Below are 56,641 nucleotides of genomic sequence, written 5' to 3' on the forward strand. Positions count from 1 at the left end.
ACCAGGGTCCTCGCGATCCAAGATCTCACCCCTGCAGCGTAAACACCCGCTGTCCATGATCAGGGTGGAACTTCAACGAGTGCGTCGACCCGCCGGTTGTACTCAGTGACGATCGCGTTCAGCTTGGCGGTGTCCATGTTCAGGACGATGCCCTGGCCCAACTGGGAAGCGCCCTTCGCGATGCTCTTGCCCAGACCTTTGACCAGGCCCTTGACGTCGTCCATGCCGACGCCGTCCTTGAGGTTGACCTCGACCTTGGGGATCGCGTCGCGTACAGCCTCGGCGAATTCGTAGAGAAGATCCCCGACTTTCCGGGCCGTGTCGAACAGCACGGTCATCACGGGGTGGGTGGCGGTCTGTGAGGAAGAACTGTCGTGTCCCCACTCGTAGTTCTCGCGGTTCTTGCCCCACGCCGTCGTGCCCCACAGCGAACTGCAGAAGTGGCGCATCGCGTCGTACCACTCGCTGTGGCTCTGCTGCGTGATGCTGCTGACGTTTCCGGTCAGGCCCTGCTCCGCCGTCGAGAGCGGGACGGTCACCGCCATCCACGCCTGGGACAGCGAGTTCAGGTGGTGCTGCTGGGGAAACGGGTAGACCTCGGCGACCTTGCCCATCCGGAAGGCGTGTTTCACCACCGGTCTCAGCACGTCCCGGACCGGCTCGGGCACCCACTCGAGGACCCTGCGGATGAAGTCGTCGCCGCCGTCGTCGTCGCCCCACTTCAGGTTCGGCACGGAGCCGTAGGCGGGAGCCTTCTCGATGACCTTGGGTAACGGCTGGACGACCGGTTTCGCCTTCCCCTTGGGGTCGTTGGCGGCCTCGACCTTCGCGTAGGTGTTGGCCGTCGTGGTGAAGCCGACCGCCGCGCCTCCGATGCTGACGACGCTCTTGGCCCACACCTCGAGGAAGCGGTTGCCCACCTTGACGTACGACGTCGCGAAGGCCTGGGGCGAGGTGCCGTAACCGCCGGCGTCCGGGTACTTGCGCAGATCGTCGAGCAGGCTCTTGGCGCCTCTGTCCATCACCGTCTGCTGGCTCGCCACACCGCCGGAGACGCGGTGGAGGTCGGTCGGCTTGACGTCGATGGTGCCGTTCTGGCCCGGCGGTGGTGTCCCCATCAGCCGCTCCCCCAGCCCCGCAACACGGCCTGGTGTGCTGCCGCGTAGTTGACGTGGCTCGTGGTCGCGCACTCGTGCAGCCACTTCTGGGCCGCCTGGAGGTCCTGGGCAGAGCGGTCCCACTCGTCGAGTTTGTCGACGAAGACCTCGCGGGCCTCCCCCTCCCAGGACAGCACGACCGGAACGACCCGGTCGTGGAGGTCGTCCAGACTGTCGTTGAGCTTCTTGAGGATGTCCTCCAGTTCGGCGGCGAGCTCGCGGAGGGTGGTGAAGGAGACGGTTATGTGACCGTCGTCCGCGCTTCCGGTTGACATGGTTCCCCGTTTCGTAGATGTCGTCACGGTTGCGGAGTGGCCGTCAGAAGGAGTCGAGGCTGCTGCGTGGGTGGGCGGGAGTGGTCGTCTCCGGGTTCGGTGTCGAGAGCTTGTCGACCTCGCTGTCGATGTCCACCTGGATGCTCCGCAGTCGGGCCACCACTTCCAGTTCCTGCTCCGTGAACCCGTCGCGGCTGAGGCGTACGGCCTGCTCGAGGTGCCGGATCACTTCACGGATGCGCACGGCGTCCTCGGCCGCCGCCCGGTGGAACTCGCGGTACGCCGTCGCCGCCGGTCCTCGCCATCCCGCTTCGATGCGGTCGACGATCGCGTCCATCCGCCGGACCTGCTTGTCCAGGTGGTCCTGCATGTCGTCGAGGTCGTCGGCCAGTTTGGTGAGGTCCTGGCTCGACACTCTCAGATCGACGCCGTCCTCTTGGCCCGCGCCTGCTCCCCGTACGCCCATGCCCCGTACCTCCGCCCCCGTGACCTCGGCATGACAAGCCGCATGTGCACAGTGATCCTCACCACCCGCTGCCTCGAGGCCGGCGCCCGCCTCCCACCGTGCCGGGCGACCGGATCGGTCCGGGATTCGACCAGGTGGGTGTCGTTGTCCGAGGTGGCCGTTATGTTGGGGGCTGATCGTCACGGTGCCGATGCCCGCTGTCGCGGTGGTGCGTAGTGGCGTTCGTGGTGACCGTCCTGCCCGAAAGGTCCTCGTGAAGCCCACCCTGGCCGCCGCGCAGCTCCGCGGCAGTCTGACGCAGTACCTCACGACGACGTACGCCCTGGCCGACGAGGACACGCGGGTCGCGCTGGAGCGGTTCCTCGGGGATCCGGAGACGGGGATCTTCCGGGGGCCGTACCTGCGGATCAGGACGCCGTTCCACCCCGCGGACGACGGGTGGCGGTCGGCGCTGGAGTGGCAGCCGTCGTTCACGCCGTGGCGGCACCAGGCGTAGGCGTGGGAGCGGCTGAGCACGTACCGGGGGGGGCGGCCGAGCCGACGCTCGTGACGACCGGCACCGGGTCCGGCAAGACCGAGTCGTTCCTGATCCCGGTGCTGGACCACTGCCGGCGGCAGAAGGCGCTGGGCCGGCGCGGGGTGAAGGCCGTGCTGCTGTACCCGATGAACGCGCTCGCCACCGACCAGGCCGGCCGCATCGGCGACTACCTGGCGCAGCCGGAGCTGGCGCAGGTGACGGCCGGTCTCTACATCGGCGACAAGCCGGACACGGACTTCCGGCGGGTGATGACGCGGCGCGAGGAGATGCGCCAGTCGCCGCCGGACGTGCTGATCACCAACTACAAGATGCTGGACCTGCTGTTGCAGCGGGCCGAGGACCGGCCGCTGTGGGAGGGGGCCGACCCGGCGTAAGTGGTGCTGGACGAGTTCCACACGTACGACGGCGCACAGGGCACGGACGTGGCGATGCTGCTGCGGCGGCTGGCGTCCGCCGTGGGCGCCTCGAAGCCGGAGCGGCCGCTCGGGTCGATCTGCCCGGTGGCGACGTCGACGACCCTCGGTGAGGGCGGGGGCGACACCGGCGGCATCCTCACCGTCGCCGAGCAGGTGTTCGGCGTGCCGTTCGGTGCGGACGCGGTGATCGACTACGAGCTGCCCGAGCCTCCCGGCCCCAAGGACGTCATCGAGGTCTCGGGCGGGCCGGGCGTGGAGTCCGACCCGGACCGGCTCGACCTGGACGGGCTGGCCGAGCGGCTGCTGGGGCGGCGCGGCCTGGACGCCTTCCAGATCGGGCGGCTGCTGAAGAAGCACGACTTCACCCACGGGGTGCTCGCGCTGCTGAACGGCGAGCCGCTCGACGAGTGGGGGCTGCGGGACCGCATGGCCCGCTTCGGGTACGCGTGGGCGCGCACCGCGCGGGAGAACCCGCGGCTCGCGCTGGAGGCGCTGTCGCGGTTCGTGGCGCTGTTGTCGTCCGCGCGGGACCCGGAGTCCGACGCGCGCCGGCCGCGTCCGCTGCTGCACATCGAGGCGCACCTGTGGGTCCGTCCGGTGGGGCGGGTGCTGAGCGGGGTGAGCGGCAGGCCGGAGTTCCGCTGGTACGAGGACGAGCGGACCGTCGCGCGGCGCTCCGCGCTCACCGCGGCGTCCGCCTCCGAGGACCCGTCCGAGAGCGACGACTGGCCGACGGCGGACTCGCGGCGGCCCCGGGCGCTGCCGGGTTCGGACACCGTGCAGCGGCCGGCCCAGGCCCATCTGCCCGCGATCTACTGCCGTGTGTGCGGCCGTTCGGGCTGGGCGGCGCTGTCCCCGGAGGCCGATCCGCAGAAGCTGGAGACCGGTCCGCTGAAGATCTGGCAGGCCGCCGTCGGACGGGACAAGCGGCGGCTGCGGTACTTCATCGCGGCGACCCCGGCCGAGGCGCGGGACGCCCTCGCGGCGCTCACCGGCACCGCGCCCAAGCAGGCGGGCGGCGTCGATCCGCAGTCCGTCGTGGTGCTGGACGGGGCGCAGAGCACCTACCGCATGCCGGTCGCCGGGGACGGGGAGGGGCTGCAGGACGCCTGGTTCGCGCGGGCCCTCCTGGACAAGAAGACCGCCGACCAGGCCGCCCGGGACGACACCTGCCCGGCCTGCAACACGGACAACGGCATCAGGTTCCTCGGCACCGCGCTCGCCGCGCTGGCCTCCGCGACGGTCACCCAGCTGTTCACCGGCGGCCAGGAGATCGCGCTGGCGCCGGAGGAGCGCAAGACGCTGCTGTTCAACGACTCCACGCAGGACGCGGCGCACCGGGCCGGGTACGTCGCGGCGCCGGAACCCGTGGACCCCGAGGACTTCCGGGCCGCCGCCGAACGTCCCGCCACCATCGTCACCACCACCGACGACGCGCTGCGCGAGGCGCTGGAGGGCGAGGACTTCGGGCGCTGGAAGGTGTTCCTGCACCCCACGCAGGCCAAGCTCGTCTCGCGGGACTACAGCGGGCCCGCCCGGGTGGGAGGCGGGCCCGGCACCGGCAAGACGATCGTGGCGCTGCACCGGGTCAGGCACCTGGTCGAGCGGCTCCCGGCCGGCCGGAACAAGCCGGTCCTGCTGACCACGTACAACAAGAACCTCGCGGCGGACCTGCGTTCACGGCTGCTCGCCCTGGGCGGCGAAGCGCTGCTGGCGCGCGTCGAGATCAGCCACGTCGACCAGCTCGCGCTGCGGACCGTCCGGGAGGCGGAGCCCGGCAACCGCAAGCGGATCATCGACGAGGCGCAGGCGGTCCGCGAGTGGCGCTCGCTCCTGGACGAGCTCGGCGAGGACGGCTGGGACGCGGAGTTCCTGAACGACGAGTGGACGCAGGTGATCCTCGGCCAGGCCGTCACCTCCCGCGCGGAGTACTTCCGGGTGCGCCGCGCCGGCCGTGGCGGCACCGTCACCCGTGCCCAGCGCGCCGAGATCTGGCAGCTCGCCGAGCGGTTCACCCAGCGCCTGGACCGGCTCGGAGCCCAGACGTGGGACCAGGTAGCGGAGCGGGCCGCGCAGTTGGAGGCGGCGCGCGCCCGGCGTATCCAGGCCATCGACCGCCGGCGGGAGGAAGCGGGCGGCCTGGACAACATCCACGTGGCCGACGGTTCGGGAGGCTGGCTGCGCTACCGGTACCGGCACATCGTGGTCGACGAGGCCCAGGACCTGCGGCCCGCGCACTGGAAGATGCTGCGTGCGATGACCGCTCCGGACCGCAACGACCTCTTCCTGGTCGGTGACACCCACCAGCGCATCTACAAGAACCAGGTGACCCTCGGCAGCCTCGGCATCAACATCCGCGGCCGGTCGTCGAAGCTGTCACTGAGCTACCGCACCACCCGGCAGATCCTGCGCTCCGCGCTGAACGTGCTCGGCGACGAGACGTACGACGACCTCGACGGCAGCACCGAGACGCTGGCCGGCTACCGGTCCGTGCTCAGCGGTGCCGTCCCGGACCTGCACCGGCTGGACGACTGGGAGGACGAACGCGAGGCGATCGCCGCGCTGATCGAGTCCTGGGGTGAGGTGCCGCACGAGCAGATCGCCATCGCCGTGCCGACCAACCTGATGGCGAGCGAAGCCGCGAACACGTTGCTCCAGCACGGTATCCAAGCTCTGGAGATAGGCCCGGACAGGCCCCGCGGCGACAGCGGCGTCCACATCGGCACGATGTTCCGGTTCAAGGGGCTCGAGTACCAGCGCATGATCATCGCCGGGGTGACCGACGGGCTGGTGCCGCATGCGAGCGTCCAGCAGCGGCGGACCACGGACCCGGCGCGCTACCGGACGGAGATGCAGCGCGCCCGGTCCCTGCTCTTCGTGGCGACCACGCGCGCCCGGGACAGCCTGGACGTCTTCTGGCACGGGGAGCCGAGCCCGTTCCTCAAGGAACTGATCGAGATCCGGCCGCCGGTCGGGACATGACCGGCCCCTGGGGCACGAGGAACGGCCGCCGGGGGTCCTCCGGCGGCATCCTGCGGGTCGCGCGTGCCGGATCCGGGGCCGGCAGGTACGGGGCGAGGGCGGCGTACGCTTCCGCCGCCCCGCCGGGACGGTCCTCGGGACGCTTGGCGAGCAGGGCGTGCAGCAGGTCCTGGAGCGCGGCCGGGGCGTCGACCCCGCATCCGGCCAGCCGGGGCGGGGGCGCGGTGAGGTGCTGAGTCGCCAGCTCGGCGGGGCCCTCGCCGTGGAAGGGAGGGCGGCCGGTGAGCATGTGGTGCAGCAGGCACCCCACCGCGTACAGGTCGCTGCGACCGTCCAGCGGCTGTTCGCCGGCCAGGAGTTCGGGCGAGGCGTAGGCGATGTTGCCGAGTGTTTCGCCCGTCATGGTGAGCTGTGGGTCGGCGTCCGAGAGCACCTTCACGAGGCCGAAGTCGAGGATCTTCACCAGACCACTGGTGCGGACCATGACGTTCTGCGGCTTGAGGTCGCGGTGCACCAGGCCGGCCGCGTGCGCGGCGGACAGCCCTGAGCACAGTTGCGCGGCCACGGAGACCGCGGCGGGCACGGGCAGGCGGCCGTCGTCGGCGCCGTCGACGACGTTGTCGAGGGTCGTCCCGTCGACGAGCTGCATCACCAGGCAGCAGACGTCCTCGGTGACGGCCGCGTCGTACACGGTGGTGATGTTGGCGTGGTCCAGGCGAGCGGCGGCCTTGGCCTCCCTCTCGAAGCGCGCCAGTGCGGTGCGGCGCCAGTCGGGCAGGGCCAGAAGGTCCGCGGCGACGGTCTTGACCGCGACGGGACGGTCCAGATACACGTCCGTCCCCTGCCAGACGTGCCCCATCGCCCCTCTGCCCAGAACCCGCTCCAGCCGGTACCTGCCGCGCAGAACCTTGCCCGCAGCGAACTGCTCCACGTCCACTTCCTTCGGTAAGTCCCAGCGTCACGTCGGTGCGCGAACCACCTGACCGGAAGTCTGCCGTCGACCGCCCGAACGGAAGAGGTCGACCAGCCTCGCGCACACACCGGCGAGAATCTCATGGCCCAAGGCCACGAACGCGAGCAGCAGGCAACCAGGACGCCCGGCGCCGGCAAGGCGCCCGGCGGCCCCGCACCCGCGCCCGCTTGCGGCTGCGCCCGACCGGAACGCCGTAGCGCCTCCGCCGCCCCGGGCAACGCCTCGGAGGTCGCGCGGACGGGCGGCCGGTCAGGCCCGCGCGAACCCCGGTGGGTCGAGGGCCTCGACGATGCGGGCGGCCGCCTCGCCGAGGGCTCGCCGCTGCTCGGGCGTGAGACTGTCGAACACGTAACGACGCACGGCGTCGACATGCTCGGGCGCCGCGGCGGCGACCTTGTGCCACCCCTCGTCGGTCAGCCTGGCGAGGGTGTACCGGCCGTCGGTGGGGTCCGGGCTGCGCCGCACCCAGCCGGCCTTCTCCAGGCGTGACACGACACGCGACAGGTGGGACAGCGTCATGTTCGCGACGGTCGCGAGCTCGCTGAGCCGGAGCGTCCGGTCCGGCGCCATCGAGATCTGCGAGAGCGCGTGGTACTCGGGGAGGCTCAGGGCGGAGTCCTGACGGAGCTGTGCGTCCAGCCGCACGGGCAGCCACACCGTCATCGTCCAGAGCGCGAGCCATGCCTCGGATTCCTCCGGCGCGAGCCAGCGCGCCTCCTCCTCGGACTCCATGGCCGCCACCCTAGCAGTCACTTGACACGGAAAGTCATTGGTCCATACAGTCACTTTCCGAGGCAAGTGATAATTCCGTGACCTGAGGGCGGGGGATCCCTCGGGTACGGCACGACACGCACCACAGCAAGGGACCCCAAGTGGCAGTCAGTGGCCAGACCGATCTCGTCTCCGTTCCGCGCACCGATCTCACCGCCGTTCCGCTCGTTCTCGGCGGCAACACCTTCGGCTGGACCTCCGGCCGTGAGGAGTCGTTCGCCGTGCTCGACGCCTACGCCCGGGCCGGCGGCACACTCGTCGACACGGCCGACGTCTACTCGGCCTGGGTGGAGGGCCACACCGGCGGCGAGTCCGAGACGATCCTGGGCGACTGGATGGCCGCGCGCGGCAACCGCGACGACGTCGTCGTCGCCACCAAGGCCGGCATGCTCCCGCCGTTCGACAAGCAGGACCGCGACACCGTCACCCAGGCGCTCGACGCCTCCCTGAAGCGCCTGCGCACCGACCACGTCGACCTCTTCTACTCCCACCAGGACGACGAGAACGTCGCGATCGAGGACCAGGCCGCGACCTACGACGCGCTCGTCCGCTCCGGCAAGGTCCGTCACATCGCGCTCTCCAACCACTCGCCCGAGCGCATGCTCCGCTGGTTCGAGCACGCGACCGCGGAGAACCTCGCCGTGCCGGTCGCGATCCAGCCGCAGTACAACCTCGTCTTCCGCAAGGACTACGAGCAGGGCTACCGTCCGCTCGCCGAGCGGTTCGACGCCGCCGTCTTCCCCTACTTCTCCCTGGCCGCGGGCTTCCTGACCGGCAAGTACCGTTCCCTCGCCGACCTCGAGGGCCGGGCCCGTCAGGACCAGGCCCACGGTTACGTCTCCGAACCCGGCCTGAAGGTCGTCGCCGAGGTCGTCCGCGTCGCCGAGGCGCACGCCGTCGAGCCGGCCACGGTCGCGCTCGCGTGGCTGCTCGCGAAGGGCGTCACCGCGCCCATCGCCTCGGCCCGCACCGTCGAGCAGCTCCCGGCTCTCCTGGCCGCGCCGTCGCTGCGGCTCACCGAGGCCGACCTCGCCGCCCTCGACGCCGTGTCGCAGCCCTTCGCCTGAGCGCCGCCGCCGGTCGGGTCGCTCCGCGACCGGTCCGGCCGCACCGCCGCGTCCCACGAACGGAGATCCCGCCCATGAGCACGCCCCCCGCCCCCACCACGCCAGGACTCGGACTGACCGACCTGCCCGCGCACGGCGGCACCGTCCTGGTCGCCGGAGACGGCGGCCTCATCGGCAGCCACGCCGCCCGCGAGTACACCCGACTGGGGTGGACCGTCCACGGCGTGAGCCGCCGTGCCCTCGACGACGCGCCCTGGCAGCACCACAGCGTCGACCTGCTCGACGCCCAGAGCGCGACGACCGGCCTCGCCGGCCTCCGCGACGTCACGCACCTCGTCTTCGCCGCCTACATCGAGAAGCCGACCGACGCCGAACTCATCGAGGTCAACGACGCGCTCCTGCGCAACACCCTCGACGCGCTGCGAGCCGCCGGCGCGCCGCTCCGCCACGTCACGCTCTACCAGGGCGGCAAGGCGTACGGCCACCACCTCGGGTACTTCACGACGCCGGCGAAGGAGAGCGATCCGCGGCTCGTCGCCCCGCACTTCTACTCCACCCAGGAGGACCTCCTGCGGCAGGCCGCCGCCGAACGGGGCTTCGCGTTCACCGCGCTGCGTCCCGAGGGGGTGACCGGCTACGCGACCGGAAACCCGATGAACCTCCTGCTCGTCATCGGGGTCTATGCCGCGATCTGCAAGGAACTCGGCCTGCCGATGCGGTTCCCCGGCACCCGTGCCGCCTACGACGTGCTGTACCAGACCACCGACGCCGAGCTGCTCGCCCGGGCGACCGTGTGGGCGGGCTCAGCCGAAAGCGCCGCCGATCAGGTCTTCAACGTGACCAATGGCGACCAGTTCCGCTGGTCCGGCCTCTGGCCGCGGTTCGCCGAGCACTTCGGCATGGACTACGCCCCGCCCCAGCAGATGTCGCTCACCGAGGCGATGCCGACCCGCGCGGACGTGTGGCAACGACTCGTCGACCGCCACGGCCTGGTCCCCACGCCGTACGAGAAGCTCGTCGCCTGGCCGGTCGGGGACTTCCTGTTCCACCACGAGGCGGACAACATCACCTCCACCGTGAAGGTCCGTCAGGCGGGGTTCGCGGACGCGCTCGACACCGAGACGCGGCTGCTGCAGCTGTTCGACCGCCTGGTGGAGCAGAAGGTGCTGCCGCCGTTCCGCGACCGCTGAACCGCGTACACCGGCGTGGTCCACATCTACCGGCCCCCGCGTACGAGGGGTTCCCGTCGACGCATCACCACCGGTCACGCCAGGCCACGACGCGCAGACAGACAGCCGGCAGGGACCAGCGGGTAGCGGGTAGACAGGGCAGGCACAGGTTCCGTGATCGTGGAGTTGCGACGCTCTGTGATCATAGGGAAGACCTGTGTCTGCGCGCCATCACGGTCGGAATGCCGTCGACGGCGCCGCACCTTCACCGACAACCCGGCTGCCTCCCAGGCTCTGCCGCCTTGCCACCTACCGCGATCGCAGCGGCGCGGGGCGCTGTGGAGCGGGACGCGCTATCGCTGCTGGGCGAGCCACTCGTCGAAGGTGGTCGGCGCGATGCGGGCGCCCGCTCGGGGCAGCAGCACGTCACCGGCCATCGCCGGGCCGAACAGCGCTGACCACGTCGGCACGAGCTTGACCGCGCGGCCGCGCGCGTCGTTGGTGCGCCGGGCCATGTCCACCAGGTCCTGCGGCTCGGGACCGGCGACCTCGCGGTAACGCCCCTGCGGTGCGCCCGTGGCGATCTCGGCGAGGATGTCGGCCACGTCCGCGGGCGCGATCGGCTGGACGAGCAGGGGCGCGACGGTGGCGGTGCCTTCCCGCTCGGTCCAGCTCGTCACCATCGCGGCGAAGTCGTGGAACTGGGTGGCCGGGACGATCGTCCACGGCACCGGGCCCTCGGACACGAGACGCTCCTGCTCGCGCTTGCCGGCGTAGTGCGCGTTGCCTTCGACGCGGTCGAGGGCGGCGATCGAGAGCAGCACGTGGTGGCGGACACCGGCCCGTTCCTCGACGGCGAGCAGCGTCCGGGTGGCCGTGCCGAAGTACGCCACCGCTTCGTCCCGGTCGGTCGCCGTGCAGTTGGTGGCGTCCACGACGGCCTCGACGCCGGTCAGGGCGGCGTCGAGGCCGTCGCCGGTGGTCAGGTCCACGCCGAGTGAACGGCTGATGCGCACGACGTGGTGTCCGGCCTGTTCCAGGGCGGCGGCGGTGAGGGCCCCGATGTTCCCGGTCGCTCCGGCGACGGCGATTCGCATGGTCCGCATGGTGGTCTCTCCTCTGTCTTCCGCGCTGCCGCCGGACGCTATCTCGGACTAAAGAGGTCTGCAATCTCCGGGATAAGATCCGGCCATGAAGCTGCCCGTGAGTACGGAATGGCTGTTGCACTGCGCCACGTCGCTGGCGCAACTCGAGGCGGGGAGCACCGCCTCGGCGGCACAGCTCGCCCGGTACTTCGACCTGCCGGCGGCCTATCTCGCCAAGCAGCTGCAGTCGCTGGTCAAGGCCGGTGTGCTGGCCGCGACGACGGGCCCGCGCGGTGGGTTCCGGCTGGCCCGGCCCGCTTCCGAGATCACGCTCCTGCAGATCGTCGAGGCGGTCGACGGTGCGTCCGCGCCGTACGAGTGCCGCGAGATCCGCCGACAGGGGCGGGGGGCACTGCCCGCCGAGGAATGCCGGAACCCCTGCGTCCTCGCCGAGAAGATGGCCGAAGCCCACGAAGCCTGGCGGCACAGCCTCGCCGCGACCTCGCTCGCCGAGATCATCGCCGCACTGCCCCCGTCGGCCCCCTCCCGCACCCGCCTGCGCCTGACCGGGACGCCGTAGCGCATCCGCCGCCCCGGGCAACGCCTCGGAGGCCGCGGCATGCAGGCGGCCGGTCAGGCCCGGCGTCGGGGGCGTACGTCCCGGCGACAGATGGTCCACGCTTGGCGGATCAGGCTACGCACAGTGGTGATCGTGTCGGCGAGGTCGAAGAACGCCGCAATGACGGCTCTTCGGCGCTCGTAGCAGCGAGGAATTCACGATGGCCCACCGCTGGTGGTGCTGGGCTTCTCGAGCACGAGGAAGTCGGTGACGAAGGAAGCGACGTCACCGTTGTCAGTACGGCCGACCCACGTGGGATAGAACCCGCGGCCGCGGCCCGTGGTGAACGCCGCGATCTCCTCTCCGGCCGGTCCGACCGCCTTCACGGGAGGCAGACCGAAATCCGCCGCCGCATGGGCGGCCAGCGCCTCGATGAGCCAGTCCTCGTGTTCAGCCAGTGCGGAGACGGCAGAGGCGTCCACGAAACACACGTCACCGTGATCCGTCTCATAACCGAAGAATTCGCGCTCCCCGAGGTCCGCGACCTCCTGGTCATCGACGAGTGCGAGTTCCCATCCGGTTACGGGGGCGTCCGTGACGGACAGCCGGGCAGCAGCCGCCACTTGAGTCGGCACGCCGTCGTTGTCGAAAGACGCCACCGCCAAGGTGACCGAGTACCTGCCCGGGCGGACTGCGGCAGTGAAGGGGACGGGCGCGAAGGGACCGAGGCCCGTGAAGGGGTCACAGACGACGACCTGCCCCGTGGGCAGTGCCAGGTCCACGGGCCGACTCAAGGAGACGGTGGCCGGTCGGCCCCCCAGGAGGTTGCAGCGGTACTGATCGGCGAACAGGGCAGTGAAGTCCGAAGGAGCCAGAGGCATGAAATCGTCCAGGTAGGCGGGGGTGACCGCACTCTAGACCAGGACCGATGTGACGCATTTGCGCAGCCGTCACACGGCATCCCTGGCGCTGACGACGGGCCGTTCGACGACAGCGCCTAGCGCAGGAACGACTTCGGATCCCGCAGGGCGTGCCACAGTCCCGCCGCGAGCGGTACGACCGTCATGGCGAAGAGGGCCCAGAACACGAACTCGGCCCCGGGCGCGAGGTCGTGGACGGTGCCGTCCTCCCACTGGCAGTAGGCCCGCGGCGGAAACGGGGTGGAGACTCCCGAGACCTTTTCGCCCTCGATGACGCCCTCCCCCATCGGCTCCTGGAGGCAGGGGTCGGTCTCCGGGAACAGGAAAGGGTCGTCCGCCACCATGATCACGACCCAGGTCAGGGCACCGAGCGGCACCGTCCAGAACACCGAGGTCCGCACCCACAGCGGCAGCAACGGATGCGCCAGCAGCCCGCGCAGCGCGACCCAGCCGACCACGAGTCCGACGAAGACCGGGAGCAGCGTCATGACACCGCCGCGGTCTTCCGGGCGCGGAGCTCGGTGGCGTGGCCCGCGCCGATGACGAGCAGGGCGGCGGCCAGGGCGAGGGACGCGGTCACCCCGTTCATCCACACGTAGCCGGGTTCACTGGAGTAGACGGTGCCGTCGTCGCGGACGCAGTCGAAGCGGAGCGGCAGGTACGAGGAGCGGTGGTGGGAGAGGCCCTGTCTCGTCTCCGCGTCGAAGCCGTCGCGGCAGGCCGGGGCCGGGATCGAGTCCGCGCCGTTGTTGAACGCGTGCTCCGACAGCAGAACGCCGGAGAGCCCCAGGGAGTAGACGGCCACGGCCGCCCACGCGGCCGCTGCCGCCGCGCGGCGCAGCAGATGCACCGCCCAGGGCTCGGGCCGACCGGGGAACGCCATCGCGACGACCCCCGTCGCGGCGACGAGCGCGCCGACGGCGCAGACCGCGGAGAGACCTAAACCCGCCAGCAGCACGCCCGTCACCCCCGTCCGAGCGAGGGCGGGGCTTGAGGGATGAGGGGGGCGGCACGCATGCGGTCACCCCATCAGCACCGCACCGGACCGTCTGTGACGGAAGCCACCCCTCCGGTCACAGTCGCGTCACAGCGGACGGAGACCCCTGGGGGGCCGTGCGGGGTGGGTCGCTTGTGCGTCTTCGGGTTCCGCCCCGGTCGAGGACAGAAGCCCTCTCACCACGGCAGGACCCGTCGAGCTGCGCTTTCATGAACGAACTGCGGAGCGGGAGGCCGTCGTTCTCCGTCTCGCGGCTCTTCCCGTACCGCGCCGTACACCGCCGGATGTCGTCGCGCACGAAGGGCCCGCGTCGGCGCGTCACCACTGGTCGCGCTGGGCCACGGAACGTCACCGTGAGCGCATGACCGCAACACGACCACCCCTCCCGGTGCACCGGTTCACGATGCGCTTCGACTCGACTCCGCGCGGCGCCCGTCTCGCCGGACGGCTGTGCGGGCACCGCCTCGACGCCTGGGGCGTCCCGTACGGCAGCGACGCGCACCACGTCGTCACGTTCGTCGCGGCGGAGTTGTGCGCCAACGCCGTATGGCACGGGCACGCGGCCGCCCGTGAGGCGCCGGAGCACCGGCCGTCCCCCTCCCCGCGCGGCAGCGACCGACCGGTGCGACCAAAACCGGCTCTACGGTGAAATAGGGCACATCCCACCCGCCGGATACGACGCCGCCAACCACTACCCGAGCACCGCGAAAGCCCAGGTCACAACCGGTATTCGAGATCCCACCGACCCCGGAGCGGGTCACGGAGATCATTTCGTTAGGAGCACTAACCTGGCCAGGTGGGCCCCACGACAGGGTGCCCACTGTGCACGGCCTCCCCCATCCATTCGGATCGAGGCCGCGGACGCCCGCCCACGCCGGCGCCCGCTCGAACCCGTCGCCGACAGGAGGAGGACTGCATGCCCGAAGCCGTAGACACACCCCGCCCCGGAAGCGAGCCGCCGAAGGCCCCGATCGAACGCCGCCACCTCGGCGGCACCGAACGGCGGCGCCACGGCCAGGAGGCCGAGAACCGTCCTCCCGTCTCCCGCCAGGAACTCAGCAAGGCCCCCGCGGAACTCATCGAGGAGCCCGGCCCCAAGGTCAACTGGCGCGTCTTCGTCATCTCCTCGGCCATCATCGTCGCCTTCTCCCTCTGGGCCATGTTCGCGCCCGGGCACGCCGCCGGCACCATGCGGGGCATGGTGGCCTGGATCGCGGAGAACCTCGGCTGGTTCTACGTCCTGACCATCACCGTGGTGATCGTGTTCGTCCTCTGGGTCGCGCTGTCCAAGGGGGGTTCCGTCCGGCTCGGCCCCGACCACTCCCGGCCGCAGTACAAGCTCTTCACCTGGGTGGCCATGCTGTTCGCCGCCGGCGTGGGCATCGACATGCTCTTCTACTCCGTCACCGGGCCCATCACCCAGTACATGGCTCCGCCGACGGGCGAGGGGCAGACGGGCGCGGCAGCCCAGGACGCCGTGGTCTGGACCATGTTCCACTACGGCGTGGCCGGCTGGGCCATGTACTCGCTGCTCGGCATGGCCATGGGCTACTTCGCCTACCGCTGGGGCATGCCGCTGTCCATCCGGGCCGCCCTGTACCCCCTGCTCGGCAAGCGCGTCCGCGGCGGGATCGGCGACACCATCGACATCGTGACCCTGGTCGGCACCGTCTTCGGCGTCGCCACCTCCATGGGCATCGGCGTCGTGCTGCTGAACGTCGGCTTCGCCCTGCTGTTCGGCCTCCCGCAGGGCCTGGCCCTGCAGATCGCGCTGGTGGTCGTGGCCGTGATCATGACCATCGCCGCCTGTACCTCGGGCATGGACAAGGGGATCCGGCTGATCTCCGAGCTGAACATCTGGAGTGCGGCGGCCATGCTGCTCTACATCCTGGTGACCGGGGAGTCCGCGTTCCTGCTCAACGCGCTGGTGGAGAACATCGGCCGGTTCGTCTTCTCGCTGCCGGACCGGACCCTGCAGACCTTCGCCTACCAGGAGGGGGGCTCCGAGTGGATGGGCGGCTGGACCCTGTTCTTCTGGGCGTTCTGGCTGGCCTGGGGCCCGTTCGTGGGCCTGTTCCTGGCCCGCATCTCCCGCGGCCGGACGCTGCGCGAGTTCGTCATCGCCGCCGTCACCGCCCCGGTGCTCTGCGACTTCCTGCTCGTGAGCATCTTCGGCAACAGCGCCATGCACCAGGTCCTGAACGGGAACGAGGAATTCGCCCAGCTGGCCATGGACAGTCCGGAGAAGGGCTGGTTCGCGCTGCTGGAGATGTTCCCCGGCGCCAGCTTCCTGATCGGCCTCGGCACGCTGTCCGGATTGCTGTTCTACCTCACCAGCGCCAACTCCGGCGCCATGGTGATGTCCAACTTCTCCTCCTCGATACCCAAACCGTCGCAGGACGGGGCGAAGTGGCTGCGCATCTTCTGGGCGGTGCTCACCGCGTTGCTGACCATCGCGATGCTGGTGGCCGGCGGGGTCACCACCATGGAGCACGCGACGCTCATCTTCGCCCTGCCGGTGACGATCATCGCCTGGCTGGTGATGGCCTCCTTCTCCAAGGCCCTGCGCATGGAGCGGGCCGAGCGCGAGGGCAGGGTCCTGCGCCGGCAGTCGACGGCGGCGCACGGCGGCCAGGTGCCCGAGCGCACCTGGCGGCAGCGGCTGGAGCGGATGCGCTCCTACCCCTCGAAGAAGCAGGTGGTCCAGTTCATGGAACGCACCGTGCAGCCGGCGCTGGCCGACGTGGTCCGTGAATTCGGGAAGCAGGGCTACCAGGCCACGCTGGACCTGGCCCCGAACGAGGACACCGGCATCCCCGGCCACGCGCTGGTGGTCGAGATCCCCGACCACCGCAACTTCCACTACCAGGTGCAGGCCGTCGAGGCCCCGGTGCCGATGTTCGGCGGACGCATGTCCCGCCAGACGGACGTCTACTACCGGGTCGAGGTGTTCAACCAGACCGGCTCCGAGGGCTACGACCTCATGGGCCTGTCCCACCAGCAGGTGATCGACGACGTCCTGGACCGCTACGAGGCGCACCTGGGCTTCCTCGCCTACACCACCGAGCACGACTACGCCTCGGTGCTCACGCCGCCGGCCTTGACCACCACGGGCGCCACCCCGGTGGTGGAGCCCGCGGAGCCACAGGACGACGCCGGTGCGGCCACAGTGGGCGTCGGACCGAAGGCGTAGGCGCCGCTCCACCGGACGGCCGGCGCCCGCGCCACCCGCTTCGCAGCCCCACGGCGGTTGCCAGGTCCCGTGGCGACCCCGTCCTCCCGGAGCCGACGGCGAAGCCGGCCGGGCACGGCAAGGCCCCCGCACCGATTCCCGGTGCGGGGGCCCGCCTTTCGTCCGCCCGGCGCTGAGCCGTTCGACTTTCAGAGGTGAGGGACGTCGTCTAGCGTTCCGCCTTTTCCCAGGGTCTGACCCCGAGCTTTCCGGTGGTTCCGAGGTCGAGGTGCGGGGTCACCGTCACCGGGTCGGCGCCCTCCTTCGCCCGGACCCGCACGTGGGGCACGTTCACCGGCGTACCGAACTCGGTGGTGTTGCGCCAGACCAGGCCGGCGGTCGCCGACTCGCCGGGCTCGAGCGTGACGGGCCGGGGCGGTTCGTCGGGCCCGGCGCCGGTGGTGATGTCGCCGCTGCCGTCGAGGATCTCGACGCCGTCGACGGGCTCGAGGCCCTCGTCCAGGAGTTCCAGCAGCGGGTAACCCTCGACGGTGTAGGCGTGCGTGCCGCAGTTGTCGAGGTGCAGGCCCACGACGCGCAGTCCCATGGCCGCGTTGCCCTCGTCGACGCTGATCCGGATCCCTGAGGCGGGGCACGTACCCGGTTCGGCCGGCGCCTCGCCCGCGGGGACCTTGGTCACTTCGAGCACCTCGGCCTGCGTCACCCGCGGCGCGGTGGGCGGCAGTTCCCCGGCCCGGACCGTGCCCCGCACGGTCCGTCCGGGGCCGACGTCGCGCACGGTCTCGGTCTGGTTGGTCACGGCCCCGCCGTCGCCGCTCATGAAGGTGAAGACGATCGAGTAGGTCAGGGTCTCGGCGCTCTCGTTGGTGACCTCGTAGGCGGCAAAGACCCCCGAGTCCGAGCCCGTGGTGAGCCCGTCGGCGGCGACGGAGTGGCTGCGGGTGGGTGAGGGGGAGGCCGACGGGAGGGTCAGCGAGGTGATCCGTACGCCGTCCTTGCCCGGATCGTCGATCCGTGTGCCCTCCTGCGACGCGGCCGCGCCGACGCCGGTGCTCCCGGCACCCGCACGCTCCGTCCCACAGGCCGTGAGCAGCAGAGCGCTCGCGACGAGAGCCGACAGTAAGGGGGTGGTCGCGGCGAGAGCCGGGCCGAGGTCGGTGGGTCTGCGCATCCGGTCATCCCATCAGGGTGTGACCCCCGCACGTGTGAGGGAAGCAACATTTCCGGTCACAGGGGTGTCACAAGCGGGGGCGGGAAACGGGCGGCGGGGAGATGCAGCCCCAGGAGCGGCCACTCGCCGTTCGGCGTGCCAGACCTGGGCGAAGACGTCAGGCAGGTCGGGTATGCGCTGGACCACCAGGAAGCGGTCACCGTCACCACCGATCCGCCGGACCAACCCCTCCAGCTCCTCGGCGGACACGCGGACGTACCGCTTCCGGTTCTCCGTCATCACCACGATCTCAAGCATGCGCAGACCCTGACACATCCCTCTGACCGCAGGCCTCCCGGGACCCGCGTGCACCCGGGAGGCCCACAGGCGTGGGGTCTGCGGATACGTGTCGCGCAGGGTGCGTGGTCGGCGTGCTCTAGGGACTCCCCTAGAGGGACTGTTGCGCACACGTCAAGCTTCGGCATTCTGGGCCCGTCCGCGCATGAGGAGACCGATCCTCCACGCACTTCGTAGTTCGGAGACAGCATTGCGATCGATACGCATTGCCCTCGTGGCCCTCGTGGCCCTCGTGGGCGGCCTGCTCGCGGCGACGCCCGCGCAGGCCGCCCCTCTCTTCAAGGCCCCCTTCGCCTGTGGCCAGAAATGGACGTACAGCCACCACTCGGCCGAGGTCCGTCGCGCGCTGGACTTCGTCCGCAGTGACGGCGGCACCACCAACGGCTCGCCCGTGCTCGCCTCGGCCTCCGGAACCGCCACCCGGCACTACCAGGCGAACGGCGCCGGCAACTACATCAAGATCGACCACGGCGGCGGCTGGCAGACGTACTACTTCCACCTGAACGCCTTCTCCGTCGCCAGCGGCGCGTACGTCGGCCAGGGACAGCAGATCGGCACCACCGGCAACACCGGCAACAGCTTCGGCGCGCACATCCACTACGAGCAGCTCTACAACGGCGTCGGCCAGAACATCAAGATCAACGGAACCTCGCTCGCCTACCCCGGCTCGTACGGCAGCTACCACCTGACCAGCGACAACGGGTGCGGCACCAGCAAGTACTGGGTCGACACCTTCGCCAACGCCACGGGCTACGCGCAGCCGAACACCAACGACGCGCAGGGCGTGCTGAACGCGGGTACCAACTACGTGTACTGCAAGGTGTGGGGCCAGGAGATCCGCGGCGCGAACGGCACCTACAACCACTGGTGGCTGAAGACGGACCTCGACACCACCTACGCGGGCAAGAACGGGCGTGGAGCGTACGTCTCCGCGTACTACCTGTCGCGCTGGGGCAACGACGAAGCGCGTGACAACAACGGCACCGTGATCCCGAACTGCTGATGCCCCGTCACCGAATACGCCGGGCCCGGCCGCTCCCCTCCGAGCGACCGGGCCCGGTACGGAACGACCTCAAGAGGTCGCCGACGACGCCGTGGCCGACCAGCTCGAAGTGAACCGCTGACCTGCGGGGCGGCAGTGGTTCATCCAGAACCGTCCGCTCCAGGACGGTCACCGGGCCCACCGGACAGACCCTGGCCTGCCTTCTCCTCCGGCCCTCGAGTGGTCGGCCGCTCGCGGCCCCAGGCGGCCAGCGGCTGGAGTGCGTCGTTGAGGCGCTTGCCGTCCTCGGTCAGTGAGTACTCGACGCGGGGTGGCACCTCGTCGTAGGAGACGCGGTGCACGACACCGTCCGCCTCCAGCTCACGCAGGTGAGAGGCCAGGACCTTCTCGGTGATCCCCGGGAGCAGTCGACGCAGCTCGCCGAAGCGGCGGCAGGGGTGCTCGTGGAGCGCCCAGAGGATCAGCACCTTCCACTTGCCACCGATCACCTCCATCGCGGTGTCGATCCCGCAGACGTGTCCTTCTGGTCCGCCCGGCCGGTTCAGCGTCGTGATGCCCCACCCTTTCGACGTGCTCGCTCACCCCGGGGTAACCACCCACTCCGAAGTGCGTACTTGATCATCCCCGGGCCCGTGACCAGCCTGATCGGCATGACACAGAACACTGTTGAGAAGTCTCCCGTCACCCTGCTGGGCCTCGGCGCGATGGGCACCGCGCTGGCCCGCACCTGGCTTGCCGCCGGCCACCCGCTCACCGTCTGGAACCGCACCCCGGCCCGCGCCGCGGCACTCGCCGCCGAGGGGGCGAGGGTCGCGGACAGCGCCGCCGAGGCGGTCGCGGCGAACACCCTGACCGTCGTCTGTCTGCTGGACGACGCCTCGGTCGAGGAGGTGCTGGCCGGTGCCGACCCGGCCGGCCGGGACCTGGTCGACCTGACCACCAGCACCCCTGCCCAGGCCCGCGCCCGCGCCGAGTGGGCCCGTGAGCGCGGCGCCCGCTACCTGGACGGCGGGATCATGGCCGTCCCTCCGATGATCGGCGTCCCGGAGGCCGGCGGCTACGTCTTCTACAGCGGCTCACGGGAGCTGTTCGAGCAGCACCAGGAGACCCTGGCCGTCCCGGCCGGCACCACCTACGTCGGCGAGGACGCGGGCTTCGCGGCCCTGCACGACGTGGCCCTGCTCAGCGCCATGTACGGGATGTTCGCCGGTGCCGCGCACGCCTTCGCCCTGATCCGCAAGGAGGACATCGACCCCGCGACATTCGCCCCGCTGCTCGCCGACTGGCTCGTCGCGATGGCCCCGGCGGTTCACCGGACCGCCGACCGGTTGCGCAGCGGCGACTACACCAAGGGGGTCGTCTCCGACCTCGCCATGCAGGTGGCCGGCACGCCGACCTTCCTGAGCACCGCCGAGCAGCAGGGCGTCAGCCCGGAACTGCTCAGCCCCTACTTCGACTTGATGCTCCGCCGCCTGGCCGAGGGCAGCGGCGGGGAGGACCTGACGGGCGTGATCGACCTGCTGCTGCGCTGACCGGCCACTTTCCGCCACGGCAGCGACCGTGCTGGTCACCGTTGGCATGCACAGCGATATCGCTCGGGATGGTGATCGACAGGGGGGAATCAAGATGCTGCGCTTGCTGGAGCAGTACAGCATCGATGTACCCGTGCTGATCCACGCAGGAAGCTTCGATCCCGAGAGGGGATGGTGTCCCTGCGGGCGCTGTGAGGGATCTGAAAGTGGCGTCGCGGGTCGGAGCCGGTCGTGCTGACCGGTGGCCTCGGCGTGGGCGATGCCGGGACACTCGCCCACGCCCCGGGGAGGACACGGGGAGGACACACCGCCCCGAAGGCGTGAGCACTTCGGCCACCACTGTCCTGATGCCGCTCGTTTGAGCGGCATCAGGACACATGCCCGCCGACTGCTCACGGTTTTCGGCAAGGCACCCGTCTCCGGCCCCGCAGCGCAGGGACCGCAGCGCAGAGACCGCAGAGATCCCCCGCACCACCTGGTGGGACACCGTCCGACGCCGCGACCGGAACCGCACGCATCGAGGTGAGCGACACCCGGGGTGAACGTCGGCCCGTCACTGCCGTACGACGGAGAAGGTGGAACAGCCGAAGGAGTTGACGACTTCTCCTTCGATGGCGGCGGGGTTCCCCTGCGGCACGTCCGCCTCGAGGTCGACCATGAGGTAGTTGCCGGGCTGATCGATCCAGCGATCCCCACGCAGGACCATTCGGCCTTCCTCGTACGTCCCGATCATGGCGAAGGAGCCGGTGGGGACATCGGGGTTGTCCGGATGCGCGGAGAACTCGAACACCGCCTCCAGTACACCGCCGCCGGACGAGGTGATGTCCAGCCCGAGCCGGGTCTTGCCCTGGGTGCAGAGGTAGCTGCCCCGCCATGCGCCCACCACCGGCGGCTCCTCGGGGGCGGGCGCCCCGGCGGACCGGGTCGACCCGGCCTGAGACGGCGTCGGTTCGGTCTGTGGCTGAGCCGGCCCGGTCGCGGCCGACGGTTCACTCGCGGAAAACGGCGTGTCCTGGTCGCGGTCGCCGCCGAGGACGTTCGGCAGGAACCATGCCAGTCCCCCCATGACGACCGCGGTCGCCGCGACCACCGCGCTGATCACGGCCCTCCTGGTTCCCCGTGCACCTCCGCTGCGAGGGTCTGCGTAGCCGTATGGATGCGGCACCGTGTGCGGCGTCGCCGGGCCCCCGGAGGAGGGTCCCGGAGGCATGGCCACGGGGCCGGCCAGTTGGGTGGGCGCCTGCGCGTCGACGACGGTGGGCTGCCTCGCGGGAGGCAGCGGTGGGGGCGGCGGGGGCGCGTTGTCGGTCACGGCCTGGGTCAGGGGATCCGGCAGCCACTGGACACCGGCGGCGACCTGCGCATCGCCGTCGGTGCGCGAAAGCTGTTCCAGCAGTTGCTGCACGGTCGGGCGCTGGGCCGGATCCTTGGCCAGGCACCGGCCCACGAGCGTACGCAGCCGGGACGGCAGGGCACCGAGGTCGGGCTCCTCGTAGACGATCCGGTACATCAACTGGGCGGCACTGCTGCCTTCGGCGGTTCCGAAGGGCCCGGTGCCGGTGGCGGTGAACGTCAGCACCATGCCGAGCGCGAAGACGTCGACGGCCGGAGTGATCGCGGCTCCCTTGAGCTGCTCGGGAGCCATGAAGCCGAGCGTGCCGACCACCGATCCGCTCTGTGTCAGAGCGGAAGTGGCCTCGCTGGAGGACGAGATGCCGAAGTCGATGACGCGGGGGCCGTCGGCGGCGAGGAGCACGTTCGAGGGCTTCAGGTCCCTGTGCACCACGCCCGCCGCGTGGATGGCCTCCAACGCCTCGGCCAGCCCGGCTGCCAGGAGCAGCACGGATCTCTCGGGCCACGGTCCGTGCCGCCGCACCGCCGCATCCAGGGAAGGGCCGGGTATGTAGGCGGTGGCCAGCCACGGTGGGTCGCCGTCGGAGTCGGCATCGACGACACCGGCGGTGTACACGCCGTTGACCTTGCGTGCCGCGTTCACCTCGCGTGTGAAACGGCGTCGGAAGTCCTGGTCGCCGGCCAGATCCGAGTGGATCACCTTGACGGCCAGCGACCGGCCGCCGCGGGACCGTGCGAGATAGACGGTCCCCATGCCTCCGTTGCCCAGCCGGGCTGTGATCGTGTACGGGCCGACCCGTGCCGGATCCCCCGCACGCAGTGGCTCGAATCGGTCTTCCATACATGTCCTTCCGGTTCGTAGGATCCGCGGCTCGCACGGATCCTACGAACCGGCGTCCGGGTGGCTCCTGTCAGGGCACACCGTCGAAGTCACGGACGTTCGGCGGCAGCGCGCAGTTCCTCGCCCAGGAGCACCGCCACGTCGTCCTGGCCCAGGACATCCGGAGGCTCGTCGCCATCGGGCTCCGGCGCCGCACCGTCGCACGCGCGGTGGGCACGACCGCCGTACCCACTTCAGCGGAGGTGTGCGCGCTGCCGGGAGGCATGAAAGCCGTACGGCTCGAAACCGGCCACAGGCCAGAGCGTGAAATCAAGCCCGACAGCGATCGGTGTCCACCGGCTGCGGTCTTCGCGCGGGCGTCACCGTCCGAGCGGGGACGCCGCAGTGAGCCGTGGCTACCGCTTGCGCGCCACGCCGCCGAAGTCGTCGACCTCGACGGTCGGCTCGCCGGACCGGCCGGGGCGCCACCGGGAGACGGAGACGACACCGGGATCCAGCAGCTCCAAGCCGTCGAAGAACCGGGTGAGTTCCTCCGGACTGCGGTTGATCCGGGGGTTGTCGCTCGCCGCGTTCCACTGCTCGATCATCTCGCGCATCTGCTGCGGGTCGAGCACCTCGGTGTCGTCGCAGAGCACGAGGTGGCTGCCGGAGGGCAGGGCGTCCATCAGGCGGCCGACGAGGTCGTAGGCGGTGTCGTCGGTGACGTGGGCGGTGACGCCCAGCAGTATCAGTGCGACCGGCTGCGTGAAGTCCAGTGTCCTGGCCGCCTGTTGCAGGATGTCCTCCGGGTCGCGCAGGTCGGCGTCGATGTAGGCCGTCGCGCCTTCGCGCGTGCTGGTGAGCAGCGCCGCGGCGTGGGCCAGGACGACCGGGTCGTGATCGACGTAGACGATCCGGGTCTCGGGGGCGAGCCGCTGGGCGACTTCGTGGGTGTTGTCCGCGGTGGGCAGGCCGGTGCCCACGTCCAGGAACTGGCGGATGCCGGCCTCACCGACGAGGTACTCCACCGCCCGGACGAGAAACGCCCGCTGCGCCACGGCGATGTCGAGGATCTCGGGGTTGGCGCTCGCGATCCGGTCCCCGACCTCCTCGTCGACCCCGTAGTGGTCCTTGCCGCCGAGCCAGTAGTTCCAGATCCGGGCGGAGTGCGGCACGCTGCTGTTGATGACCGGGCGTTCAAGTGACATGCAAACTCCCTGAGTCGGGCGGACGACACTCCAGAACATAGGCGCGTGGTCCATGGAGCACCCGGTGAATCGGATCTCCGATGGCCGGAAGTCGGGTTCCGCCCTGCCCGTCAGCGCGTCGAGGCCGCCGAACGGCATGGCCGGTCCCGGCCCGCGATGACACCTTCACACCCCCTGCACCACCCGCAGGGACACCGTCCCGGCTTCAGGGCGGTCCGTACGCGCGAGGGGCTCTCCAACGTCTGTCCGGAGGGAGCCCCCGGGAGGCGCTCACACCGTCAAGACGCGAAGGCACAACGGGGTTCACGTCCGGCGCCACCCACTCATTGTGTTCAACGTATTGACACGTGCATTACAGGGGCTTTACGTTCCGGCCACCTGAGAGCGCTCTCAGACTCCCCCCTGTCACAACGTGAGGTGCCCCATGCCATCCCCCCGCGCCCGCACCAGACCGGCAGTAGTGCTGCTGCTGGCCTCTGCCCTCGCCGTCGTCGGCCTGGGCCCGGCCGCCGCACCGGCGGCCGCCGCCACCGTCCCCGTGGGCTCCGGCAGTTACTCCGACACCCGGCCCCCCGGTACGTCGGGCCCCACCACCAACACGGGAACGCCGGTCACGCCCAAGGTGACCGCCACCGCCCGGAACCGGCCCGTGCCCACCAACGACTGGTGGTCCTCCCTCGCCTTCCAGCGCTACGGCGACAACCCGTACTCGACCCCCATGTACGGACACCCCCTCACCTACCAGGCCACGGCCGGCGGGCTCGACGTCGGCTACCCGACGACCCCCGCGATCGTCGGTGACGGCCGCCAGTACGAGTACGCCCACAAGCGCGACCTCACCATCGGGCTGACCGGCCTCAACTCCCCCGACACCAAGGCCGACGACTGGTCCGACTGGACGGTCACCCCCCACTGGTCCGACGGCACCCGCACCCTGCGCACCACCATCGGCCACGGCTCCCCGTTCGTGTACGCCAAGGGCTCCGGCGGCAACGCCCAGATCACCACCGCCGGCGCGCCCACCGTCTTCGCCGACCAGGGCAACGTCCTCGGCATCACCGTCGCCGGGCATCACTACGCCCTCTTCGCGCCGACCGGCAGCGACTGGAACGTCGCCGGTTCCACCGTCACCGCGGGTCTCGGTTCCAAGGACTACTTCTCCGTCGCCGTGCTGCCGTCCACCGGCGCGCTGGCGACCTTCAAGAAGTACGCCTACAGCTTCGTCACCGACTCCAAGGTCACCTGGAACTACACCGGAGGCACCGTCAGGGCCACCTACACGCTCACCACCGAGGCGAAGGAAGGCACCGAGCGCGGCACGCTCCAGGCCCTCTACCGCCACCAGTGGCTGAACACCACGGACCCCCTCACCTCCTACACCTACGTCTCACCGCGCGGCACCATGAAGGTCCGCGAGTCGGCCTCCTTCACCACGAGCCAGAAGGCAGCGGCGGTGCTGCCCGCACTGCCCAAGTCGAACGGCGTGGACGCCGCCCGACTGCGCGGGTACCTGAACGAGGTCGTGAACGCCTCCGACCCCTTCTCCGGCGCCACCGACACCTACTGGACCGGCAAGGCCCTCGGCCGCCTCGCCCAGCTCGTCCCGGTGGCCGACCAGATCGGCGAGACCGGCGTCCGCGACCGGCTGCTCGGCCTGATGAAGGGCAGGCTCCAGGACTGGTTCACGGCGGGAGGCGCGAACGAGTTCAGCTACGACAAGGACTGGAAGACGCTCACCGGCTACCCCGCCTCCTACGGCAGCGACACCGAGCTCAACGACCACCACTTCCACTACAGCTACTACGTCTACGCGGCGGCGATCGTCGCCCAGTACGACCAGGGCTGGGCCGCCGAATCCGCCTGGGGCGGCATGGTCAAGACCCTCGTACGGGACACCGCCAACCCCAGCCGCACCGACACCGCCTTCCCCTTCCTGCGCGGCTTCGACGTCTACGCGGGCCACAGCTGGGCCTCCGGGCACCAGGGCTTCGCCGCCGGCAACAACCAGGAGTCCTCCTCCGAGTCCACCAACCTCAGCGCGGCCCTCGTCCTGTGGGGCTCCGCCACCGGCGACACCTCGCTGCGTGACCTCGGCACCTTCCTGCTGACCACCGAGTCGGAGTCGATCGCCCAGTACTGGTTCGACGCCGACGAGCAGGTCTTCCCGTCCTCGTTCGGCCACGACACGGCCGGCATGGTGTGGGGCAGCGGCGCCGCCTACGCCACCTGGTGGACCGCCAACCCCGAGGAGATCCACGGCATCAACGTCCTGCCCGTGACCGGAGGTTCACTCCACCTCGGCGGCGAGAAGGCCGCGATCCGGCGCAACATCGCCGAGATGGAGCGGGAGAACGGCGGCCCGGCCGTCGAATGGCGCGACATCCTCTGGGAGTTCCAGTCCTTCGCCGACCCGGGTGCGGCCAAGGCGAAGTGGGACGCGGGCCACGCCGGCTACACCCCGGAGCAGGGCGAGTCGAAGGCGCACACCTACCACTGGATCAACACCCTCGACACCCTCGGTGCGCCCGACGCCACCGTGACCGGTGACATCCCCACCTCCGCCGTCTTCACCAAGGGTTCCACCCGCACCTACGCGGCCCACAACCACGGAGCCACGGCGCGCACCGTGACCTTCTCCGACGGCAAGACCCTCTCCGTACCGGCCCGTTCCACCGCGACCGGCACCGGAACCGGGTCCACGGACCCCGACCCCGACCCCGAGCCGGAGCCGCCGACCGGCAACACCTTCCAGCTGCGCAGCGGTGGCGCCCTGACCACGGCGACCGGCGGCACGGCGGGCAGCGACACCATCGCCTCCGCCGGCGGTGCCAACCGCGACGGCACCCCGTACCAGCCCCTCGTCTACGAGGTCCGCGGCGTCAACGGCACGCTCACCCCGGGCGCGCAGACCGCCTTCCGGCTCCAGGTGGACGCCGGCACCACGGTCGGCCTCGGTCAACAGGCGCGGATCAGCTACGACCTCACCGGCGACGGCAGCTTCGACCGGACCGAGACGTACCACTACTTCGCGACCGACCCGGTCGCCGGATGGGAGGAGTACACGCAGGCACGCGGTCTCAAGGCGTCCACGGGCACACCGGGCAACCTGAACGGCGGCACCGTACGCCTCGAGGTGTGGAGCGCCATCGGCCACGGCACCTCGAAGCTCCAGACGGGCACGGACAAGTCCGTGCTGGTGATCCCGTACGGCTGAACCCGCGAAAACCGGCGGCGGGCATCGGCATCCGGCCGGTGCCCGCCGCACCGGCACGGCCCGGGCGCTCACGGACACCGAGGCGGTGCCACCCCACTCGCGACTCTCCGCCGGCTGTGGCCGGCGTGCGGATCGGACGGGCGGAGGCAGTCGCAGGTCAGCCGTCGAGCTTCCGGTGGACCTCGTCGACGGTGGCGGCCAGGTCGCTCAGGTCGGGGCGGACGGCATGCGCGATCGAGGGGTCGTCGCTCGCGTGGAGACGGTTGATCCACACGCGGGTGATGTCGAGTTCGCCGGCCGGAACCATGTCGTGGAAGTAGCTCTGCGCCACATGCACCCAGCGGTCACGGGTGACGCCGAGGGACTTCTCGAAATACTCGAAGTGGTGGTGGGCCGGCTTGTAGGCGCCGGAGTCCTCGGCGGTGACGACCGCATCGAACCGGACCCGCAGGCGGCGCCGGGTCTCGGCGATGATGACGCGGTCGCAGTTGGTGAGCAGGGCGAGTTTCCAGCCGGACTCCCGCAGCTCGCGCAGGGCCTGCCGCGTCTCGGGGAAGACCGGCCAGAACGGGATGCCGGCCGTCAGGACGCGGGCGTCGTCCTCCAGCAGGTCGATCTTCGCCTCGACGGCCGTGCGCTTCAGGGCCTCCGCCAGGACGTCGCCATAGCGCATGGAAGGGTGCTCGCGCTGCACCTGCGGCTCGTGGCGGTTGTAGACGTCCAGCAGCTCCCAGCCCCTACCGGGAGCGACCAGTTCGATGCCGGTGGCGATGCCGTGGCGCCAGTCCACGAGGGTGCCGAAACAGTCGAAGGTGGCCCAACGCTTCTCGCTCATCGATCTTCCTCCGGGTCTCGGAAGGAGCCGGGACGGCGCCCGCGGCATGACCGCAGGCCATCGGCACCGACCTCCACCTGCGCGCCTCGATGATCTGGCCCGAAGACCTCATCCGGGCCGCCCGTCGCTCACGGCTCGACACCGCCCTGGCGCTTGGCCAGCTCCGAGCGCTTGTACGAGTACGAGAAGTAGATCCCGCACCCGATCAGGAACCAGACGACGAACCGCACCCAGGTCTGCCACTGCAGGAACGTGATCAGCCAGATGGAGAAGACCACACCCAGCGCCGGCACGAACGGCATCCACGGGGTACGGAAGGCGCGCGGCAGGTCCGGCTGCCGGTAGCGGAGCACGATCACCGCCGTGCACACCACCACGAACGCCAGCAGGATGCCGATGTTGGTCAGTTCGGCCGCCTCCTGGATCGGCAGGAAGCCGGCGATGGCGGCCGAGGCCACCCCGACGATCCACGTCACGCGCGTCGGCACGTGCCGCGTGGGGTGCGTCTTCGCGAACCACTTGGGCAGCAGCCCGTCCCGGGACATGGAGAACCACACCCGGGTCACACCCAGCATGAACGTGAACATCACCGTGAGGATGCCGATGATCGCGCCCACCGCGATCACGTCCGCCAGCCGGTCCAGCCCCACCGACTGGAAGGCGGTCGAGAAGCCGCTCTCCTTGTCGATGTCCTTGTAGTTCTGCATGCCGGTCAGCACCAGACAGGCCGCCGCGTACAGCACCATCGCGATCGCCAGCGAGTAGATGATCGCCTTCGGCATGTGCCGCCGCGCGTCCTTGGACTCCTCGGCCGCCGTCGACATCGCGTCGTAGCCGAAGACAGCGAAGAACACGGTCGCCGCACCGGTGAACGCCCCGCTGATCCCGTAGGGGAAGAACGGGTGGTAGTTGGCGGTGTTGATGTGGAAGACGCCGACCGCGATCACCACCAGCACGACCAGCACCTTCAGCGTCACCACGGTCGTCTCGAAGCGGGCCGCGTTGCGGATGCCGAGGGTCAGCAGCCAGGCGATGAGCAGGCACAGGAGCGCCGCGAACAGGTCCACCTTGTGCCCGGAACCGGTGCCGGGCGCGCCCAGCATCCAGGCGGGCAGCTGCGCGCCCATGTCCTCGACCAGGAAGCTGAAGTAGCCGGAGATGCCGATCGCGACCACCGCCACGATCGCCGTGTACTCCAGCAGCAGGTCCCAGCCGATGAACCAGCCGGCGAACTCGCCGAGCACCGCGTAGCCGTAGGTGTAGGCCGAGCCCGCCTTCGGGATCAGGCCCGCGAACTCGGCGTACGACAGGGCCGCCGCCGCGCTGGCCACACCCGCGATGAGGAAGGACACCAGCACCGCGGGCCCCGCCGTGCCGTTGGCCACCGTGCCGGCGAGGGTGAAGATGCCCGCGCCGATGATGCCGCCCACGCCGATCGCGGTCAGCTGCCCCAGCCCCAGCGTCCGCTCCAGCCGGGGCCCCTCGACGGTTTCCGTCTCCTCGATGTGTTCGATGGGCTTACGGCGCAGAATGCCCTCGCCCGCCCGGAGCCCGGCCATGTGCCTCACCTCTTCGCCTACGGCAACGGCTGACGGCGGATCATGCCCGCTCGGCGCCGCCGGGTCGGGGGAGGCCGCCGTGCACGCGGCCGGACCGCGGCGAGGCGGCAGTCGGTCCGGCCCACCGGCCCACGGCACCACCGTCACCTGCCATCGTCCACTTCGGCCAGGTGGACCGCGACCGAACCGACGTCCGAGGGCCGGTCCACTCGGAGGGGCCCACCACCACCGCGTCCGCCTTCAGCTCGTCGACGGCCCTGACCAGGCCGCTGTACGGGTCACCGCGGAACGTGTGGAACCGTCGGCAGACCCCGGGCGTCCCCTTCAGCCGTTCGGCTGCCTCCCGGAGCCGCCGGATGAGGCCGACGGCATGCGCGGCGGCCCGTGTCGAGGAGTCGGAGCCGTCCACCCCGAGGACGACGGCCTTCGGTCCGTCCGTTCTCGCCTTCGCGCCGTTCGCCGGTGGATGCGAGCCGGGCGACCGGTCCTCGGTCGTCATGACGGTCCGCCGACCGGGCCCGACCCTCCATGGAGGAAATCACCGCACTCCCTCAACTGAGGGATTGACGACGCTTTCCCGTCAATGATTAGATGTTCACGCTTCCGGCGGTGGCTGGGGGGACGCCGTCGGAAGCAGCAGTCCCCCTGTCCCCGCACAAGGGCGGGAAGCGTGCTTGCTTCCCGACGTACGACCCATACGGATCCGACGCAAGGAGCACCATCCGCGATGCGCGACACCTCACCGTCCTTCCAGTTGCTGCCCGGCTCCCCCGACTCCCCCGTGATCCTGCACGTCCCGCACTCCTCGCGGGTCGTGCCGGCGGATGTGCGGAGCGGGATCACGCTCGACGACGCCGCCCTGGAGCGGGAGTTGGACCACATGACCGACTCGCACACGGCGGAGATCGCGGCACTGGCCGCCGCCCGGGTGCCCTCCGGTACGCCCTGGCGGTTCGTGAACCGGCTCTCCCGTCTGGTCGTCGACCCCGAGCGGTTCCCGGACGAGCGGGAGGAGATGCTGGCCGTCGGCATGGGAGCGGTGTACACGGGGACGTCGCACCGGGGTGAGCTGCGGCCGGGCGACCACGACGGACGTCCGCTCGTCGAGCGGTACTTCCACCCGTACGCCGAGGCCATGACCGACGCGGTCGCCGAGCGGCTGGACGCGGTGGGGCGGGCGGTCGTCATCGACGTGCACTCGTACCCGACCGAGCCCCTGCCGTACGAACTCCACGGCACCGGCCCCCGCCCGCCCGTCTGCCTGGGCACGAACCCCTTCCACACCCCGGCCGGTCTGCTCGCCCGCGCGGAGAAGGCGTTCGCGGGCTTCGGCGGCACGGGGATCGACAGCCCCTTCGCGGGGACCTACGTACCGCTCGCGTACTACGGGAAGGACCCGCGGGTGAGCGCGCTGATGATCGAGATCCGCAGGGACCTGTACATGGCCGAGCCGGGCGGCCCGGCGGGGCCGGGACTCGACGTGCTGGCGGAGGCGCTGGCGGAGCTGGTCCGGTCGGCCCACTCGGAGTAGGTGTCCCGGGCCACCGCTCGTTCGCACCTCGATGCACGCCCCTTGCCGCACGCACCTGGACGCACCGGCTCGCCGCCCTGCCGCCACCCCTGCGTGCGGCCCGCACGGGGCCTGCGCGGGGCCTACTCCTCCGGCAGGTGGGCGTCCGGTGCGTCCAGGCGGTGGCTGGGGAAGCTCGAGCGGGTGGCCGCCTCGTGACGCATCCGCAGGAACTCCAGGTGCCGCTCGTACTGGTCGAGGCCGTCGGCGATGAGCTGTTCCTTGGTGTACCCCATCACGTCGTAGTCCTGGTTGCCCTCGGCGAGCCGGACCTCGAAACGTACGTAGGTGTCGTGCGTGCTGACCGACCGGGTGGCGAACGCGGGGGTCGGCAGCACGACGGGCCGGACCTCGTAGAGGAATGCGTCGCCGGGGCCGATCGGTACCCGCAGGCCGACGTGGGGAAGGCCGTTCTCCTCGTCGACGCCTTCCAGGACCTCCGCCTCCGCTCCCTGCTCCCGCAGCTCCTGGGCGACCTCCTGGAAGGCGGGGCGGCACACGTGGTCGACGAATCTCACGGCCGCCCGCCTGCCGGGGAACGCCATCGTCCGCGCCAGCCGGTGCCGCCAGGTCGGCGCCCCCGACAGACCCTGCTGCACCGTACGGCCGGAGAGCCTCCCGGGCAGTGTGGTGATCCTCGCCTCCGCCCGCATCCGCTCGGTGCGCAACGCCAGATAGAGCCCGGCCATGATCAGGAACATGACGAAGGAGAAGGGCAGCCCCATGATGATGGTGGCGTTGGTGAGCGCCTGCACACCGCCCACGATGAGCATGGCGAGGGTGAGCAGTCCTGTCGCCACCGCCCAGAAGATGCGCAGCCACGAGGGCGCGTCGGTCACCGGGGTGGGCAGTTCGGCGCTGAGGTTGCCCATGACCAGGGCCCCGGAGTCCGCGGAGGTGACGTACAGCAGCAGTCCGACGAACGTCGCGAGTCCGGCGCTGAACAGGAACCCCGGATACTCCGCCAGCAGGTTGTAGAAGCCCTGCTCGGGGACGTTCATGGCCGTTTCGCCGAACGCGGTGTTCCCGTCGCGCACCAGGAACAGGGCGCTGTTGCCGAAGATCGACAGGAAGAGGCCGGTGAAGAGGAACGGGATGACCAGCGTCGCCGCGACGAACTCGCGCAGGGTGCGGCCGCGGGAGATGCGGGCCAGGAAGAGCCCGACGAACGGCGCCCAGGCGATCCACCAGGCCCAGAAGAAGAGCGTCCACGCGTCCAGCCACTCGACGGGCTGGTCGTAGGCGAAGGTGTTCAGGGTCATCGACGGGAAACGGCTGACGTAGTCCCCGACGTTCTGGACCAGGGCGTTGAGCAGCCTGAACGGTTCACCCACGATCAGGATGTAGAGCATCAGCAGGGCGGCGAGGAAGACGTTGAGCTGCGACAGCCGTCGGATGCCCTTGTCCACGCCGGACGCCGCGGACGCGGTGGCCATCGCCACCGCGACGACGATCAGGGCGATCTGCGCGGAAAGCCCCTCCGGAACGCCGAAGAGGACTTTCAGTCCGTAGTTCAGCTGCACCACGCCGATGCCGAGCGTCACGCCGATGCCGAACACGGTGCCGATGACGGCCGCCAGGTCGACGGTGTCGCCGATCCGCCCGTGGATCCGGCGGCCGATGATCGGGTAGAGCGCGGAGCGGATCGCGAGCGGCAGCCGGTACCGGAAGGAGAAGTAGGCGAGCGCCATGCCCATCAGCGCGTACATGCCCCAGCCGGTGATGCCGTAGTGGAACAGGGTCCACACCACGGCCTGCCGGGCGGCCTCGAGCGTCTCGGGGTCGCCCTGCGGGGGCGCGAGGTAGTGGCTGACGGGTCCGGAGACCGAGAAGAACATCAGGTCGATGCCGATGCCCGCCGCGAACAGCATCGACCCCCAGGTGAAGAGGCCGTAGTCGGGTTTGGAGTGCTTGGGGCCCAGCTTGACCGTGCCGTACTTGGACAAGGCGAGGAAGACGACGAACAGCAGGTACAGGCTCGCGGCGAGGAAGTAGTACCAGCCGAACCAGCGGGAGATCTTGCCGACCACCACTCCGATGACCGTTTCCGCACCGGAGGGGCTGATGATCGCCCAGATCGAGATCGCGAGGATGAGGACGGCCGACCCGAAGAAGACCACGGGTTTGAGCCGGACCGTGCCCATCGGCACCTCTTCCGCCGCCATCTCCTCCGGCACGGCTCCGGTGCCCTTGTCTCCGTCGGTCGACACGGTCGGGTTCCTCCTTCGCTCAGGACGAGGACAGGGACGAGGACGCAGGCTCTCGGCGGCCGACCGTGTTGGCCTGCGGGCATCTGTGCGCGGGAGCGGGACGGCGCGGACCGGTCACCGTGCCGTCTCCTCGCCGGTGGGCCCGGGTCCGCCGGTGAGCAGGTCGGCGGCGCGTTCGGCGGCGAGCAGGACGGTCACCATGGGGTTGATGGTGGGCATCGTCGGAAACACCGACGCGTCGACGATGCGCACGCCCTCGACGCCGCGCAGTCTCAACTCCGGGTCGCAGACCGCCATCGGGTCGTCCGCCGCGCCCATGCGGCAGGTGCCCGCCGGGTGGTAGACGGTGTGGGCCGCGCGGCGCCCGTACTCCGACAGGTCGGCGTCGGAGGTGACGTCCGGGCCGGGCGCGACCTCGCGGACGAGCCAGCCGCTCAGGGGATCGGTCGCGGCGACCTCCCGGGCCACCTTGAGCCCCTCGACGATGGTGCGCTCGTCGTGGCCGTCGGGGTCGGTGAAGTAGCGGAAGTCCAGGGCGGGATGCTCGGCCGGGTCGGAACTGCGCAGCCACATGCGGCCGACGGAGCGGGCCCGGGGCACGTTCGGCGTCATGCACACCCCGTGCTCCGGGACCGGGTAGCCCAGACGTTCGGTGTTGACGGTGAACGGCACCTGGTAGAAGTGGAACATCAGGTCCGGCCGCGGCTGCCCCTTCTCGAGGCGCAGGAACAGGCCGGCGTCGGAGTCCATCGCGGAGTTGGGCGGCAGCGGGTCCTTGGTCTCCCAGACCATCACGGACTCGGGGTGGTCCAGCAGGTTCTCCCCCACGCCGGGCAGGTCGACCTGTACGTCGATGCCCAGGCGGCGCAGGTCGTCGGCCGGGCCGACGCCGGACAGCATCAGCAGGCGCGGGGTGTCGATGGCTCCGGCGCACAGCAGGAGTTCGCGTTCGGCGCGCACGGTGGCGGGTTCGCCGTCGGCGCCGCGGACGGCGACGCGGGTCAGCCTCCCCGACTCGTCGGTGAGCAGCCGGTGGGCCCAGGTCTCCAGGAGGAGGGTGAGGTTGGGGCGGTCCATGACGGGGTGGAGGTAGGCGACGGACGTGGAGGAACGCAGGTTGCCCTCGGGCTCGTAGGCCAGGGAGAAGAAGCCGGTGCCGTCGGCGAAGGGCTCGGCGTTGAAGTCGTCGATGACGGGGACGCCGGTGGCGCGGGAGGCGGCGGTGACGAAGTCCTTGGCGATGGGATTGCGGTCGGCCTCGGCCACCGGGACGATCTTGGTGAGCAGCCGGTCGCGGTAGGGGAGGATCGTCGCCGGGTCCCAGCCGGTGCAGCCGTGGGCCACCCAGTCGTCGAGGTCCTGCGGCAGCGGCAGGAAGCTGATCAGCGTGTTGTGGGAGGAGCAGCCGCCGAGTACACGGGCCCGTGAATGCAGGATGTGCGAGTTGCCGCGCGGCTGTTCGACGGTGGTGTAGCCGTAGTCGAACTCCGTGCCGAGCAGGTTGATCCAGTTGCGCAGACGCAGGATGCGCTCGTCACCGACGTCGCTGGGGCCGCCCTCGATGACGCAGACACGGCAGTCGGGGTCCTCGCTCAGGCGGGCGGCGAGCACACAGCCGGCGGTGCCGCCGCCGACGATGACGTAGTCGTAGGAGGACTCGGCGCCGTGCGGGGTGGTGGAGGCCATGGTGTGCCTTTCTTCGGTGGCCGTCGGGAGGGGCGGGTGGTGTGCCGCGTCGTACTGCTGCGCCGGGTCAGCCCTTGAACCAGCCGGAGGGTGCCGGGGCGAGGTTCTGGTAGATGTGCTTGGCCTCCTGGTATTCGCGCAGGCCCGTGGGGCCCAGCTCGCGCCCGACGCCGGAGCGGCCGAAGCCGCCCCATTCGGCCTGCGGTACGTAGGGGTGGAAGTCGTTGATCCACACGGTGCCGTGCCGCAGCCGCTGGGCGACGCGCTGGGCGCGGCTCGCGTCGGAGGTCCACACACCGCCGGCCAGGCCGTAGCGGGTGTCGTTGGCCAGTTCCACCGCCTCGTCCTCGGTGTGGAAACGCTCGACGGTGACGACCGGCCCGAAGACCTCTTCCTGCACGATGCGCATGGACTTGTCGCAGTCGGCGAAGACCGTCGGCAGCAGGAAGAAGCCGCGGCTCAGCGCCGGGTCGTCGGGGCGGGTGCCGCCGGTGACGAGCCGGGCGCCCTCCTCCCGGGCGACGGCGATGTGGCGTTCGACCTTGTCACGGTGCTCGGCGGAGCTGAGCGGGCCGCTCTCCGTGCCCTCCTCCATGCCGTTGCCCAGGCGGATCGCCTGGGCGCGCCGGGCGAGGGAGTCGACGAACCGGTCGTACAGGGAATCCTGGACCAGCAGGCGTGAACCGGCGGAGCAGACCTGCCCGGCGTGCAGGAAGGCGGCGTCCAGCGCGTAGTCCACGGCGGCGGCGAAGTCGGCGTCCTCGAAGACGATGTTGGGGTTCTTGCCGCCCAGTTCCAGGGCGACGGTCTTCGGCCCCTCGGCGGCGGCGGCCATGATGGTGCGGCCGGTGGCCAGGCCTCCGGTGAAGGACACCAGGTCGACCTCGGGGTGTCCGGTCAGAGCCGCGCCGACGGTCGCCCCGGAGCCGAGCACCAGGTTGGCGACGCCGGGCGGGGCGCCGGCCTCCTCGATCAGCCGGATCATGGCGATCGTGGTGAGCGGTGTGGTCTCGCTGGGTTTGAGGACGAAGGTGTTGCCGGCGGCCAGCGCCGGCGCCACCTTCCACGAGGCCTGCAGCAGCGGGTAGTTCCAGGGGGCGATGAGCGCGCACACCCCGACCGGCTGGTAGACGACGCGGCTGAGGACGTCCGGGCCGACGTCCACGACGCGGCCGCCGTCCTTGCCCGCGAGTTCCGCGAAGTAGCGGAAGGCGTTCGCCACGTCCTCCACGTCGAAGCGGGACTCGGTCAGCGTCTTGCCGGTGTCGAGGGTCTCGGTGTGGGCGATCTCGTCCCTGTCGCGCAGCAGCAGGTCGTGGACGCGCAGCAGCAGGTCGGCGCGCCGGCGGGTGGGGGCGTTCGCCCAGTCCCCCTCGTCGAAGGCACGCCGGGCGGCGTGCACCGCACGGTCCACGTCGGTGGCGTCCGCCTCGTCGACGGTCTTGACGACGGAGGCGTCGTACGGGTTGACCACCTCCCGCCGCCCGCCGGCCGCCGCCTTCGTCCACTCGCCGTCGATGTACAGCTCGCCCACCGCGGGGCCTCCTTCGCGTCCGGCCGGTACCGATCGGTTGCCGGTCGGCAACACGGTCATCGTGCGGTCGGCGGCCACGGGGCGCACGGTCACCGTCGCGACCGGGTGGTCCGGGTACCCCGGGCGGGCTAACGACCGGCCGGGGCACCCGGACGAACCGGCCGGGAGGTGTATGCGGAGGTGACGCACGAGGCGTTGTCCCGGCAGCGGGCACCCCTGCGTCAGGAGGTGGAGGCTCGGACGGAACGGTTGCGGGAGCGGGCCGAGCTGGAGCGGTGGGCCGGGGCCGGGAGCGGTCCGGTCGCGGCGTGGGCCACCTCCTCACCGGTGGACGGCTCGCCGTCGCCCAGCGGTGGCTGCCGGCACTGGAGGAGGCCGGGCAGGCATCCGCTCCCGCACGTGCGTCGGTCGACGCGTCGCAGCGTTCGCATCATGCGGTTCAGGACAGCGACCACAGGCCCCCCTGCTCAGACCTCCCGTCACGCCACAGGCGAGCGGGCCCATGGCGGGGGCCACTGCGCCTGCTGCGGCGGGCGGACCAGCACCTCGGGCGCTGGTGTACGCACTGACCGCACGAGACGGCTGTGCTGCGTCCACAGCCGGCGCTGCGAACTCCGTGGTCCTGATCGCGGCTCAGGAGCAGGGCAACGCCTCCCGGCGTCCGGACCGGCTGATACCCGTTTCCTTCATCACGAGAACAGCAGGATGTCCGGCCGCTCCCGGAGCGTACTCATGCACTACAAAGGCGGACGGGACCCGGATCAACCGGGAAGTACACGAAGCGCTCCGGAACCGTTCCGGGGGTATCAGCGCATCGTTCTTGCGGAATCGGTGCTCTTCGAGAAGTACGTGCAGGGCCTTGACGCTTGATCCCACTCAGCTCGGCCCATCGAAGGCGGACCTGGCTGAAACGCTGAGAGCGCTACGGGGTACCCCGATTTCCACGTCCTCCAGCTGCGGGAGCACCTCACTCGCGATGAGCTCCAGGTGGTCGAGGTCAGTGAAGTCGGTCAGTCGCAGATGGAGCCGGCTCGCGCCGATCCCGGCGAACTCGCCGAGCCGCTCGACGAGCTGGGCCGGGGATCCGACCACCGGATCCTCCGGCGGCAGCGCGCTCTTGACGTGCAGCGGGGCGGCCCGCCGCCGCGCCGCCGCGTCGGTACGGCCGATCGCGACCACGACACCGGCCGAGAGCACCAGCGGTGGCCGGCCGGCGTCGGCCCGACCGGTCCGGTCGCACGCCTCGGCCACCCGCTGGTACGCCTGCGCCGTCTCTGCCACCGACTTGAAGGGCATGTTGAACTCGTCGGCGTACCGGGCGGCCAGCGCCGGGGTGCGCTTGGCGCCGCGGCCCCCGACGATGATCGGCGGCCCCGGCACCTGCACCGGTTTCGGCAGGGCGGGCGCGTCGACCAGCCGGTAGTGGTCGCCGCGGTAGCTGAAACTCTCGCCGGCCGGTGTCCGCCACAGGCCAGTGATCACCGCCAGCTGCTCCTCCAGCCGGTCGAAGCGCTCCCCGACGGCCGGGAACGGAATGCCGTACGAGGTGTGCTCCCGTTCGTACCAGCCGGCGCCGATGCCCAGCTCCACCCGCCCGCCGCTCATCCGGTCGACCTGTGCCACCATCACGGCCAGCGGGCCGGGCAGCCGGAAGGTGGCCGAGGTGACCAGGGTGCCCAGCCGGATCCGGGAGGTCTCCCGGGCGAGCGCACCCAGTGTCAGCCACGCGTCGGTGGGGCCGGGCAGCCCGGGCTCGGCGCCCATCGCCTGATAGTGGTCGGCCCGGAAGAAACCCTCGAACCCGCCGTCCTCGACGAGTCGTACGAAGCGCAGCTGATCGTCGTAGTCGGCGCCGCGGTGCGGCTCGGTGAAGACGCAGATCCGCACGGTCATCGCCCTTCCACTCCGGCCGGCGCCGACATGTCCCGTTCCATCAGCAGTTCGTGCAGTTCGGCGCTGCACCGGGCCACTTCGCCGAGATGCGCGGTACGGCCCAGCGTCCTCGGCCGGGGGATGTCGATGTCGACCACCCTGCGGATCCGGCCCGGACGCGGGCTGAGCACCACCACACGGTCGGCGAGCAGCACGGCCTCGTCTATCGAGTGGGTGACAAAGACGACGGTGGCGGAGTTCTCCATGTGGACCCTCTGCAGCTCCGCCGCGAGTTCCGCGCGGGTGAGCGCGTCGAGCGCGGAGAACGGCTCGTCCATGAGCAGCACGCGGGGCTCGCCGATCAGCGACCGGCACAGCGAGACACGCTGCTGCATACCGCCGGAGAGCTCGTGCGGCCGGTGCTCCTCGAAGCCGCCCAGGCCGGCCGTCTCCAGCAGCCGGTGCGCCCGGACTCGGTGCTCGGCCTTGCGCCAGCCGAAGATCTCCACGGGCAGCAGGACGTTGTCGAGAACGGACCGCCAGGGCAGCAGGGCCGGCCGCTGGAACAGCATGGCGACGTCCCGCCGGGCTCCGGTGACTCGTTCACCGCCGATGGTGATCTCACCCTCGGAGACCGGCAGCAGTCCGGCGATCAGCCGGAGCAGTGTGGACTTGCCGCACCCGGACCGGCCCACCACCGCCACGAACTCGCCCTCGGCGATGTGGAGGTCGACGCCCTGGAGCGCCACCGTAGAACCGGACCGGCCGGTGAAGGTCCGGGATGCACCGGTGAGTCTGATCATCCGGCGGTCTCCCCCATCCACTGGCGACGAACAATGCCGGCCGGTTCGTAACCCCCGGTCAGGTTAGCCGGACCAGGCGGCCCAGCGGTACCTGTCGTCCTGTCAGCATTTTCTTCGCACCTGGTGTCACACAGGCGGGGTTCTCGTACGCTGTCACTCGCGCGAAGTGTCATGTACCCCGGCGGTTCCGTTACGCCGTTCTGTCTCGACGATCCCCTCCGCCGGCGCAGGTCAGCGGTCGGAAAGGACGACACGGTGCACATGAACAGACTCGCCCGTACGGTCGCCGCGATGGCCCTGGCCATGGCGCTGGCGCTTGCGTCGGGATGCGGCGGATCCGACTCCGACACGGCTGCCGGTGCGGACGACACGGCGTTGGAGAAGGTGACCTACCTGACCTCGTTCGGCAACTTCGGCCGGGACGCGTACGCCTGGGTCGCGAAGGACAAGGGGTTCTTCGAGGAGGCCGGCTTCGACGTGGAGATCAAGCCAGGCCAGGGCACCGGCGGCGTGATTTCGGCCGTCGTGAGCGGCCAGGCGCAGTTCGGCCCGATCGACCTGACGGGCGGTCTGCTGCAGATGGGCAGCGGCCAGGCGAAGGACTTCGTCGCGGTGGCCGCCATCCAGCAGCGCACCATGGCCGCGATCGCCACCACCGAGGGCGAGGGCATCGCCGCCCCGAAGGACCTCGAGGGCAAGCGTCTCGCCGACACACCCGGCTCCGTCGTACGCAACCTCTTCCCGACGTACGCCCGACTGTCCGGGACGGACGCCGGCAAAGTGACCTGGGTCAACGGCGACGCGCAGACCCTGATGGGCACGCTCGCCAGCGGCTCGGTGGACGGCATCGGCCAGTTCGTGGTGGGCAAGCCGACCATCGAGGCGGTGACCAAGAAGAAGGCCGTCCTCCTGCCGTACAGCGACGTGATGCCCGATCTCTACGGAAACGCACTGATCACCTCGACGAAGATCGCCGAGCAGAAGCCGGAGATGGTGAAGCGGTTCGCCACCGCGCTGCTCAAGGGCCTGGAGTACAGCCTGGCCAACTCGAAGGAGGCCGCCGAGATCCTCAAGCGGAACGTGGACGTCACGAACCCGGCTGCCGCGGCAGCCGAGTTGGACCTGATGGCCGCTTACGTCGCGCCTGGTGGTTCCAGCTCCGCGATCGGGACGCTGGACTCCGGGCGGGTCGCGAAAAGCATCGCGCTCCTGCAGGACGCGGGCGCGCTGCCGCAGGAGATGACCCCCGAGCAGATCATCGACTTCGACCTCGTACCGAAAGCCTGATCACACTGTTTGCCCGAACATGTGCTCCCCGTCGGTGACCGGCGGGGAGCATCGACACTGCCGCCCCGACTCCGCGCTGAGCGGTCCGGGTAAAAGGAGGTGCCGGGCGGCCCGAGGAGGATGGGATGACCGAACTCTCGCCGCCGCAGCAGACCTCAGCGGCGGGCCCGGAGCCGGTGCCGCGATCCGGCCTGCAGCGCGGGGCGGGTACCGGCACCGTGCTGCTGCCCTCGGCCGGGCTGCTGGTCGCCCTCGGCGTGTGGTGGCTGCTCACGTCGGTGCTGAAGGTGGTCCACCCGGCGGTGCTGCCTCCGCCCGGTGCCGTGCTCTCGGCGTTCACAGCAGCCCCGGCCCGGTTCCTGGAGCACACCGGCGACACCACGGTGGAGACGCTTGCAGGCTTCGCGCTCTCCACCGCCTGCGGAGTTCTGATCGGGCTCTCACTGGCCGGCTCGCCGTTGTTGGAGCGGATGTTCACGCCGCTGCTGGTCGCCGTCAACGCTGTTCCGAAGATCGCGCTCGGGCCGCTGCTCGTGGGGGCGCTCGGCTGGGGGCAGAAGCCGGTCCTGACCATGGTCTTTCTGCTCTGCTTCTTCCCGATCGTGCTCTCCACCGCGACCGGCCTCACGTCGACCCCGGCGGACCTGGCCGAGCTGGCGCGCTCGCTGAACGCCTCGCGCTGGCAGGCGTTTCGGAAGGTACGGCTACCCGCCGCGCTGCCGCAGATCTTCGTCGGGCTGAAGGTGGCCATGCCACTCGCCGCGATCGGCGCGGTCATCGGCGAGTTCCAGGCCGGTGAGAGCGGGCTGGGCTATCTGATCGTGCAGGCCGGCGGGGTCGGTGACGTCGCCACTGCCTGGGTGGCGATCATCCTGATTGGACTGATGAGCATATTGTTCTACTTCGCATTGGTGCTGATGGAGCGGTTCGCGCTGCCCTGGGTCCGGGAAACCACCTCACGCAACTGACCCCGGCTGGTCGCCCCTGTGCGTGCCCATGGAACATCCACGAAGGTCAGGAGTCTCTCTGCGCATCCTGCAGAAAGACTCAACCTGTAGAGCCCCCAGTCACACCCTGAGAAGCCGTCGAAGACGGCCCTGCTGGGGGTGGCGCAAGGACAGCTCGGCACGCTGTCCGGGCCGGACTGCGGAGCTGGTGCGACGCACTGTCGGACCATCCGCTGGTGGTGCCCGCCTGCCCCGTCACCTCCGCGGCTTCGTCCACGCGCCGGAGCCGGTACCGGGGTGGGCGGACGTGGTCGTGGAGGCGGCGCCGAACGCGTTCGGGCGGTTGCCCGACGCGGTGCTGCTGCCGTGACTGCCGCCGCTCATCACCACCGTGTGGTCCGGCGCCGCGGAGCTCGCCCCCGGTCGGCGTCAGGGCAGGCCGTCACTCCGGCGGGCGCAGCCTGTCCGGTGCTCCCTCCAAGCCGCTGAAGTCCTCGATCGGGCAGTCCGCCGGGGTGCGTTCGCCGGTCGTCGCGGTCGTGGCGGCCCGTTCGGCGAGGGCCTCCGGGTAGCCTCCGCGCTCGGCCAGGAAGCGGACCCAGTCCGGGAAGAGGGCATGCGCCGACGCGGTGACGGGGTGGTCGGGCCTCCAGTCGTGGATCAGGGCGTACTGGTGCTGCACCCGGTGGGGGGACGGCTGCAGTTCGGTGCCCGGCAGAGCGCCCTCCAGCCATTCCTCGGCGAGCGCGGCCGCTCCCTCCGTCTCGGGGCGCCGTCCGCCGTTCCGCTCGGCGTACCACTCACCGAACGCTTCCTCGGCCCACTGCGTCTCGACGTCCGTGTACAGCGACTGGCGGGGCGGAAGCCCCTGCCCGCACTTGCGCAGGGCGCGGTCCAGGTCGTACAGGCGGCGGCCGGCGCGGTACCACTCGTCCAGCTGACCGCGGTTCTCCGTGCCCCGCAGCATCTCCTCGCCGAGATCCAGCTGGACGAGGCATTGCAGATCCGCCTGATCGGGTACGTGCGGTGCGCACTGTCCGGCCGTGTCGCCGACGGCCGACCGCCAGGCCGCAGCCGCCTGCGCGAAGTCCTCGTGGGTGCCACCACCGGCCAGGCACGGGATCTCGCAGGCATCGACGTCCCACAGATAGACATGGCGGTCGACCCCACCGGGATAGGCGAACTCCGCCATCACCCCGATCCGCGGCAGACAGGGGTCCCTCAGCAGCCGGACCTCGCCCGTCGCGGTCGGCTTGGGCAGCAACCGCAACCAGTCGGGCGGTTGCACCGCCCTGCGGACCTGTTTCTGCACGCCGTTCATCACCCGGAGGGCCACCGCGCGCAGGTCGGGGGTTCCGATCGACGCCATACCGTGCAGCAGCCGCCAGGGCGCCTCCCACGCGCCGCCGTCCCCCTCCAGGCCGGCCCGGACCTGTTCGGCCGCGGCCTGCGCAAGCTGCTCGAACCAGGCACTGAACCACAGACCACCGACATCGCCGTGCACGCGCTCATGGAGCCGGGCCCCCAGCAGCACAGCCGTCGCGTCCTCCAGCTCACGTGGCCCATCGGCCCCGAGAAGCACCCCCGCCTCGTCAAGCACGCGAGCGCTCGACTCGGCGTACCAGTCGGCCTTTTCCCGGTCATGCCCGAGGCCCTGGGCGAGTGCGGCCAGAGCCGACCGCTGCCCGGGCAGCGGAACGCCGCCGAACAACTGGTCCGCGCCGCGGGACACGGCGGCCCCGCCCGCACCGCCCCCCTTCGAGCGCTTGGCCTTCTTCGACTTGCGTGGACGTGATACCGGTGACATGCACCGCACTTTAGGGAGCCCTCCTCCAGGTTGCCCACCTCGGGCCAGAACCTCACACGGACCGGGCCTCGTCCGAGAGGGACAGGACGTCGTTCTCCCAGAGGACTCGCACTCTCCTCCGGGATGCAGCTGATACCTCGAAGAGGGGGTGAACAGCGGTCATGACGAACAGTGAGTGGCTTGAGTGCCGGCTGTCACGAGCGCCGGTGCTGGAGGAGGACGCTCTGGACGACATCCATCACGTACTCACGACCTCGGGCGGCGACGCGCCGGACCGGGAAGACACCGATGGCGTCCCTCCCGGTCACCGAGGGACGCCCTCGGCCGGGCCCGGCAGGCCGCGTCAGGTGTCCAGCATGCCCGAGGCGTCGATGACCTGGCGGATCGCCCGGCCCGAAGCCAGCTCCTCCATCGCCGCGTTGATGTCGGACAGCGGCAGTGTGCCCGTGTGCAGCCGCTCCACCGGCATCAGGCCGGCCCGCCACAGGTCCAGGAACCGGGGGATGTCGCGGCGCGGGACCGCGTCGCCCATGTACGAGCCCAGCAGGGACTTGCCCTCGCCCGCGAACGCCAGGGCCGGGACCTGCAGCACCCGGTCGGGGGCGGGCAGACCCACCGAGACGACCTTGCCGCCCCGGGCCACGGCGGTCAGGCACTGCGCCATCACCTCGGGACTGCCCACCGCCTCCACGGCCACCTCGGCCCCGCCGCCGGTGAGTTCGCGGACCTCCTCGATCGCCTCGCCGGGGGCGCAGGCGTGAGTCGCGCCCAGCTGCAGAGCCAGCTCGCGCTTCTTACGGACCGGGTCGACCGCGAGGATCGGGTACGCGCCCGCCGCACGGGCACCCAGCACCGCGGCCAGGCCCACGCCGCCCAGGCCGTAGACCACCGTCGACTGGCCGGGGCGCAGGGCCGCCGTGTTGATCACGGCTCCGGCGCCGGTCAGGACGGCGCAGCCGAACATCGACGCCACCGTGAACGGGATGTCCTTCGGGATCGGCACCACCGACTCCTGGGCCAGCACCGCGTGCTCGGAGAACGCGGAGACGCCCAGCTGGTGGTGGACCGGGGTGCCGGAGGCGTCGGTCAGCAGCGACGGGCCGTGCAGCAGCGCACCCGATCCGTTCGCCGCGGCCGCCTGTGCGCACAGGGCGGGCCGGCCCGCCGCGCAGTCGGCGCAGAAGCCGCAGCTCGGCACGAAGACCAGAGCCACATGGTCACCGGGCCGGACCCGGCTGACGCCCGGTCCGGTGTCCTGGACGACGCCCACCGCCTCGTGGCCCAGCGCCATGGGCAGCGGGCGGACCCGGTCGCCGTTGACCACCGACAGGTCCGAGTGGCAGAGCGAGGCGGCCGCGATCCGCACCAGCACCTCGCCCTCGCGCGGGGCGCCCAGCTCCAGCTCCTCCACCTCCACCGGGCGGGTGTCGGAGTAGGGGCGGGCGGTCGACACACCGCGCAGCACCACCGCACGGGTCTTCATGCCCGCACCTCCGGACGCGGGGCGCAGCGCAGCACGTCACGGCTCTCCAGCAGCGGGACGACCTTGCCGAGCACGATCTCCTGGAAGTGCGGGGTGGCGCAGTGCGCGGTGAAGTCGGCCTCGGAGACGTACTCCTCGTACAGCACGATCGCCCGCGGGTCCTCGGTGCCCTGGTGGACGCGGTAGGCGAGGTTGCCCGGCTCCTGCCGGGAGGCGGCGGCCATGGTGTCGAGCAGGGGGAGAACGGTGTTCTCCTCGCCCTCCTTGGTGCGGTAGCGGGCGACCACGACGTATGACATGGGGGACTTACTCCTTGGACGGTGTGGCGGGCCTCTTCAGCGCGGCGGGCGGGACGGACGGTAGCTGACCCCCGGCGCAGATGCCAGAGCCGTGGGTCGAGTGCGGCACCGGATCGGGACGGGAAAGAGGTCATGGCAAAGGTCTGCCTGGGGATCAAGGGGCCGTCGGCACGTCCGATATGGCTCGGCTGCCAGGAGGGCGAACCGGATGCGACGTCAGTGTCTGTGCAGCCGTGCGGTGATGGGGGCGCTCTCGCGGTTGGCGCGGTCCACCGAGGTGACCGCGTACGCCGATCCCTCCGGTGCCGCCGGCCCCGCCCACTCGGTGCTGCGGGCGCCCGGGAGCACCGCCACGGAGCGAGGACGGCGTAGTCGGCCACCGGGAGACCGATGTTCCAGTGACTGACATGAGGTGCTCGATGTGCACGGCGACGGCCGTGCACACGTGCTGCGGACAGAGTCAGGCTGACGGTCCGTCTCGGCCGGCCAGGCAGCAGTCGCCGCACTTCGAGCCGTTCGGCACACGGTAGTAGAGGCAGCAACTGCGGCGGCGGAACGTGAGATCCGGGCCGGTGATCACTCCGGTGCCCGCGAGTCGTCCGGTGCTCAGCAGCCGGGTGGTGAGGTTCGTGAGCGGCTCCCGCAGCTCGGGGCGGGCCGACAGCAGGACATGGGCCGATCCGACGAGTGCGGAGGCGGCGTTCCCGTCCAGCAGGCGCGGAGCGATCTTGACGCGCAGTCCGGCCTCGAGTGCGCGCAGATGCCGCATCACCTGCTCGTTCAGGGTGAGAGCGGGGTCGGGGAGCCGCTCGGCGTACCAGCCGGCGGGGCGGGGCAGGCGGAGGGCCGGCCCGTCGTCGGCACGCCGCAGCTCCGTCAGGTCCGGGACGATCCCGTGCAGCAGTACGCACGCCAGGGCAGGGGACCAGAGGCGGGCCGCGTGTCCGAGGTGGGCGATGGACACGCCGATCCGCGGTTCGCCGGTGCGGTACCGCCGCGCGACGGCTGCGGACAGGTCGGTGAAGCCGCGTGCGGAGGACCGGTCGAGCAGCGGGTGCCGGCCCTCGTCCGGGCCGCCGACGGGCAGGACGAAGAATCCGCCGAGGGTCGCCACGTCGTGCAGGGCCGCGGTGACGGCCTCGGTGGATGCCTGAGCGTGTTCGGTCATACCGGGGCGTTTCCTTCCGGCGGGCGTCGCGAGGTGGGTTCGAGGCGGTCCGGTGAGCACGGTCTCAGGGGGCCGTGCCCCGCCGCGGCGGGGTGACGGTGTAGAGGTCGAGGATGTCCGGGAGGGGTGCGACACCGGGGCCGCCGGCGTGCGCCCAGGCGACGATGTCCTCGATGGCGTCGGGGTCGTTGACCAGCCCCAGCCAGACGGGCCGGCCGCCGGCCGACCGGCCCGCCGCGGAAGGCTGGACGACGATGACGTTGGCCTGCTCGCACAGGTCCAGGCAGGCGGACACCCGTGTCGGAACCGCCTCGCGCAGGCGCGCCGTCTGCGCCGCGTGGTCGACGCCGGGCACCTTGGCGCTGCCGCAACAGCAGTCCCGGCACACGACGACCCGGCAGGGCGCGGGGGTGTTCGACGGGGCGGGCGGCGGGGCCGTGGCCCGACCGGACGTCGCTTCGGCCGGGTTCGCGTCGACGGACATGCGGCATCACCCCTCTCCCCGGGGAGATCCGCCCCGGTCGAAGTCCCTCAGCTCCGCGGCGAGCGAGCTGACGGCCGCGGGGTTGCGCGGGCTCTCCACCAGGTCCACGTAGTCGAGGACGACGATCCGGTCGTTCTCGACGGCCGAGACGTGTGCGAGCGGTGGATAGGACTTCAGGAACTTCCGCTTCTGGTCGGCGCTGGTGTCCCCGTAGTCGTTGATCACGATCACCTCCGGGTCACGTTCGACGACGGTTTCCCAACCGACCGTCGTCCAGCTGTCCTCGAGGTCCTTCATGACGTGATCACCGCCCGCCTTGGTGATGATGTCGTGCGGACCTGCGTACGCGCCCGAGGTCAGCGGTTTGTCCCGTCCGTCGTCGTAGAGGAAGACCCTCGGACGGTCCGCCCCCTTCGGCGCCTTCGCCTGCGCCTCGGCCACCTGCTTCCGGAACGTCGCGACGAGGGTCGTGGCACGGTCCTCGACGTCGAAGATCCTTCCCAGGTTCCGCAGATCGGTGTAGAGGGCGTCGAGCGGCGACATCACGCCCCGTGCCTTCCCGTTGCCGTTGCGGCACGACTCACTCAGCAGATACGAGTCGACGCCCACCTCGTCCAGCTCGGCGGGGGTGAAGCCGGTTCCCTCGCTGAAGCCGTAGTTCCAGCCCGCGAAGACCAGATCGGCACGGGCGTCGAGGACCAGCTCCTTGGTGATCCTCTCCTTCGAGAGCCACCTGGTCTTGTGGTAGGCGTCCTTCCAGGGAACGGACGTGAGGTCGCCCTTGTCGTCGGGCATCACGTAGCCCGCCATGTGACCCTCGAGTCCGAGCGCGAACATGATCTCGGTGATGCCGACGTCGTTGGTGACCACGCGCTGGGGGGCTTTGTCGTAGGTCTTCTTCCGGCCGCAGTTCTCCACGGTCACCGGATAGTGGCCGTCACGTGCCGCGGAACCGTCCTTCTCCCCTTCCTGGGAGGTGACCTGTGCACCGCAGCCGGTGAGGAGCAGGGCCGTGGCGAGTGCGAGTGCGGCGGGGCGTACCGGGTGCGGCATGGTGGCGGTGACTCCTCAGGTGGCGGACTGAGCGGACTGAGCAGGCTGATCGAGCTGAGTGGACTGAGCGGGCAGGAGACGGTCGAAGAGCAGTTGTACGGCGCCGGTCTCCGGATGCGGGACGCGATGCGCCCGCACGCCGAAGACCTCGGCCAGCAGCCCGGGTGTGAGCACGTCGTGCGGAGCGCCGGAGGCGACGATCCGGCCGCCGTCGATGACGTGGAGCAGGTCGCAGTGGAGTGCGGCGAGGTTGAGGTCGTGCAGCGCGGTGAGCACCGTCAGCCCGCTGCCGCGCACCAGGGCGAGCACTTCCAACTGCTGGGCGATGTCCAGGTGGTTGGTGGGTTCGTCGAGCACCAGCACCCGGGGTCGCTGGGCGAGCGCCCGGGCGATCAGGACCCGCTGCCGCTCGCCGCCGGAGAGGGTGAGGAAGCCGCGGTCGGCGAGGTGGCCGGCGCCGACCCCCGCCAGCGCGGCCTCGCACGCCCCGCGGTCCTCGTCGGTGGTCCGGGCCGCCGACCGTTGGTGCGGCAACCGCCCCATCGCCACGACCTCGGCGACCGTGAAGTCGAATTCGGTGACCGCCTCCTGGGGCAGTGCGGCCACCCGGCGGGCACTTTCCCGCGCACTCATGGCGTACAGGTCCTCACCGCCGAGCCGGACCGTACCGGCCGAGGGGCGCAGCGCCCGGTAGACGCAGCGCAACAGGGTCGATTTCCCACTGCCGTTGGGCCCGACCAGACCGACGAGCTGCCCCTCGGCCGCACCCAGCGTGACCTCTTCCACCAGCCGGGCACCGTCGGCCTCGACGGTCAGTGCGTCGACGTCGACCCGCATCACATGCCTCCGAAGGTGTAGGAGCGGCGGCGCATCAGCAGGACGAAACACGGCACGCCGATGGCCGCGGTCAGTACGCCCACCGGCAGTTCGACCGGCGCGAGCACCACGCGGGACAGGATGTCCACCCAGACCAGCAGGACGGCTCCGGCGAGTGGTGCCACGGCCAGCAGCCGCCGGTGGTCGGCGCCGACGAGCATCCGCACGGCGTGCGGAACCATCAGTCCGACGAAGCCGATCGCCCCGCTCACCGCCACCACCGCCCCCGTGACGGCCGCGGAGACCAGGAACAGCTCCTTGCGCAGCCTCCCCGGGTCCACTCCCAGCGCGGCGGCCGTCTCGTCGCCCATGGCCAGGGCGTTCAGGCGACGCGCCGACCACGCGAGGTGGCCGAGGCCGCCGAGCACCGCCCCCGCGGCGATCGGAACGGAGGCCCAGTCGGCGCCGCCGAGGCTGCCGAGCAGCCACATCATCGCGGAACGAGCCGCCTCACCGCGCTCGGCCACGAACACCATGAACGTGGTGACGGCCGAGAAGCCGTAGAACATCGCGGTGCCCGTCAGAACGAGCCGCAGCGGGCTCAGGCCGCGAGGGGTACGGGCGATCGCGTACACCAGCACCATGGCCAGAAGAGCGGAGAGGAACGCCGCCGTGGACAGGGCCCAGACGCCGAGCGCGCCGAAGGCTCCGAAGATGAGCACGGCGTTGGCGCCCACGGCCGCGCCCGAGGAGATGCCCAGCACGTACGGGTCGGCGAGAGCGTTGCGGACCATGGCCTGCACCGCGACGCCGATGGCCGACAGTCCGGCCCCGACGATCGCGGCCAGCACGGCCCGGGGAAAGCGCAGCTCCCAGACGATGGTGTACGCCGGCACCTGGCCGGGAGTTATGGACCCGCCCGTCGCCCCGGCCCACAGATGGTGCAGCACCTCGCCCCAGGGGATCCCCGACGCCCCGATCCCCACCCCGCAGACGAGGGACACGGGCAGAGCGGCGCCCAGGCCGATCAGGAGAAGGGGCAGCGGCACGCGTCTGGGGGACGCGGCCCGGGCTCCGGTACGGGGCGTGTGCGCGGGCGTGGCAGGTTCGGTTTCGAGGGTGGTGGCCACGGACGGATCGCTTTCGCCTCAGGCCGTGCCCCTACGCAACAGAAGGAGCGGCCCCGGGCGCGGGCGCCCTGCGCAGCACCTCTCGCAGTCCACGGCGAATGACAGGAGCCTTCGCACCGCGGGTGATCGGGCTTGCGGGGCCTCGGACGGGCTCCACCTACCGTTGCGGGTCAGCGCCGGAATTCGACCGGACTTCCCCCGCGGGGCATGTGCAGCTTAGCGTGCCCGCTGGAGCGCCCCCGCCGGTGGTGGCGGAGATCACCCCCGCCGGTGCGGCCTGGCCCTCCCGCCGGACGTCTGCATCTGTCCTGGTCGACGGCCTGACGGGCCGTCAGCGGCTGCCCTCGACGACGGCATGGGACGCCGACCGGACGCGTCACGGGCCGGCGGTGTGCGCGGCTCCGCGGATGGTGTGGACGGCCAGTACCCGGCTGACCGGCGGCGGCACCAATTCTCGAGTGGCGACCTCCACGAGGTGCTCCGGAGCATCGCCCTCCAGCAAGGCGGTCACGTAGGCGATCGTCTCGGCGAGGGACAGCACCGGCAGCCGCTGGTGCAGGGCGTGCATGGCATGAACGCGCCCGCGGGTGGACGCCACCGCGCGCACCTCGTCGTACAGATCGTCCACCGCGGTCCGCTCGGTCAACCCCCGGACACGGACGCTGTAGTCGGCCTCCCACACGCCGGTGGCCCAGGAGACGACACCGATCCCATGGAGACTTCCGTCGACACGATCGACCAGGTACGGCCCGTTCCCGACCAGCATGGACTCCGGCCTTCCGGTACACACGAACTCCTCGGACGTCCAGCAGACGATCCACACCAGTTCGTGTTCCTCCACGGAGGCCACCGCCATGCGTATCGGACGCAGGCCCGCCGACAGTTCCTCCTGAAAGGTGCGTTCCAGCTCTTCCTCGACCGTCCGAACAGCAGCCTCACGCTGAATCACCCGTACAGCGTTCCCTACGGATCTGCGGGAAGACCAGCGAGTTGTTCCCTCCTGGTCATGGACAGCGGATGTTCACACTGCGGATGCGCCTGCGCCCGGACCCCGCTCTCGGGTCCGGGCGCAGGCGCGGGCGCGTTGTCGGTCCGCGTCCAGGCCGGAGGTCTGGCCTGGGGACGTGGCCGAGGAGCGTGGCCGGTTCAAAAGACGGTGCCGGCCGTTCCGCCGCCGCCGGTGGCGACGCCACCGATCGGCTTGGGTGCGGAGAAGGGAGGCGTGTCCTGCCGGCACGTCGTTCCGACCGGCGGGAGGGTGCCGTCGATGAGGTAGCGGCTCTCGTGTGACTGGACACAACTGCTGGGGTTGATCAATGCGGTGTGCCCGTAGCCGTCGTTGGTGAGCAGGCGGGCGTTGGCCAGTTCCTTGACCATGGCCTGCGCGTTCGAGTAGGGGGTGGCGGGGTCGTAGGCGGTACCGACCACCAGGACGGGGTGCGCCGTCGGCTTGTTCCACGGGCCGCGGTAGCGGTCTGCGGCGACCGCGGGCCAGGTGGCGCACCCCGCGGCGGCCCAGGTCCAGAAGCGTCCGGCGTCGCCCGCACGAGCGGCGGCGGCCTCCTCCATGGCGTGGTAGGCAGCGGGGTCACGCGGGTTGGGGCTGTCGCCGCAGAGCACCGCGGCGCCCTGTTCCTCACCCAGGTACGGGGTCGGGTTCGGGACCGCCGGTGGGGGTGGGGGCGAGGCCTGCTCCGGGGCGCGGCCCCGCCACAGGTCCTGCAGCCGGCCGGCGAGGTCCGTCCACCCCGGGTGGACGACGTAGAGGCTGCTCACCGCGTCGGCGACCGTGCCGGCGTAGGTCCACGCGCCCACGGGCTGCTTCCGGAGCCGCTGCATCAGTTGGTCGAACTTGGTCCGCGTCGCTTTCGGGCTGCCGCCGGAGAAGGCGCAGTGGGCGGTGGTGGTGGACCCGCACAGGGCGAGGAACCTGTCCAGGGTCGCTGCCGCGCTGCGGTCCGAGCCCATGCGCAGGAACGTCGTGAGCCGGGGGTCGGCGTCGGACGCGTGATTCGTCCAGGCCTGCGGGTCGATGTTGCTGTCGAGGACCATGGCGCGGACCTTGCCGGGGAAGAGGTTGGCGTAGGTGGCGCCCAGGATCGTGCCGTAGGAGATCCCCTGGTAGGTGAGTTGCGACTCCCCCACCGCCCGGCGGAGCAGGTCGAGGTCGCGGGCGGTGTCGGTGGTCGACACGTGGCGCAGCAGCTCGGGGTCACGCTGCTCACAGCGCCGGGCCAGGTCCTTGTACGCGGCGATGAAGGCCGCCCGCTCCTTCTCGCCCACCGGGAAGCCCGCCGGTTTGCCCGCGTTCCATTCGGCGGCCTCCTCGGGACTGGCGAAGCAGTTCACCGCGGTGCTGCTGCCGATTCCCCGGGGGTCCCAGCTGACGATGTCGAACCGCTCCCGTACCTCGCGCGGGAACTTCTCGTAGTTCTGCGGCATCTGCACCGTTCCGGGGCCGCCGGGGCCGCCGGGGTTGAAGAAGAGGGTGCCGATGCGCCGACCGGGGTCGGTCGCCTTCCGTTTGACGAGCGCCAGCTCGAGGGCGCGACCACCCGGTCTGTCGTGGTCCAGCGGCACCTTCGCGGTCGCGCAGTCGAACTCGCTGCCTCGAGCACAGGGGCTCCAGTCCAACTGCGGGACGGGCACCGAAGGTGCGGGCGTTCCGCCGGCCACGGCGAGGTCCTGGCCGGTCAGTACGGTCGAGCAGGTCACCAGCGCGGCGACGAACGCGGCAGGGCGTCTGCGGACCGTTGTGAATCGGCGTATGAGGGGCATGGGCATACTCCGTTCGTGGGTTCTCCGTGGCTGAGCGCCCCGGGCCACCGATGCCCTGGCCGCGGTGCGCGTCCGGCTCCACAACACAGCGGTCCGACGGTGCGCGCGCGGCAATGCCGCCGAATGGCCCAACCACCGCGCCCCGGCCCGGCGCGCTGTGGTAACCAGCGCCGCCCGTCCGGGCCGGCGGCCCACCCGCCGGGTGCGGATCGGTGAGGAGGCGGTCCGCGCCGCGCGGACCGCCTCCTCACCGGTGAGCTGCTCGCCGTCGCCCAGCGGTGGTTGGCTGGCATGGGTCCGCTTACATCTGATGGGCCAGTGCGCCCACCAAGGGCTTCCGGTCGTCCTGGGTGGTCAGGCGGCGACCGACCCGCTGCTCAGCGCGGCCACGATCTCCTCGTCCTCGAACTCTCCGGTGGGCGTGAAGCCCAGCGACGCGTACAGGCGAGCGGCGGGGGCGTTCTCCGGGTGGTAGGAGAGCCGGATCTCGCGGCAGGACGGCAGTGCGGCGAGGCGCCGCATCAGGACGCGCATCGTGGCGCGGCCCACGCCCTTGCCCTGCTCGGCGGCGTCGACGACCATGCCGCCGATCCAGTGGGTGCCGTCCTCCTCGTCGTACGCCCACATGACATGGCCCACGACCTCGTCACCGGCCCGGACCGCGAGGGAGTTCCAGGTTCCGCCCCGCAGGGAGAGCAGCAGATAGCGTGCGCCGAGGGCGGCCACGAACCGGCGCTGGTCGTCGGCGGGGGCCACATCGGCGACGGCGCGCCAGTTCTCGTCCGTGATCTCCTCGAGTACCACGCACCGGTCCTGGCGGTCGGTGTCTTCCTTCGTCATCAACCCTGTTCTTTCGCTCGATACGGATAGGACGGCCCCGGGCGGGCCTGGTCAGCCGTCGGCGTGGGCGCCCCGTAGGTCCGCACCCGCTGTCCGCCCGTTCAGCGCAGCAGGTCCTCGGGGCTGCGGGGAACACCCCGGACGTGCCGGCCGGCCCGCTGTATGGCGGTGAGGATTTCATGGCCGGTGTCGGCCATGACCAGCCCGTCGACGACGGCTTCGCGCATGACGCCGACGGTGTCCTTCACGGGGATCCCTCTGCGGCGCGCGTAGTGGCCCGCCTCACCGTCGTCGGTGATCCACACGGAGCGGGCGAACTCGCTGCGGTGCTCGATCAGGACCAGGGTTTCCGCCTCGCCCAGGTGTTGCAGTGGCCGGGACGGAGAACCCGCGAAGACGACGCGTCGTGTGCGGTCCACTAACGCGATCTCGGTCGGGTCGTCGATCTCGATGGGCGCGCCGAGCCATCCACCCCCGGCCACCTCGCTCAGCCCCGGCCAGTAGTGCGACGACCGCTCGGCCTCGGCCGCGACGGCCTGGGTCCAGCGTCCCCGGCCGTCCAGGACCTTCTCCAGCAGGGCGAGACGGTCGACCGCCGCGAAGTTGCACAGCACGGTGTTGTCGGGGAACCAGCAGTGGCGCGTCATGGCTGGAAGACCAGGTCCCCCTCGTCGACCGCGGCAGTGGCCGAGGGATCTTCCGGAGGAACGGGGTCGGGTTCGAGCACCTCGCGGAGCCTGTCGGCCTCCCATCCCGTGTAGGCCGCCAACGGCCGCAGGGTGGTCTCTCCGTCCAAGTACGCCTCGTACAGCATCTGGGCGGGTCGGAAGGGCAGCCGCTTGGTCTGCGACCAGGCCGTACGGGCCTGGAAGAGGTCGCTCTGCCCGGTGAGCCAGTGGCAGTCCTCGGTGGTGAGTCCGCGCAGCCTGCCCGCGGTCCGCTCGTCGATGAGGCCCAACTGGGACAGGCGTGCCGCCAGAGCGCTGGGTGACACCTGGAAGTGGACCACCAGGGACGTGAGCTGTTCGTCCGACAGACCGCCTTCCCCCACCGCTGCCTCGATCTCCGACCGGGGCATGAGGAGGTGGGCGGCGAACACGTTCGCGCGGACCTCGGTGAGGTCCTTCTGGTGACCGGGGGTCAGGTGGGTCTCCGTCAGGAGGTCCTGTGCGTCCCGGGCCAGGATGTGTCCGAGTTCGTGCGCGAGAGTGAAGCGTTGACGGGTGGGCACACGGGACCGGGCGATCATGATGAGCCGGAAGCCGTCCGCCTGCCAGGCGGCACCGTCGATCCCCTCGGGCAGTCCGATCTTGGCCACGTCCACCCCGAAGGTGCGCTCCAGCGCCTGGAGGAGCTCCGCGCTGTCCATGCTGCCCACCGGCGGTGATCCCTCGGAGCCCAGCCGGGCGAGCGCGGCTTCCGCGAGCGCCACGCCTTCGTCCACATAACCCTTGTCATCCGTGGGAGCGGTGGGGTGCGGCGTGCCGGCCGAGGGAAGTTCCGGCTGCTGCGGTGCCCTGCCGAGGAGGACGAGCACCTCGTGCGCACTGGTGAAGCGTTCGACGAGGTCCTTGAGTGTGGCACGGCCGTCCCCGCTCATCGCCGACGGCACGGCACGGGCGGCGAAGGCCGGACGCAGCGGATCACGGCCGGTCAGCAGCCAGTCGACCGTCGTGTCGTCGAACTCCGCGATGCGCGCCAGGTCCAGGGAGGTGAACCGGCGGACCCCGCTGAGCGACTTGGACAGCTTGTCCGGCGTCAGCCCGACCTTCTCGGCGAACTCCGCCTGCTTGACCGATGCCCTGAGCATGACGCTTCGTACACGATCGGTCACGGTCTTCGTCATGCCCTCACCCTAGGAACAGGATGCGAAAATCGCAACCGGACGGGCCCGGTACGGCTCCGGTGGGGGCAGGTCTTCCGGGCCGAGGCCGCTCTGCCCGTCGGGGAGCACGTCTCACCACTGCCCGCCGGGGCGTTCGGCCGCCGCCCGGACCACCGGGATGCGCCGGCTCGCCCCGTCGTCCGGGAGTCCGCCCTCCCCGGCCGCGTACGCGGCGGTGAACCCTTCGGCGGCACACCCTCCGGACCCGCGCCGGGTCATCCACTCGCCCGGCTCGCCCTCTCCGGCCGGACGACGCGAAGGTGTCCCCCCGGCCGTCGAGCGGCTTGCCTCCGCGTCCGACGGAGTTCGTCCAGCGCGCTGTGCGGGACGCACCGGAGTGAGCACCATGCGTCCGGCGCATCCCGTGGAACCTCGGCGGCCGGACCAACGGAGCCTGACGGGTGCCCGGTTGAGTTTCACGAGAACCAGCGCCCCCTTCGTGCGCGTCGTGATCTACGGTGCCATCAGTCACCCGTGACGCCATGACGAGGGAGGGTTCGTGGAGCAGCCCAGGACGGCGTTGGCCGAGCGAATAGCCGAGCAGAGGGCGGGGGTCGGGGATCCTCGGGCGCTGGTCGGTGAGATGCGGCGGTCGGTCCTTCTGGTCCCGTCCGTCGACGGCCGCCTGTGGAGCGCGCATTCGGGTGGAGTGCGGTGGGTGTGCGCCTTCACGGACGAGACGGCACTGGCCCGCTTCGCCCTTCACCACGGGCCGGGCGACCGGCCGATGGACTATGCCGCGCTGCTGGGCGCCCGCATCGTGGACGAGATCGTGCCGGGCCTGGGCGAGCCCGCCGGTCTGGCGGTGGACATCGCCGACGAGGACGGGTCGATGTTCTTCCCGCCGGTCACCGGGATCGTTCCCGACGGTGCCGCCGTCGACACCGACGCGGCGGAGGAGGAGGGGCGCGGTCGTGGGCGGTGACGGGACGGATCTGAACTTCGACAAGGCGTCGGTCGCGAAGTTCACCAAGGGTGTGGGCGCCACCATCGACGAGCTGGGCGACCTGGGCGGCGCCACCGGTTCGGTGATGGGCAAGGGATTCTCCCAGCTGTCGATGACCGGGATGGAGACCGGTCACCACGGCCTGTCCGTCGACTTCGAGGACTTCTGCGAACGCTGGGAGTGGGGCGTGCGCGCCCTGGTGAACGACGCCAGCCAGATCGCGAACCGTCTCGGGCTGGCGGCGGGCACCCTGTGGGAGCACGACCAGTACGTCGCGGGATCGCTGAAGGTGGGGGTCAACGCCCTGATGGGCGGCAACCCGCACGCCTCCGAGGAGGAGATCACCCAGCAGGGCTGGGGTGAGGTGTTCACGCCGGACTACCTGGACCCGGACTGGAGCGGCGAATCGTTCGAGCGGGCCGGCGAGGAGATCGAGCAGACCTG

51 protein-coding genes, 4 pseudogenes and 1 riboswitch (1 of these 56 cut by a window edge) are annotated in these 56,641 nt (G+C 70.8%); of the genes and pseudogenes, 17 read left to right on the plus strand and 38 right to left on the minus strand.

Annotated elements, in window-relative coordinates; genetic code table 11:
* Window positions 1-59: 59 nt before the first annotated feature.
* The 3 genes from JL475_RS25560 to JL475_RS25570 are packed head-to-tail and all read right to left on the minus strand — an operon-like array spanning window position 60 to window position 1,898.
* A complete protein-coding gene (locus JL475_RS25560) occupies window positions 60-1,118 on the minus strand; it encodes a hypothetical protein (protein ID WP_202280281.1) in 1,059 nt (352 codons plus the stop codon).
* Window positions 1,118-1,432: a WXG100 family type VII secretion target gene (locus JL475_RS25565; RefSeq protein WP_202280282.1), complete on the minus strand. Its 315-nt coding sequence runs from the start codon at window positions 1,430-1,432 to the stop codon at window positions 1,118-1,120. Before JL475_RS25565 ends, JL475_RS25560 begins: the two co-directional genes overlap by 1 nt.
* 43 nt (window positions 1,433-1,475) lie before the next feature.
* The gene (locus JL475_RS25570; RefSeq protein ID WP_202280283.1) at window positions 1,476-1,898 is read right to left on the minus strand and encodes a WXG100 family type VII secretion target; all 423 of its coding nucleotides are present in this window, start codon (window positions 1,896-1,898) and stop codon (window positions 1,476-1,478) included.
* A gap of 253 nt (window positions 1,899-2,151) precedes the next feature.
* Here JL475_RS25570 and JL475_RS40255 point away from each other — a divergent pair, with 253 nt between their 5' ends.
* The 3 genes from JL475_RS40255 to JL475_RS40265 are packed head-to-tail and all read left to right on the plus strand — an operon-like array spanning window position 2,152 to window position 5,834.
* Entirely contained in the window at window positions 2,152-2,394 is a 243-nt protein-coding gene (locus JL475_RS40255) for a hypothetical protein (protein WP_237408246.1), read from the plus strand.
* 50 nt (window positions 2,395-2,444) lie between these two features.
* Window positions 2,445-2,810 (plus strand): DEAD/DEAH box helicase, encoded by a 366-nt coding sequence (locus tag JL475_RS40260; RefSeq protein WP_307825155.1) that lies wholly within the window; start codon window positions 2,445-2,447, stop codon window positions 2,808-2,810.
* A complete protein-coding gene (locus tag JL475_RS40265) occupies window positions 2,811-5,834 on the plus strand; it encodes a UvrD-helicase domain-containing protein (RefSeq protein ID WP_307825156.1) in 3,024 nt (1,007 codons plus the stop codon). It abuts the gene before it with no gap.
* On the opposite strand, the gene JL475_RS25585 is transcribed toward JL475_RS40265, so the two are convergent.
* Window positions 5,794-6,765 carry a serine/threonine-protein kinase gene (locus tag JL475_RS25585; RefSeq protein ID WP_202280284.1) on the minus strand — a complete coding sequence of 324 codons (972 nt, stop codon included), beginning with the start codon at window positions 6,763-6,765 and terminating at the stop codon, window positions 5,794-5,796. The genes JL475_RS40265 and JL475_RS25585 overlap by 41 nt on opposite strands.
* A 291-nt stretch (window positions 6,766-7,056) precedes the next feature.
* Window positions 7,057-7,539 (minus strand): MarR family winged helix-turn-helix transcriptional regulator, encoded by a 483-nt coding sequence (locus JL475_RS25590; RefSeq protein WP_202280285.1) that lies wholly within the window; start codon window positions 7,537-7,539, stop codon window positions 7,057-7,059.
* Between the two features lie 140 nt (window positions 7,540-7,679).
* Here JL475_RS25590 and JL475_RS25595 point away from each other — a divergent pair, with 140 nt between their 5' ends.
* Both JL475_RS25595 and JL475_RS25600 read left to right on the plus strand, forming a co-directional pair.
* Entirely contained in the window at window positions 7,680-8,645 is a 966-nt protein-coding gene (locus tag JL475_RS25595) for an aldo/keto reductase (protein ID WP_202280286.1), read from the plus strand.
* Window positions 8,646-8,719: 74 nt separating this feature from the next.
* Window positions 8,720-9,835, plus strand: a complete 1,116-nt coding sequence (locus JL475_RS25600) for an SDR family oxidoreductase (RefSeq protein ID WP_202280287.1) — start codon at window positions 8,720-8,722, stop codon at window positions 9,833-9,835.
* Window positions 9,836-10,167: 332 nt separating this feature from the next.
* On the opposite strand, the gene JL475_RS25605 is transcribed toward JL475_RS25600, so the two are convergent.
* Window positions 10,168-10,920 carry an SDR family oxidoreductase gene (locus JL475_RS25605; RefSeq protein ID WP_237408248.1) on the minus strand — a complete coding sequence of 251 codons (753 nt, stop codon included), beginning with the start codon at window positions 10,918-10,920 and terminating at the stop codon, window positions 10,168-10,170.
* Between the two features lie 85 nt (window positions 10,921-11,005).
* On the opposite strand from JL475_RS25605, the gene JL475_RS25610 reads away from it, so the two are divergent.
* A complete protein-coding gene (locus tag JL475_RS25610) occupies window positions 11,006-11,479 on the plus strand; it encodes an Rrf2 family transcriptional regulator (protein WP_202280288.1) in 474 nt (157 codons plus the stop codon).
* A gap of 53 nt (window positions 11,480-11,532) precedes the next feature.
* Here the strand turns inward: JL475_RS25610 and JL475_RS40270 are convergent.
* The 4 genes and pseudogenes from JL475_RS40270 to JL475_RS25625 form a co-directional block, all read right to left on the minus strand.
* Window positions 11,533-11,673, minus strand: a pseudogene (locus JL475_RS40270) (IS5/IS1182 family transposase); the annotation flags it as partial.
* Complete coding sequence (locus JL475_RS25615) at window positions 11,674-12,240, minus strand: DUF4241 domain-containing protein (RefSeq protein ID WP_202280289.1); 567 nt, start codon at window positions 12,238-12,240, stop codon at window positions 11,674-11,676.
* Between the two features lie 215 nt (window positions 12,241-12,455).
* Window positions 12,456-12,866 carry a hypothetical protein gene (locus JL475_RS25620; protein WP_202280290.1) on the minus strand — a complete coding sequence of 137 codons (411 nt, stop codon included), beginning with the start codon at window positions 12,864-12,866 and terminating at the stop codon, window positions 12,456-12,458.
* The gene (locus tag JL475_RS25625) at window positions 12,863-13,336 is read right to left on the minus strand and encodes a hypothetical protein (protein WP_307825157.1); all 474 of its coding nucleotides are present in this window, start codon (window positions 13,334-13,336) and stop codon (window positions 12,863-12,865) included. The genes JL475_RS25620 and JL475_RS25625 overlap by 4 nt, the downstream gene beginning before the upstream one ends.
* 400 nt (window positions 13,337-13,736) lie before the next feature.
* Here JL475_RS25625 and JL475_RS25630 point away from each other — a divergent pair.
* Together JL475_RS25630 and betT (JL475_RS25635) are read left to right on the plus strand one after the other, a co-directional pair.
* A pseudogene (locus JL475_RS25630) lies at window positions 13,737-13,934 on the plus strand (ATP-binding protein); the annotation flags it as partial.
* Window positions 13,935-14,291: 357 nt separating this feature from the next.
* Window positions 14,292-16,568 (plus strand): choline BCCT transporter BetT, encoded by a 2,277-nt coding sequence (betT, locus tag JL475_RS25635; RefSeq protein WP_202280292.1) that lies wholly within the window; start codon window positions 14,292-14,294, stop codon window positions 16,566-16,568.
* Window positions 16,569-16,776: 208 nt separating this feature from the next.
* On the opposite strand, the gene JL475_RS25640 is transcribed toward betT (JL475_RS25635), so the two are convergent.
* Window positions 16,777-17,739 carry a DUF4232 domain-containing protein gene (locus tag JL475_RS25640; protein WP_202280293.1) on the minus strand — a complete coding sequence of 321 codons (963 nt, stop codon included), beginning with the start codon at window positions 17,737-17,739 and terminating at the stop codon, window positions 16,777-16,779.
* A gap of 526 nt (window positions 17,740-18,265) precedes the next feature.
* Between JL475_RS25640 and JL475_RS25645 the strand changes: the two genes are divergently transcribed.
* Window positions 18,266-19,078, plus strand: coding sequence for a M23 family metallopeptidase (locus tag JL475_RS25645; protein ID WP_202280294.1), 813 nt, complete (start codon window positions 18,266-18,268; stop codon window positions 19,076-19,078).
* Window positions 19,079-19,218: 140 nt separating this feature from the next.
* Here JL475_RS25645 and JL475_RS25650 read toward each other — a convergent pair whose 3' ends face one another.
* Entirely contained in the window at window positions 19,219-19,572 is a 354-nt protein-coding gene (locus tag JL475_RS25650; protein ID WP_237408250.1) for a helix-turn-helix domain-containing protein, read from the minus strand.
* 156 nt (window positions 19,573-19,728) lie between these two features.
* Here JL475_RS25650 and JL475_RS25655 point away from each other — a divergent pair, with 156 nt between their 5' ends.
* Complete coding sequence (locus JL475_RS25655; RefSeq protein ID WP_202280295.1) at window positions 19,729-20,610, plus strand: NAD(P)-dependent oxidoreductase; 882 nt, start codon at window positions 19,729-19,731, stop codon at window positions 20,608-20,610.
* A 553-nt stretch (window positions 20,611-21,163) separates the two neighbouring features.
* On the opposite strand, the gene JL475_RS25660 is transcribed toward JL475_RS25655, so the two are convergent.
* A complete protein-coding gene (locus tag JL475_RS25660) occupies window positions 21,164-22,804 on the minus strand; it encodes a serine/threonine-protein kinase (protein ID WP_202280296.1) in 1,641 nt (546 codons plus the stop codon).
* Between the two features lie 395 nt (window positions 22,805-23,199).
* Window positions 23,200-23,991 (minus strand): SAM-dependent methyltransferase, encoded by a 792-nt coding sequence (locus tag JL475_RS25665; RefSeq protein ID WP_202280297.1) that lies wholly within the window; start codon window positions 23,989-23,991, stop codon window positions 23,200-23,202.
* 424 nt (window positions 23,992-24,415) lie between these two features.
* On the opposite strand from JL475_RS25665, the gene JL475_RS25670 reads away from it, so the two are divergent.
* The gene (locus JL475_RS25670) at window positions 24,416-27,205 is read left to right on the plus strand and encodes a glycosyl hydrolase (RefSeq protein ID WP_202280298.1); all 2,790 of its coding nucleotides are present in this window, start codon (window positions 24,416-24,418) and stop codon (window positions 27,203-27,205) included.
* Window positions 27,206-27,362: 157 nt separating this feature from the next.
* On the opposite strand, the gene JL475_RS25675 is transcribed toward JL475_RS25670, so the two are convergent.
* The 3 genes and pseudogenes from JL475_RS25675 to JL475_RS25685 all read right to left on the minus strand — a co-directional run.
* Window positions 27,363-28,040 (minus strand): HAD-IA family hydrolase, encoded by a 678-nt coding sequence (locus JL475_RS25675; protein ID WP_202280299.1) that lies wholly within the window; start codon window positions 28,038-28,040, stop codon window positions 27,363-27,365.
* A gap of 128 nt (window positions 28,041-28,168) precedes the next feature.
* Complete coding sequence (locus tag JL475_RS25680; protein WP_202280330.1) at window positions 28,169-29,599, minus strand: amino acid permease; 1,431 nt, start codon at window positions 29,597-29,599, stop codon at window positions 28,169-28,171.
* A 132-nt stretch (window positions 29,600-29,731) separates the two neighbouring features.
* Window positions 29,732-30,098, minus strand: a pseudogene (locus JL475_RS25685) (universal stress protein); the annotation flags it as partial.
* 228 nt (window positions 30,099-30,326) lie between these two features.
* Here JL475_RS25685 and JL475_RS25690 point away from each other — a divergent pair.
* Complete coding sequence (locus JL475_RS25690; protein ID WP_202280300.1) at window positions 30,327-31,130, plus strand: N-formylglutamate amidohydrolase; 804 nt, start codon at window positions 30,327-30,329, stop codon at window positions 31,128-31,130.
* A 122-nt stretch (window positions 31,131-31,252) separates the two neighbouring features.
* Here the strand turns inward: JL475_RS25690 and betT (JL475_RS25695) are convergent, their stop codons facing one another.
* From betT (JL475_RS25695) to JL475_RS25720, 6 genes are all read right to left on the minus strand, one after another.
* Window positions 31,253-33,334, minus strand: coding sequence for a choline BCCT transporter BetT (betT, locus tag JL475_RS25695; RefSeq protein WP_202280331.1), 2,082 nt, complete (start codon window positions 33,332-33,334; stop codon window positions 31,253-31,255).
* Between the two features lie 159 nt (window positions 33,335-33,493).
* Window positions 33,494-35,065 carry a GMC family oxidoreductase gene (locus tag JL475_RS25700; protein WP_202280301.1) on the minus strand — a complete coding sequence of 524 codons (1,572 nt, stop codon included), beginning with the start codon at window positions 35,063-35,065 and terminating at the stop codon, window positions 33,494-33,496.
* A 67-nt stretch (window positions 35,066-35,132) separates the two neighbouring features.
* A complete protein-coding gene (locus tag JL475_RS25705; RefSeq protein ID WP_202280302.1) occupies window positions 35,133-36,599 on the minus strand; it encodes an aldehyde dehydrogenase family protein in 1,467 nt (488 codons plus the stop codon).
* 221 nt (window positions 36,600-36,820) lie between these two features.
* Complete coding sequence (locus JL475_RS25710; RefSeq protein ID WP_202280303.1) at window positions 36,821-37,033, minus strand: hypothetical protein; 213 nt, start codon at window positions 37,031-37,033, stop codon at window positions 36,821-36,823.
* A gap of 442 nt (window positions 37,034-37,475) precedes the next feature.
* Window positions 37,476-38,492, minus strand: a complete 1,017-nt coding sequence (locus tag JL475_RS25715; RefSeq protein WP_202280304.1) for an LLM class F420-dependent oxidoreductase — start codon at window positions 38,490-38,492, stop codon at window positions 37,476-37,478.
* Complete coding sequence (locus tag JL475_RS25720; protein ID WP_202280305.1) at window positions 38,489-39,274, minus strand: ABC transporter ATP-binding protein; 786 nt, start codon at window positions 39,272-39,274, stop codon at window positions 38,489-38,491. The genes JL475_RS25715 and JL475_RS25720 overlap by 4 nt, the downstream gene beginning before the upstream one ends.
* Window positions 39,275-39,535: 261 nt before the next feature.
* Here JL475_RS25720 and JL475_RS25725 point away from each other — a divergent pair, with 261 nt between their 5' ends.
* The 3 genes and pseudogenes from JL475_RS25725 to JL475_RS25735 all read left to right on the plus strand — a co-directional run.
* On the plus strand, window positions 39,536-40,561 hold the full coding sequence (locus tag JL475_RS25725) for an ABC transporter substrate-binding protein (RefSeq protein ID WP_202280306.1): 1,026 nt from the start codon (window positions 39,536-39,538) through the stop codon (window positions 40,559-40,561).
* 218 nt (window positions 40,562-40,779) lie between these two features.
* Window positions 40,780-41,529, plus strand: coding sequence for an ABC transporter permease (locus tag JL475_RS25730; RefSeq protein ID WP_307825160.1), 750 nt, complete (start codon window positions 40,780-40,782; stop codon window positions 41,527-41,529).
* A 96-nt stretch (window positions 41,530-41,625) separates the two neighbouring features.
* A pseudogene (locus JL475_RS25735) lies at window positions 41,626-41,875 on the plus strand (hypothetical protein); the annotation flags it as partial.
* A gap of 75 nt (window positions 41,876-41,950) precedes the next feature.
* Here JL475_RS25735 and JL475_RS25740 read toward each other — a convergent pair.
* The 15 genes from JL475_RS25740 to JL475_RS25810 all read right to left on the minus strand — a co-directional run bounded on the left by JL475_RS25740 (window position 41,951) and on the right by JL475_RS25810 (window position 55,470).
* Window positions 41,951-43,315 carry a hypothetical protein gene (locus tag JL475_RS25740; RefSeq protein WP_202280308.1) on the minus strand — a complete coding sequence of 455 codons (1,365 nt, stop codon included), beginning with the start codon at window positions 43,313-43,315 and terminating at the stop codon, window positions 41,951-41,953.
* 343 nt (window positions 43,316-43,658) lie between these two features.
* Window positions 43,659-44,798 carry a zinc-binding dehydrogenase gene (locus tag JL475_RS25745; protein ID WP_202280309.1) on the minus strand — a complete coding sequence of 380 codons (1,140 nt, stop codon included), beginning with the start codon at window positions 44,796-44,798 and terminating at the stop codon, window positions 43,659-43,661.
* Complete coding sequence (locus JL475_RS25750; RefSeq protein ID WP_202280310.1) at window positions 44,795-45,097, minus strand: putative quinol monooxygenase; 303 nt, start codon at window positions 45,095-45,097, stop codon at window positions 44,795-44,797. The genes JL475_RS25745 and JL475_RS25750 overlap by 4 nt, the downstream gene beginning before the upstream one ends.
* A gap of 216 nt (window positions 45,098-45,313) precedes the next feature.
* The gene (locus tag JL475_RS25755; protein WP_202280311.1) at window positions 45,314-45,451 is read right to left on the minus strand and encodes a hypothetical protein; all 138 of its coding nucleotides are present in this window, start codon (window positions 45,449-45,451) and stop codon (window positions 45,314-45,316) included.
* Between the two features lie 106 nt (window positions 45,452-45,557).
* Window positions 45,558-46,265, minus strand: a complete 708-nt coding sequence (locus tag JL475_RS25760; protein ID WP_202280312.1) for a (2Fe-2S)-binding protein — start codon at window positions 46,263-46,265, stop codon at window positions 45,558-45,560.
* 64 nt (window positions 46,266-46,329) lie between these two features.
* Window positions 46,330-46,749: a (2Fe-2S) ferredoxin domain-containing protein gene (locus JL475_RS25765; RefSeq protein ID WP_237408251.1), complete on the minus strand. Its 420-nt coding sequence runs from the start codon at window positions 46,747-46,749 to the stop codon at window positions 46,330-46,332.
* A 6-nt stretch (window positions 46,750-46,755) separates the two neighbouring features.
* Complete coding sequence (locus JL475_RS25770) at window positions 46,756-47,802, minus strand: ABC transporter substrate-binding protein (RefSeq protein ID WP_202280313.1); 1,047 nt, start codon at window positions 47,800-47,802, stop codon at window positions 46,756-46,758.
* Between the two features lie 15 nt (window positions 47,803-47,817).
* Window positions 47,818-48,639, minus strand: a complete 822-nt coding sequence (locus JL475_RS25775; RefSeq protein ID WP_202280314.1) for an ABC transporter ATP-binding protein — start codon at window positions 48,637-48,639, stop codon at window positions 47,818-47,820.
* Entirely contained in the window at window positions 48,639-49,748 is a 1,110-nt protein-coding gene (locus JL475_RS25780; protein ID WP_202280315.1) for an iron ABC transporter permease, read from the minus strand. The genes JL475_RS25775 and JL475_RS25780 overlap by 1 nt, the downstream gene beginning before the upstream one ends.
* Before the next feature lie 120 nt (window positions 49,749-49,868).
* A riboswitch (cobalamin riboswitch) is annotated at window positions 49,869-49,947 on the minus strand.
* Between the two features lie 177 nt (window positions 49,948-50,124).
* Window positions 50,125-50,697 carry a YrhB domain-containing protein gene (locus JL475_RS25785; RefSeq protein WP_202280316.1) on the minus strand — a complete coding sequence of 191 codons (573 nt, stop codon included), beginning with the start codon at window positions 50,695-50,697 and terminating at the stop codon, window positions 50,125-50,127.
* A gap of 197 nt (window positions 50,698-50,894) precedes the next feature.
* Entirely contained in the window at window positions 50,895-52,526 is a 1,632-nt protein-coding gene (locus tag JL475_RS25790) for an alpha/beta hydrolase (protein WP_237408252.1), read from the minus strand.
* Between the two features lie 354 nt (window positions 52,527-52,880).
* Window positions 52,881-53,366 (minus strand): N-acetyltransferase, encoded by a 486-nt coding sequence (locus tag JL475_RS25795; protein ID WP_202280318.1) that lies wholly within the window; start codon window positions 53,364-53,366, stop codon window positions 52,881-52,883.
* Between the two features lie 101 nt (window positions 53,367-53,467).
* Window positions 53,468-54,013, minus strand: a complete 546-nt coding sequence (locus tag JL475_RS25800; protein WP_202280319.1) for a hypothetical protein — start codon at window positions 54,011-54,013, stop codon at window positions 53,468-53,470.
* On the minus strand, window positions 54,010-55,212 hold the full coding sequence (locus JL475_RS25805; RefSeq protein WP_202280320.1) for an ImmA/IrrE family metallo-endopeptidase: 1,203 nt from the start codon (window positions 55,210-55,212) through the stop codon (window positions 54,010-54,012). The genes JL475_RS25800 and JL475_RS25805 overlap by 4 nt, the downstream gene beginning before the upstream one ends.
* A 111-nt stretch (window positions 55,213-55,323) precedes the next feature.
* On the minus strand, window positions 55,324-55,470 hold the full coding sequence (locus JL475_RS25810; RefSeq protein WP_202280321.1) for a hypothetical protein: 147 nt from the start codon (window positions 55,468-55,470) through the stop codon (window positions 55,324-55,326).
* Between the two features lie 280 nt (window positions 55,471-55,750).
* On the opposite strand from JL475_RS25810, the gene JL475_RS25815 reads away from it, so the two are divergent.
* Together JL475_RS25815 and JL475_RS25820 are read left to right on the plus strand one after the other, a co-directional pair.
* Window positions 55,751-56,176, plus strand: coding sequence for a hypothetical protein (locus tag JL475_RS25815; RefSeq protein ID WP_202280322.1), 426 nt, complete (start codon window positions 55,751-55,753; stop codon window positions 56,174-56,176).
* On the plus strand, window positions 56,166-56,641 hold the 5' portion of the coding sequence (locus tag JL475_RS25820; protein WP_202280323.1) for a hypothetical protein. It continues 190 nt past the right edge of the window; the window shows 476 of its 666 coding nt (coding positions 1-476); it begins with the start codon at window positions 56,166-56,168; the stop codon falls past the right edge of the window. The genes JL475_RS25815 and JL475_RS25820 overlap by 11 nt, the downstream gene beginning before the upstream one ends.

Origin of the sequence: Streptomyces sp. M2CJ-2 (assembly GCF_016757295.1) — a bacterium.
GTDB lineage: Bacteria > Actinomycetota > Actinomycetes > Streptomycetales > Streptomycetaceae > Streptomyces.

Bases quoted from the DNA above. Each gene is read 5' to 3' on its own strand.
- JL475_RS25560 (WP_202280281.1), bottom strand. From the start codon at position 1,118: ATGGGGACACCACCGCCGGGCCAGAACGGCACCATCGACGTCAAGCCG.
- JL475_RS25565 (WP_202280282.1), bottom strand. From the start codon at position 1,432: ATGTCAACCGGAAGCGCGGACGACGGTCACATAACCGTCTCCTTCACC.
- JL475_RS25570 (WP_202280283.1), bottom strand. From the start codon at position 1,898: ATGGGCGTACGGGGAGCAGGCGCGGGCCAAGAGGACGGCGTCGATCTG.
- JL475_RS25590 (WP_202280285.1), bottom strand. From the start codon at position 7,539: ATGGAGTCCGAGGAGGAGGCGCGCTGGCTCGCGCCGGAGGAATCCGAG.
- JL475_RS25600 (WP_202280287.1), top strand. From the start codon at position 8,720: ATGAGCACGCCCCCCGCCCCCACCACGCCAGGACTCGGACTGACCGAC.
- JL475_RS25605 (WP_237408248.1), bottom strand. From the start codon at position 10,920: ATGCGGACCATGCGAATCGCCGTCGCCGGAGCGACCGGGAACATCGGG.
- JL475_RS25610 (WP_202280288.1), top strand. From the start codon at position 11,006: ATGAAGCTGCCCGTGAGTACGGAATGGCTGTTGCACTGCGCCACGTCG.
- JL475_RS25620 (WP_202280290.1), bottom strand. From the start codon at position 12,866: ATGACGCTGCTCCCGGTCTTCGTCGGACTCGTGGTCGGCTGGGTCGCG.
- betT (WP_202280292.1), top strand. From the start codon at position 14,292: ATGCCCGAAGCCGTAGACACACCCCGCCCCGGAAGCGAGCCGCCGAAG.
- JL475_RS25640 (WP_202280293.1), bottom strand. From the start codon at position 17,739: ATGCGCAGACCCACCGACCTCGGCCCGGCTCTCGCCGCGACCACCCCC.
- JL475_RS25650 (WP_237408250.1), bottom strand. From the start codon at position 19,572: ATGGAGGTGATCGGTGGCAAGTGGAAGGTGCTGATCCTCTGGGCGCTC.
- JL475_RS25655 (WP_202280295.1), top strand. From the start codon at position 19,729: ATGACACAGAACACTGTTGAGAAGTCTCCCGTCACCCTGCTGGGCCTC.
- JL475_RS25660 (WP_202280296.1), bottom strand. From the start codon at position 22,804: ATGGAAGACCGATTCGAGCCACTGCGTGCGGGGGATCCGGCACGGGTC.
- JL475_RS25665 (WP_202280297.1), bottom strand. From the start codon at position 23,991: ATGTCACTTGAACGCCCGGTCATCAACAGCAGCGTGCCGCACTCCGCC.
- JL475_RS25670 (WP_202280298.1), top strand. From the start codon at position 24,416: ATGCCATCCCCCCGCGCCCGCACCAGACCGGCAGTAGTGCTGCTGCTG.
- JL475_RS25675 (WP_202280299.1), bottom strand. From the start codon at position 28,040: ATGAGCGAGAAGCGTTGGGCCACCTTCGACTGTTTCGGCACCCTCGTG.
- JL475_RS25680 (WP_202280330.1), bottom strand. From the start codon at position 29,599: ATGGCCGGGCTCCGGGCGGGCGAGGGCATTCTGCGCCGTAAGCCCATC.
- JL475_RS25690 (WP_202280300.1), top strand. From the start codon at position 30,327: ATGCGCGACACCTCACCGTCCTTCCAGTTGCTGCCCGGCTCCCCCGAC.
- betT (WP_202280331.1), bottom strand. From the start codon at position 33,334: ATGGCGGCGGAAGAGGTGCCGATGGGCACGGTCCGGCTCAAACCCGTG.
- JL475_RS25700 (WP_202280301.1), bottom strand. From the start codon at position 35,065: ATGGCCTCCACCACCCCGCACGGCGCCGAGTCCTCCTACGACTACGTC.
- JL475_RS25710 (WP_202280303.1), bottom strand. From the start codon at position 37,033: ATGATGCGAACGCTGCGACGCGTCGACCGACGCACGTGCGGGAGCGGA.
- JL475_RS25715 (WP_202280304.1), bottom strand. From the start codon at position 38,492: ATGACCGTGCGGATCTGCGTCTTCACCGAGCCGCACCGCGGCGCCGAC.
- JL475_RS25720 (WP_202280305.1), bottom strand. From the start codon at position 39,274: ATGATCAGACTCACCGGTGCATCCCGGACCTTCACCGGCCGGTCCGGT.
- JL475_RS25725 (WP_202280306.1), top strand. From the start codon at position 39,536: ATGAACAGACTCGCCCGTACGGTCGCCGCGATGGCCCTGGCCATGGCG.
- JL475_RS25740 (WP_202280308.1), bottom strand. From the start codon at position 43,315: ATGTCACCGGTATCACGTCCACGCAAGTCGAAGAAGGCCAAGCGCTCG.
- JL475_RS25745 (WP_202280309.1), bottom strand. From the start codon at position 44,798: ATGAAGACCCGTGCGGTGGTGCTGCGCGGTGTGTCGACCGCCCGCCCC.
- JL475_RS25750 (WP_202280310.1), bottom strand. From the start codon at position 45,097: ATGTCATACGTCGTGGTCGCCCGCTACCGCACCAAGGAGGGCGAGGAG.
- JL475_RS25760 (WP_202280312.1), bottom strand. From the start codon at position 46,265: ATGACCGAACACGCTCAGGCATCCACCGAGGCCGTCACCGCGGCCCTG.
- JL475_RS25765 (WP_237408251.1), bottom strand. From the start codon at position 46,749: ATGTCCGTCGACGCGAACCCGGCCGAAGCGACGTCCGGTCGGGCCACG.
- JL475_RS25770 (WP_202280313.1), bottom strand. From the start codon at position 47,802: ATGCCGCACCCGGTACGCCCCGCCGCACTCGCACTCGCCACGGCCCTG.
- JL475_RS25775 (WP_202280314.1), bottom strand. From the start codon at position 48,639: ATGCGGGTCGACGTCGACGCACTGACCGTCGAGGCCGACGGTGCCCGG.
- JL475_RS25790 (WP_237408252.1), bottom strand. From the start codon at position 52,526: ATGCCCCTCATACGCCGATTCACAACGGTCCGCAGACGCCCTGCCGCG.
- JL475_RS25795 (WP_202280318.1), bottom strand. From the start codon at position 53,366: ATGACGAAGGAAGACACCGACCGCCAGGACCGGTGCGTGGTACTCGAG.
- JL475_RS25800 (WP_202280319.1), bottom strand. From the start codon at position 54,013: ATGACGCGCCACTGCTGGTTCCCCGACAACACCGTGCTGTGCAACTTC.
- JL475_RS25805 (WP_202280320.1), bottom strand. From the start codon at position 55,212: ATGACGAAGACCGTGACCGATCGTGTACGAAGCGTCATGCTCAGGGCA.
- JL475_RS25810 (WP_202280321.1), bottom strand. From the start codon at position 55,470: ATGACCCGGCGCGGGTCCGGAGGGTGTGCCGCCGAAGGGTTCACCGCC.